The organism is Paractinoplanes ferrugineus (genome assembly GCF_016862195.1).
Lineage (GTDB): Bacteria > Actinomycetota > Actinomycetes > Mycobacteriales > Micromonosporaceae > Actinoplanes > Actinoplanes ferrugineus.
Window position 1 is genome coordinate 1 of sequence record NZ_BOMM01000076.1, and the last position, 57,037, is coordinate 57,037.

At 72.0% G+C, this 57,037-nt stretch carries 49 protein-coding genes (1 of these 49 cut by a window edge); 21 read left to right on the plus strand and 28 right to left on the minus strand.

What is annotated here, in order from left to right:
- Positions 1-425 (plus strand): cellulose binding domain-containing protein (locus Afe05nite_RS38965; protein ID WP_203822355.1); only part of this gene is annotated, 425 nt, incomplete at its 5' end.
- A gap of 52 nt (positions 426-477) precedes the next feature.
- Here Afe05nite_RS38965 and Afe05nite_RS38970 read toward each other — a convergent pair.
- Positions 478-2,877, minus strand: coding sequence for a ricin-type beta-trefoil lectin domain protein (locus Afe05nite_RS38970; protein ID WP_203822356.1), 2,400 nt, complete (start codon positions 2,875-2,877; stop codon positions 478-480).
- Positions 2,878-2,912: 35 nt separating this feature from the next.
- Entirely contained in the window at positions 2,913-5,264 is a 2,352-nt protein-coding gene (locus tag Afe05nite_RS38975) for an RICIN domain-containing protein (protein ID WP_239118541.1), read from the minus strand.
- Positions 5,265-5,682: 418 nt separating this feature from the next.
- On the opposite strand from Afe05nite_RS38975, the gene Afe05nite_RS38980 reads away from it, so the two are divergent.
- Positions 5,683-8,514: a glycosyl hydrolase family 95 catalytic domain-containing protein gene (locus Afe05nite_RS38980; RefSeq protein ID WP_203822357.1), complete on the plus strand. Its 2,832-nt coding sequence runs from the start codon at positions 5,683-5,685 to the stop codon at positions 8,512-8,514.
- 27 nt (positions 8,515-8,541) lie between these two features.
- The gene (locus Afe05nite_RS38985) at positions 8,542-9,867 is read left to right on the plus strand and encodes a CE1 family esterase (protein WP_203822358.1); all 1,326 of its coding nucleotides are present in this window, start codon (positions 8,542-8,544) and stop codon (positions 9,865-9,867) included.
- Here the strand turns inward: Afe05nite_RS38985 and Afe05nite_RS38990 are convergent.
- Both Afe05nite_RS38990 and Afe05nite_RS38995 read right to left on the minus strand, forming a co-directional pair.
- The gene (locus Afe05nite_RS38990; RefSeq protein WP_203822359.1) at positions 9,860-10,885 is read right to left on the minus strand and encodes a YihY/virulence factor BrkB family protein; all 1,026 of its coding nucleotides are present in this window, start codon (positions 10,883-10,885) and stop codon (positions 9,860-9,862) included. The two genes, Afe05nite_RS38985 and Afe05nite_RS38990, sit on opposite strands and share 8 nt — an antisense overlap.
- Before the next feature lie 64 nt (positions 10,886-10,949).
- Complete coding sequence (locus Afe05nite_RS38995; RefSeq protein WP_203822360.1) at positions 10,950-12,104, minus strand: hypothetical protein; 1,155 nt, start codon at positions 12,102-12,104, stop codon at positions 10,950-10,952.
- 398 nt (positions 12,105-12,502) lie between these two features.
- Between Afe05nite_RS38995 and Afe05nite_RS39000 the strand changes: the two genes are divergently transcribed.
- Entirely contained in the window at positions 12,503-12,808 is a 306-nt protein-coding gene (locus Afe05nite_RS39000; protein ID WP_203822361.1) for a hypothetical protein, read from the plus strand.
- A 122-nt stretch (positions 12,809-12,930) separates the two neighbouring features.
- On the opposite strand, the gene Afe05nite_RS39005 is transcribed toward Afe05nite_RS39000, so the two are convergent.
- Positions 12,931-13,596, minus strand: a complete 666-nt coding sequence (locus Afe05nite_RS39005; protein WP_203822362.1) for a response regulator — start codon at positions 13,594-13,596, stop codon at positions 12,931-12,933.
- Complete coding sequence (locus tag Afe05nite_RS39010) at positions 13,593-14,825, minus strand: sensor histidine kinase (RefSeq protein ID WP_203822363.1); 1,233 nt, start codon at positions 14,823-14,825, stop codon at positions 13,593-13,595. Before Afe05nite_RS39010 ends, Afe05nite_RS39005 begins: the two co-directional genes overlap by 4 nt.
- A gap of 119 nt (positions 14,826-14,944) precedes the next feature.
- Between Afe05nite_RS39010 and Afe05nite_RS39015 the strand changes: the two genes are divergently transcribed.
- A complete protein-coding gene (locus Afe05nite_RS39015; RefSeq protein ID WP_239118542.1) occupies positions 14,945-16,537 on the plus strand; it encodes an alpha/beta fold hydrolase in 1,593 nt (530 codons plus the stop codon).
- An 82-nt stretch (positions 16,538-16,619) separates the two neighbouring features.
- On the plus strand, positions 16,620-17,015 hold the full coding sequence (locus Afe05nite_RS39020) for a DUF2750 domain-containing protein (RefSeq protein ID WP_203822365.1): 396 nt from the start codon (positions 16,620-16,622) through the stop codon (positions 17,013-17,015).
- 2 nt (positions 17,016-17,017) lie between these two features.
- Here Afe05nite_RS39020 and Afe05nite_RS39025 read toward each other — a convergent pair whose 3' ends face one another.
- The 3 genes from Afe05nite_RS39025 to Afe05nite_RS39035 all read right to left on the minus strand — a co-directional run bounded on the left by Afe05nite_RS39025 (position 17,018) and on the right by Afe05nite_RS39035 (position 19,543).
- Positions 17,018-17,875 carry a family 43 glycosylhydrolase gene (locus Afe05nite_RS39025; protein ID WP_239118543.1) on the minus strand — a complete coding sequence of 286 codons (858 nt, stop codon included), beginning with the start codon at positions 17,873-17,875 and terminating at the stop codon, positions 17,018-17,020.
- Positions 17,872-18,852 (minus strand): cellulase family glycosylhydrolase, encoded by a 981-nt coding sequence (locus tag Afe05nite_RS39030; protein WP_239118544.1) that lies wholly within the window; start codon positions 18,850-18,852, stop codon positions 17,872-17,874. Before Afe05nite_RS39030 ends, Afe05nite_RS39025 begins: the two co-directional genes overlap by 4 nt.
- Positions 18,853-18,931: 79 nt before the next feature.
- Positions 18,932-19,543 carry a class I SAM-dependent methyltransferase gene (locus Afe05nite_RS39035; protein WP_203822367.1) on the minus strand — a complete coding sequence of 204 codons (612 nt, stop codon included), beginning with the start codon at positions 19,541-19,543 and terminating at the stop codon, positions 18,932-18,934.
- 87 nt (positions 19,544-19,630) lie between these two features.
- On the opposite strand from Afe05nite_RS39035, the gene Afe05nite_RS39040 reads away from it, so the two are divergent.
- Both Afe05nite_RS39040 and Afe05nite_RS39045 read left to right on the plus strand, forming a co-directional pair.
- Entirely contained in the window at positions 19,631-20,533 is a 903-nt protein-coding gene (locus Afe05nite_RS39040; protein ID WP_239118545.1) for an AraC family transcriptional regulator, read from the plus strand.
- A gap of 75 nt (positions 20,534-20,608) precedes the next feature.
- Entirely contained in the window at positions 20,609-21,808 is a 1,200-nt protein-coding gene (locus Afe05nite_RS39045; RefSeq protein WP_203822369.1) for a cysteine desulfurase-like protein, read from the plus strand.
- Here the strand turns inward: Afe05nite_RS39045 and Afe05nite_RS39050 are convergent.
- Together Afe05nite_RS39050 and Afe05nite_RS39055 are read right to left on the minus strand one after the other, a co-directional pair.
- On the minus strand, positions 21,786-22,802 hold the full coding sequence (locus Afe05nite_RS39050) for a glycoside hydrolase family 5 protein (RefSeq protein WP_203822370.1): 1,017 nt from the start codon (positions 22,800-22,802) through the stop codon (positions 21,786-21,788). The two genes, Afe05nite_RS39045 and Afe05nite_RS39050, sit on opposite strands and share 23 nt — an antisense overlap.
- A gap of 79 nt (positions 22,803-22,881) precedes the next feature.
- Positions 22,882-24,249, minus strand: coding sequence for a glycoside hydrolase family 16 protein (locus Afe05nite_RS39055; RefSeq protein WP_239118546.1), 1,368 nt, complete (start codon positions 24,247-24,249; stop codon positions 22,882-22,884).
- 109 nt (positions 24,250-24,358) lie between these two features.
- On the opposite strand from Afe05nite_RS39055, the gene Afe05nite_RS44780 reads away from it, so the two are divergent.
- Positions 24,359-25,114 (plus strand): GntR family transcriptional regulator, encoded by a 756-nt coding sequence (locus Afe05nite_RS44780; RefSeq protein ID WP_203822371.1) that lies wholly within the window; start codon positions 24,359-24,361, stop codon positions 25,112-25,114.
- Here Afe05nite_RS44780 and Afe05nite_RS39065 read toward each other — a convergent pair whose 3' ends face one another.
- Positions 25,115-27,316 (minus strand): glycoside hydrolase family 65 protein, encoded by a 2,202-nt coding sequence (locus Afe05nite_RS39065; protein ID WP_203822372.1) that lies wholly within the window; start codon positions 27,314-27,316, stop codon positions 25,115-25,117. It lies immediately after the preceding gene.
- A 116-nt stretch (positions 27,317-27,432) separates the two neighbouring features.
- Here Afe05nite_RS39065 and Afe05nite_RS39070 point away from each other — a divergent pair, with 116 nt between their 5' ends.
- The 3 genes from Afe05nite_RS39070 (at position 27,433) to Afe05nite_RS39080 (ending at position 29,880) form a co-directional block, all read left to right on the plus strand.
- On the plus strand, positions 27,433-27,939 hold the full coding sequence (locus Afe05nite_RS39070) for a MarR family winged helix-turn-helix transcriptional regulator (protein ID WP_203822373.1): 507 nt from the start codon (positions 27,433-27,435) through the stop codon (positions 27,937-27,939).
- Positions 27,940-27,953: 14 nt separating this feature from the next.
- Positions 27,954-28,775, plus strand: a complete 822-nt coding sequence (locus tag Afe05nite_RS39075; RefSeq protein ID WP_203822374.1) for a helix-turn-helix transcriptional regulator — start codon at positions 27,954-27,956, stop codon at positions 28,773-28,775.
- A gap of 187 nt (positions 28,776-28,962) precedes the next feature.
- On the plus strand, positions 28,963-29,880 hold the full coding sequence (locus Afe05nite_RS39080) for an NADP-dependent oxidoreductase (protein ID WP_203822375.1): 918 nt from the start codon (positions 28,963-28,965) through the stop codon (positions 29,878-29,880).
- A 21-nt stretch (positions 29,881-29,901) separates the two neighbouring features.
- Here the strand turns inward: Afe05nite_RS39080 and Afe05nite_RS39085 are convergent, their stop codons facing one another.
- From Afe05nite_RS39085 to Afe05nite_RS39095, 3 genes are read right to left on the minus strand one after another with little or no spacing between them, the layout of a single operon-like run.
- Positions 29,902-31,197 (minus strand): glycosyltransferase family 2 protein, encoded by a 1,296-nt coding sequence (locus Afe05nite_RS39085; protein WP_239118547.1) that lies wholly within the window; start codon positions 31,195-31,197, stop codon positions 29,902-29,904.
- Complete coding sequence (locus Afe05nite_RS39090; RefSeq protein ID WP_203822376.1) at positions 31,191-32,162, minus strand: glycosyltransferase family protein; 972 nt, start codon at positions 32,160-32,162, stop codon at positions 31,191-31,193. The genes Afe05nite_RS39085 and Afe05nite_RS39090 overlap by 7 nt, the downstream gene beginning before the upstream one ends.
- Positions 32,159-33,067: a WcbI family polysaccharide biosynthesis putative acetyltransferase gene (locus Afe05nite_RS39095; RefSeq protein WP_203822377.1), complete on the minus strand. Its 909-nt coding sequence runs from the start codon at positions 33,065-33,067 to the stop codon at positions 32,159-32,161. The genes Afe05nite_RS39090 and Afe05nite_RS39095 overlap by 4 nt, the downstream gene beginning before the upstream one ends.
- A gap of 157 nt (positions 33,068-33,224) precedes the next feature.
- On the opposite strand from Afe05nite_RS39095, the gene Afe05nite_RS39100 reads away from it, so the two are divergent.
- The 4 genes from Afe05nite_RS39100 to Afe05nite_RS39115 are packed head-to-tail and all read left to right on the plus strand — an operon-like array spanning position 33,225 to position 37,175.
- Positions 33,225-34,304 carry a glycosyltransferase family protein gene (locus tag Afe05nite_RS39100; RefSeq protein ID WP_203822378.1) on the plus strand — a complete coding sequence of 360 codons (1,080 nt, stop codon included), beginning with the start codon at positions 33,225-33,227 and terminating at the stop codon, positions 34,302-34,304.
- Entirely contained in the window at positions 34,301-35,407 is a 1,107-nt protein-coding gene (locus Afe05nite_RS39105) for a glycosyltransferase (RefSeq protein WP_203822379.1), read from the plus strand. Before Afe05nite_RS39100 ends, Afe05nite_RS39105 begins: the two co-directional genes overlap by 4 nt.
- Entirely contained in the window at positions 35,398-36,363 is a 966-nt protein-coding gene (locus Afe05nite_RS39110) for a glycosyltransferase (RefSeq protein WP_203822380.1), read from the plus strand. Before Afe05nite_RS39105 ends, Afe05nite_RS39110 begins: the two co-directional genes overlap by 10 nt.
- Positions 36,360-37,175 carry a glycosyltransferase family 2 protein gene (locus tag Afe05nite_RS39115; protein WP_203822381.1) on the plus strand — a complete coding sequence of 272 codons (816 nt, stop codon included), beginning with the start codon at positions 36,360-36,362 and terminating at the stop codon, positions 37,173-37,175. The genes Afe05nite_RS39110 and Afe05nite_RS39115 overlap by 4 nt, the downstream gene beginning before the upstream one ends.
- A gap of 27 nt (positions 37,176-37,202) precedes the next feature.
- On the opposite strand, the gene Afe05nite_RS39120 is transcribed toward Afe05nite_RS39115, so the two are convergent.
- From Afe05nite_RS39120 to Afe05nite_RS39150, 7 genes are all read right to left on the minus strand, one after another.
- Positions 37,203-38,225, minus strand: a complete 1,023-nt coding sequence (locus tag Afe05nite_RS39120; protein ID WP_203822382.1) for a LacI family DNA-binding transcriptional regulator — start codon at positions 38,223-38,225, stop codon at positions 37,203-37,205.
- Between the two features lie 11 nt (positions 38,226-38,236).
- A complete protein-coding gene (locus tag Afe05nite_RS39125) occupies positions 38,237-39,166 on the minus strand; it encodes a ribokinase (protein WP_203822383.1) in 930 nt (309 codons plus the stop codon).
- Positions 39,163-40,020, minus strand: coding sequence for a carbohydrate ABC transporter permease (locus Afe05nite_RS39130; RefSeq protein WP_203822384.1), 858 nt, complete (start codon positions 40,018-40,020; stop codon positions 39,163-39,165). The genes Afe05nite_RS39125 and Afe05nite_RS39130 overlap by 4 nt, the downstream gene beginning before the upstream one ends.
- Positions 40,017-40,940, minus strand: coding sequence for a carbohydrate ABC transporter permease (locus Afe05nite_RS39135; protein WP_203822385.1), 924 nt, complete (start codon positions 40,938-40,940; stop codon positions 40,017-40,019). Before Afe05nite_RS39135 ends, Afe05nite_RS39130 begins: the two co-directional genes overlap by 4 nt.
- Entirely contained in the window at positions 40,940-42,259 is a 1,320-nt protein-coding gene (locus tag Afe05nite_RS39140) for an ABC transporter substrate-binding protein (RefSeq protein WP_203822386.1), read from the minus strand. The genes Afe05nite_RS39135 and Afe05nite_RS39140 overlap by 1 nt, the downstream gene beginning before the upstream one ends.
- A gap of 21 nt (positions 42,260-42,280) precedes the next feature.
- A complete protein-coding gene (locus Afe05nite_RS39145) occupies positions 42,281-43,234 on the minus strand; it encodes a nucleoside hydrolase (RefSeq protein ID WP_203822387.1) in 954 nt (317 codons plus the stop codon).
- Between the two features lie 395 nt (positions 43,235-43,629).
- The gene (locus Afe05nite_RS39150; RefSeq protein WP_203822388.1) at positions 43,630-44,196 is read right to left on the minus strand and encodes a TetR/AcrR family transcriptional regulator; all 567 of its coding nucleotides are present in this window, start codon (positions 44,194-44,196) and stop codon (positions 43,630-43,632) included.
- 75 nt (positions 44,197-44,271) lie between these two features.
- Here Afe05nite_RS39150 and Afe05nite_RS39155 point away from each other — a divergent pair, with 75 nt between their 5' ends.
- A complete protein-coding gene (locus Afe05nite_RS39155) occupies positions 44,272-45,213 on the plus strand; it encodes an NADP-dependent oxidoreductase (protein WP_203822389.1) in 942 nt (313 codons plus the stop codon).
- A 351-nt stretch (positions 45,214-45,564) separates the two neighbouring features.
- On the opposite strand, the gene Afe05nite_RS39160 is transcribed toward Afe05nite_RS39155, so the two are convergent.
- The 4 genes from Afe05nite_RS39160 to Afe05nite_RS39175 form a co-directional block, all read right to left on the minus strand.
- Positions 45,565-46,029 (minus strand): DIP1984 family protein, encoded by a 465-nt coding sequence (locus Afe05nite_RS39160; RefSeq protein ID WP_203822390.1) that lies wholly within the window; start codon positions 46,027-46,029, stop codon positions 45,565-45,567.
- 68 nt (positions 46,030-46,097) lie between these two features.
- On the minus strand, positions 46,098-47,363 hold the full coding sequence (locus Afe05nite_RS39165) for an RNA polymerase sigma factor (protein WP_203822391.1): 1,266 nt from the start codon (positions 47,361-47,363) through the stop codon (positions 46,098-46,100).
- Positions 47,363-47,782: a YciI family protein gene (locus Afe05nite_RS39170; RefSeq protein WP_203822392.1), complete on the minus strand. Its 420-nt coding sequence runs from the start codon at positions 47,780-47,782 to the stop codon at positions 47,363-47,365. Before Afe05nite_RS39170 ends, Afe05nite_RS39165 begins: the two co-directional genes overlap by 1 nt.
- A gap of 89 nt (positions 47,783-47,871) precedes the next feature.
- Entirely contained in the window at positions 47,872-48,558 is a 687-nt protein-coding gene (locus Afe05nite_RS39175; protein WP_203822393.1) for a hypothetical protein, read from the minus strand.
- 289 nt (positions 48,559-48,847) lie between these two features.
- Here Afe05nite_RS39175 and Afe05nite_RS39180 point away from each other — a divergent pair, with 289 nt between their 5' ends.
- Positions 48,848-49,834 carry an aldo/keto reductase gene (locus Afe05nite_RS39180; RefSeq protein WP_203822394.1) on the plus strand — a complete coding sequence of 329 codons (987 nt, stop codon included), beginning with the start codon at positions 48,848-48,850 and terminating at the stop codon, positions 49,832-49,834.
- Positions 49,835-49,856: 22 nt separating this feature from the next.
- On the opposite strand, the gene Afe05nite_RS39185 is transcribed toward Afe05nite_RS39180, so the two are convergent.
- A complete protein-coding gene (locus Afe05nite_RS39185) occupies positions 49,857-50,996 on the minus strand; it encodes an ROK family transcriptional regulator (protein ID WP_203822395.1) in 1,140 nt (379 codons plus the stop codon).
- Between the two features lie 105 nt (positions 50,997-51,101).
- Between Afe05nite_RS39185 and Afe05nite_RS39190 the strand changes: the two genes are divergently transcribed.
- Positions 51,102-53,186 carry an alpha-galactosidase gene (locus Afe05nite_RS39190; RefSeq protein ID WP_203822396.1) on the plus strand — a complete coding sequence of 695 codons (2,085 nt, stop codon included), beginning with the start codon at positions 51,102-51,104 and terminating at the stop codon, positions 53,184-53,186.
- Between the two features lie 66 nt (positions 53,187-53,252).
- Here Afe05nite_RS39190 and lon read toward each other — a convergent pair whose 3' ends face one another.
- Positions 53,253-55,505 (minus strand): endopeptidase La, encoded by a 2,253-nt coding sequence (gene lon, locus Afe05nite_RS39195; RefSeq protein ID WP_239118549.1) that lies wholly within the window; start codon positions 55,503-55,505, stop codon positions 53,253-53,255.
- A 186-nt stretch (positions 55,506-55,691) separates the two neighbouring features.
- On the opposite strand from lon, the gene Afe05nite_RS39200 reads away from it, so the two are divergent.
- Both Afe05nite_RS39200 and Afe05nite_RS39205 read left to right on the plus strand, forming a co-directional pair.
- Positions 55,692-56,738, plus strand: coding sequence for a hypothetical protein (locus Afe05nite_RS39200; RefSeq protein ID WP_203822397.1), 1,047 nt, complete (start codon positions 55,692-55,694; stop codon positions 56,736-56,738).
- Positions 56,739-56,847: 109 nt separating this feature from the next.
- Positions 56,848-57,037, plus strand: partial view of an outer membrane protein assembly factor BamB family protein gene (locus tag Afe05nite_RS39205; RefSeq protein ID WP_203822398.1) — the 5' end (the start) only. The gene runs 971 nt beyond the window's last position; 190 of the gene's 1,161 nt are visible here — the first part of the coding sequence; its start codon is at positions 56,848-56,850; the stop codon falls past the right edge of the window.

Genomic DNA, 57,037 nt, shown 5'->3' on the forward strand with positions numbered 1-57,037 from the left:
CCATGGCCACCAACAACGCCTACCGGATCACCATCACGCCCGGGAGCGGTTCCCCCACCACGCCGCCCACCACGACGCCCACGACCCCGCCCACCACGACGCCGACCACCCCGCCCACGACGCCGCCGACCGGCGCCGGGTGCAGTGCCTCGGTCACGCTCAACCAGTGGAACGGCGGCTTCGTGGCGACCGTGCGGGTGACCGCCGGCTCGACCCCGCTCAACGGCTGGACGACCGGGCTGACCCTGCCCTCCGGCACCGCCGTCACCAGCACATGGAACGCGACCGCGCAGGGCACCACCGGGCCGGTCAGCTTCACCAACGTCGCCTACAACGGCGCCGTCCCGGCCGGTGGTTACATCGAATTCGGCTTCCAGGGCACCGGCACCGGCCCGACCGCCACGCCCACCTGCACCGCCGGCTAGACAACGGTGCGGGGCCGCCGTCGGCGGCCCCGCACGTTTCGTCAGCCGCGGCTCACGATCTGATCCACTGCTGGTTGCTGCCGCCGTTGCAGGTCCACAGCACGACCGCCGCGCCGTTGGCGGTGGCCGCGCCGTTGACGTCCAGGCACAGTCCGGACTGGATCCCGGTGATGGTGCCGTCGGCGTTGACCCGCCACTGCTGGTTCGCCGCCCCGGTGCAGGACCAGATCCGGACCCGGGCACCGGCGGACGAGCTCGGCGCGTCGAGGCACTTGTTGCCGTACACCGTCAGCTGGTTGCTCGAGGTCGCCGTCCAGGTCTGGTTGGCGCCGTTGTTGCAGTCCCAGATCTGCACGGTCGCGCCGTCCGCCTGGCTCTGCCCGTTCACGTCGAGGCACCGGTTCGAGCCGGACCCGCGCACCTGGCCGGTGGGGCTCGAACCGCCGCCGAGCGGCGTGATGGAGAGGTTGTCGAACTGGGCCGGCACGCCCTGCCCGGTGGCGTAGCCGACCTGCCCGGCGACCCAGGTGGAGTCGGTGACGCTGCCCAGGGTGGTTCCGTCGAGGGCGGCGGTCAGAGTGCTGCCGTTGACCGTGAGGGTCAGCTGATGCCAGCGACCGGTGCCCAGCGCGGCGGTGCTGCCACTGGCCAGGGTGCGCTGGTTGCCGCTGGTGTTGTTGCTGCGGATCGACCAGGACCCGTTGTCGGCGACCCGCAGATAGTAGGCGTTGAGGTTCTGCGGACCCTCGTGGTTGTAGTTGGTGGCCCGCCCGATGAGCTGGGCGTAACCGCTCTTCTCCAGCATGACGTCGGTGGACACCACGTAGTTGCGCCAGTTGAGGTCGCCGAGCAGCGTGAACGGTTCGGCGTGGCCCGAGGTCCAGAAGATCGGCGTCTGCTCGGACATCTGGCGTACGCATTGGCCGGCGCGCCCGCCACCACAACCGACCACCTCGAACGAACCCTGGTGGTCCATCAGGTACTTGGCCTCGCGCCCGGTGGCGTAGCTGTCGATGTTGTCGGCGTACGGCAGCGCCAGAGCGCCCTGCGCCGGGCTGACCGCGGTGCCTTTGCCCTGGCCCGTGGTGGTGGTGATGCTGTAGACGTAACCGGGCTGCACGGTCAGTGAGAAGGACCCGTTCGTGGGGGTGAGGTCGGCCCGCTTGACGAAGTGGTCGGCGGAGTTGCTCGACCGTACGTTCGTCGACCACACGTGCACGGTCCCGGTGGACAGGCCGCCGGTGACGCCGAACGTCAGGTCCTGCGCCGAGGTCGCGTCCATGGTCTCGATGACGGTGCTGTAGTTGCTGTTGTCGGGCGCTTTGAGCGAGACGTAACTGCCGTTGGCGCGGTTACCGCCGAGATAGCCGGTGGAGCTGTCCAGGTACCGCCATCCCGGCGCGGTGAACTGGGTCGTCTGCGCCATCACCCAGGCGTTCTTGCCTATCGAGTAGTAACCGGACCAGGGCTGCGGCGCGACCGCCACCCCGGTCGTGCTCCAGGGGACGTTGGGGGTGATCGCGGCGATGACCGGCCAGTTGAGATAGGCGGTCATCTTCCCGTCGATGTAGTCGCGGTTGATCCCCCGGGCCAGCGCCGGGGCACCGCCGTTGTAGTCGTCGGAGCCGTTCTCGCTGGCCCACAGCGCCTTGCCGGAGTTCACCGCGGTGGCCGAGCTGGGGCAGTCGGTCTGCGCGCTGCGGTAACCGCAGACGTAGTGGCTGCCCACCACGGAGACGGCGGCCGCGAACGCGGGGTCGCGCTGCGCGTCGTCGGCGGTGCCCCAGCCGAACTCGTCCGAGGCGACGATCTTGACGTTCGGGTAGCCGCGCGAGTTCAGCGCCGAGCGCAGGTTCTTGTACCAGGTCAGGTCCCGGCCGCGCTCGTTCCAGCCGCCGAGGTAGTCGATGGTCAGCCCGTGCGAGGTGGCGCACCCGAGCCAGGCGACCAGATAGTCGATCGAGTCGGTGGACCAGAAGTTGCCGTTGCCGATCCAGCCGGGTGCGCCCCAGGACAGCCCGACGAGCTTGATGTTGGGGTTACGGGCCTTGGCCTGGCCCATCAGCCACCACTCGTAGCCGCGGTCGCAGTTGACGGTGCCGCGGGTGTGCTCGTGGCTGGGTTCCGCGCCCGAGGTGGAGTTGGTGTCGCCGCCGATCTCCACCTTCATGATCTGCATCGCCGCGCCGTAGCCCGGTTTGAACAGGTAGTCCAGGATGTCGCTGCGCTGCGGTTCGGGGTAGTCGACCAGCAGCCGGCTGTTGCCACCGCCGCCGCTGATCGCCCCGACCCCGTCGAACACCCGGCCACCGGAGGAGCCGTTGATGGTGATCGCGGTGGCCGCCCGGGCCGGGGCGGGAAGCACGACCAGCACTCCGGCGAACGCTGTCAGCAGCGCCACCAGTACGGCCCAGGCCCGGTGCCCCGGCCGCCGATCCACTCGTGTCGTCATGAGCTCGATTCCCTTCTGACCGGGCCGCGGCGCGGTCACGATGCCCTCAGCCCGGTACGCGGATTCCACTGCTGGTTGGCGCCGCCGTGGCAGGCCCAGAGGTTGAGCTTGGTGCCGGCGGCGGTCGCGTTGCCGACGGCGTCGAGGCACAGGCCCGACTGGACGCCGGTGATGGTGCCGTTGGAGTTGAGGTTCCATTGCTGGTTGGCCTGCGTGCCGCAGTCCCAGACGATGACCGCGGTGCCGTTGGCGGTGCCCTGCCCGGAGGCGTCGAGGCACTTGTTGCCGTACACCCTGAGCTGTCTGCCGGTGGTGTAGGTCCACCGCTGGCCGGTCCCGCTTGCGCAGTCGCCGAGCTGGGCCTGGGTCCCGTTGGCCGAGCCGGGCACGCCCACGCAGCGCCCGGACTGGGCGCCGACGAGCTGCAGGGTCTGCTCGGTGCCGGTGGACCGTGGTCCGGCGGCCGACATCACCGTCTGGGCGCCGGCGGGCCAGTTGCCGTTCGTCACCGTCACGTTGCCCGACACGACGTTGCCCCGGTCGCCGTTGGTGACGTTGGTGCTGCCGTTGGTCGACCAGTTGCCGGTGACGGTGAAGTTGCCCATGTTCTCGGCGAACCAGTAGTTGGCGGTGGCCCAGGTGGCGGTGGCCGAGAAGACGTTGTTGCGGGCGGTGTAGTAGCGGGAGCCCTCGTCGAAGTAGAGCCCGAAGCCGTTGGTCCGCAGGCAGTAGTTGTCGCTGATCAGGGCGCCCGGGTTGGCCGACAGGGTGTAGACGCACCCGCCGTCGGTCATCTGCTGCATGACGTCGTGCACGTAGTTGCCCACGAGCTGGTTGCCGGACGCGGTGGTGGCGGTCGAATAGCGCGGCTGGTAGTTGTACAGCCCCCGGTCGGCGTAGTGGTTGCTGCCACCGGCGTCGTTGGAGCCCCAGCCGTACCCGATCGACATGCCGGTGTACGGCAGGTTGTAGACCTCATTGTGCGACACGGTGGCGTTGGTGACGTAGGTGGTCAGCACCGACACGATGCCGCGGTGCTCCAGCCCGAGGTCGTGCAGGCGGTTGTCGCTGACGGTGATGTTGCGGTTGACCATCCGGGAGTCGCTCGGGTGGTGCGCGTCGGCCCGTACGCCGCCGACCACGATGCCGCCGGCCACGTCCCGGGCGATCTCCGAGCGGGTGACCGTGATGTTGCTCGCGCCCAGCCCGACCCCGCTGCCGTGGGCGTTGGCGTCGTTACCGATGCCGATCGCGGTCTGGCCGAGGCCGACGAACCTCGAATCGGTGAGGGTGACGTTGTCGGCCGCCGAGACCTGCACCGCCGCCGGTGACTGCGACCAGTTCGGCCGGGTGGCCTCGAACTGGCTGCACCCCTCGTGACAGGTGCCGAAACCGGGCCAGTTCCAGTTCCCGGTGAGGTAGGCGCCGGTCTGCTGGTCCGCATAGCCCTGGTTGCCGCTCGGCCCGAGCCAGCTCGTGCCGGTGAAGGTGATCCCGCTGAAGGTCAGGTGGTGGGCCGGGGCGTCGTAGGTGCCGCCGATCTGGACCAGGGACTGCAGGGTCGGCAGCTCCACGCTGACCGTGCTCATGTTCTGCCCGGCGAGCGGGATGTAGGACAGCGCACCGGTGCCGGGGTTGAGGTACCACTCCCCCGGTGCGTCCAGGAACTCGTAGGCGTTCGTCAGGTAGAGCGGGCCGGCTCGGTGCGGCTGGGCGAACGTGTCGTACCCGAAGTTGTTGTTGCTCCATCCGGGCTGTTGCATGGTGATCTGGTTGCCACTGATGCGTTGCACCGAGGCGTACCGGTCGGTGAAGGAATTGACGCTCTCCATCTGGATCCGGCTCTGGTCGGCCAGGTTGTTCAGATAGCTCAGCGCGCCGTTGGTGAACCGCAGGCCGGTGCTGTCGGCGGTGAAGTCGCCGCGGTTGACCTGGGTGCGGGCCCGGGTCGCGACGGCGCCGTCGACGTAGAGCTGCCGGCTGTCGAGGCCGGCTCCCACATCGGCCCGCCAGATGTTGCGGCCGGCGTCGACCTGCGACCAGCCGGTCACCGCGCGGGCGCCGCTGATCACCGGGCGGGCCGCCGGGGCCGCCTGCCACACGACGCGGTAGCCGTTGGCACCGGAGTCCGCGGCGGTCAGCCGCAGCGGCGCCGACTGCCGGTAGACGCCGTCGGCCAGCTCGACGACCACGTCGCCGGACATCGCGCCGGTGAGCGCGCGCACCGCGGCCTGAGCCGCGGTCAGCGAGCAGGGCTGGGCGGCGGTACAGCTGGTGCCGGTGCCGGCCGGGGCGGCATGCAGGACGGTGCCGGCGGCGAAGGCGGGACCGGCGACGGCCACGACGCCGGCGACGGCCACGGTGGCCAGCGCCAGCGCAGCGGTCACGGCCGGTCCAGGTCTCGGTGCGGGTGGAGAGGACAGTACGGACACCCGGGTCTCCTGTCTTTTCCGGTTCGGGGTCGGATGCGCCGGCCGGGTCGACGGCCGGCGCGAACTCCACCGGGACCGGGCGGTCGCGTGGGGGCGCGACGGCGGGTTCAGCCGGTGGATGTTCGTGAAGTTAGCGTTAACGAATGGGGCGGTCAACGACGCCCATCGTTTTCTTCGGGCCTCTACCAGCGGTTATGTAAACGCTGCCCCGCCCGCCGCACCCATGTTCCGTAACAGTTTTTCAGCCCGGTCGAGCGCGGACTCTTCGCTCATGGCGGGAAGTATGACGTATCTTGTTTCCGTTTCTTGACCGAAGGGTTGTGAAGGTTAACATCGATGAAATCCTCTATCTGCTCGACCGCGGGAGATCAGCATGAGCAAGGTGACACGACGGCGCCTGCTGGCCGCCGGAGCGGCCGGTGCCGGAGTCGCACTGGCACCGGCGGGCTGGACCGCCGCGCACGGTGCCGGCTCGGCCGCGGAGTTGGCGGCGGCCGGTGAACTGGTCCTTCGCTACGACAAACCGGCGGGTACCGACTGGCTCAAGGCGCTGCCGATCGGCAACGGCCGCCTCGGCGCGATGGTGTTCGGCAACGTCGACAGCGAGCTGCTGCAGCTCAATGAGGACACGGTGTGGGCCGGTGGGCCGTACGACTCCAGCAACACCCGGGGCGCCGGGTCCCTGGCCGAGATCCGGCGGCTGGTCTTCGCCGACCAGTGGACCCAGGCGCAGAACCTGATCAACCAGACGATGATGGGCAAACCCGGCGGCCAGCTGGCCTATCAGACCGTCGGTAACCTGCGGCTCGCCTTTCCGTCCGGCACGGCGTCGCAGTACAGCCGTACGCTCGACCTCGCCACGGCGACCGCCTCCCTGACGTACGTCCTCGGCGGCGTGCGCTTCCAGCGGGAGGTCTTCGCCAGCGCGCCCGACCAGGCGATCGTGGTCCGGTTGACGGCGGATCGCGCCAACGCCATCAGCTTCACCGCCACGTTCGACAGTCCTCAGCGCACCACGGTGTCCAGCCCGGACGGGACCACCATCGCCCTCGACGGCACGTCCGGCAGCATGGAAGGCGTCACCGGCTCAGTCCGGTTCCTGGCCCTCGCCCAGGCCGTCGTCACCGGCGGAACCGCCACCAGCTCGGGCGGCACCCTGCGGGTCTCCGGCGCCACCAGCGTCACGCTCCTGGTGACCATCGGTTCGAGCTACGTCAACTACCGGACCGTGAACGGTGATTACCAGGGCATCGCCCGGAGCCGGCTCAGCGCCGCCCGCACCGTCGGCTACGACCAGCTCCGCAGCCGCCAACTGGCGGACTACCAGGCCCTGTTCGCCCGGGTCACGATCGACCTGGGACGCACGTCGGCGGCCGACCAGACCACCGACGTACGGATCGCGCAGCACGCCAACCAGAACGATCCACAGTTCGCCGCGCTGCTCTTCCAGTACGGCCGGTACCTGCTGATCTCGTCGTCCCGGCCGGGCACCCAGCCGGCCAACCTGCAGGGCATCTGGAACGACTCGACCGCACCCCAGTGGGATTCCAAGTACACCCTCAACGCCAACCTGCCGATGAACTACTGGCCGGTCGACACGACCAACCTCGCCGAGTGCTACCTGCCGGTCTTCGACATGATCCGGGAGCTGGCGGTGACCGGCGCCCGGACCGCCCAGGTCCAGTACGGCGCGAACGGCTGGGTCGCGCACCACAACACCGACGCGTGGCGTGGCACCTCCGTCGTCGACGGTGCGCTGTGGGGCATGTGGCAGACCGGCGGCGCCTGGCTCGCCACCATGATCTGGGACCACTACCAGTTCACCGGCGACCTCGAATTCCTGCGCACCAACTATCCGGCCCTGCGCGGCGCCACCCAGTTCTTCCTCGAGACCCTGGTCACCGACCCGGCCCGGGGCTATCTGGTGACCAACCCGTCGAACTCGCCGGAACTGCCGCACCACACCGACGCCAGCGTCTGCGCCGGGCCCACGATGGACAACCAGATCCTGCGGGACCTGTTCGACGCCTGCACCCGGGCCGGCGAGGTGCTGAACACCGACGCCACCCTGCGTACCCAGATCCGGACCGCCCGCGACCGGCTGCCCCCGATGCGTGTCGGGTCCCGCGGCAACATCCAGGAGTGGCTGGCCGACTGGGTCGAGACCGAGCGCACCCATCGGCACGTCTCCCACCTCTACGGCCTGCACCCCAGCAACCAGATCACCAAACGCGGAACCCCGACGCTGTACGACGCCGCGCGCCGGACCCTCGAGCTGCGCGGCGACGACGGGACCGGCTGGTCGCTCGCCTGGAAGATCAATTTCTGGGCCCGGCTGGAGGACGCGACCCGCGCCCACAAGCTGTTCCGTGACCTGGTGCGCACCGACCGGCTCGCGCCCAACATGTTCGACCTGCACCCGCCGTTCCAGATCGACGGCAACTTCGGGGCCACCTCCGGGATCACCGAGATGCTGCTGCAAAGCCACAACGGCGAGCTGCACCTGCTGCCCGCCCTGCCGACGGCGTGGCCCACCGGGCGGATCACCGGGCTGCGCGGCCGGGGCGGCTACACCGTCTCGATGGCGTGGTCCGCGAGCCAGGCCGACGAGTTCCTGATCCGGGCCGACCGGGACGGCACCGTGCGGCTGCGCTCCAAGATGTTCACCGCCGACTTCGTTCTGGCCGACCTCACCGACAGCAGCACGCCGGCCACCACCCGGCCCGAGTCCGATGTCGTCCAGCTCGCCGTCCGGGCCGGGCACACCTACCGGGCGGCCCGTCCCGGCGTGAACCCGACCCCGACGGCGTCCGCGTCGGCCTCTGCCTCGGCGTCGGCGTCGGCCTCCGCGTCGGCCTCGGCGACACCGACCGTCAGTCCCACCACGACACCTCCGCCCTCCTCGGGGCCGACCGCGACGTACACCGTCACCAGCTCCTGGCCGGGAGGTTTCCAGGCCGAAGTGACCATTACCGCCGGCGCCACCGCGCTCAGCGGCTGGACCGCGTCCTGGACCTTCCCCGGCAGCCAGGTCATCACCCAGGTCTGGAACGGCTCCTGGACGCAGAGCGGGGCGAACGTGACGGTGTCGAACGCGTCCTACAACGGCGCGCTGCCGGCCGGCGGTTCCACCAGTTTCGGCTTCACCGCCGGGGTGAGCGGAACGAACAACCCGCCGGCGGTCATCACCTGCACCGGCCGATGACGAGCACATCCGAGGACGGAGACTCCGGTGTTACGAGGTAAACCACTTCTGCGGCGGACCGGGCTGATCGCCGCGGCGCTCCTGCTCACCGGCCTCGGCGTGGCCGGCACCCAGCTGGCCTCCGCCGGGCCCGCGCCGGCGGCGACCGCGGGCTGCGGCAAGGAACCGACGCTCACCAGCGGCACCCGGTCGATCCAGAGCGGCGGCAAGAACCGTACGTTCATCCTGCGAATTCCCGACGGTTACGACAAGAACCGTCAGTACCGGTTGTTCTTCGGCTTCCACTGGAACGGTGGCACCGCGAACGATGTCGACTCCGGCGGGACCAGTGGCTACCCGTGGTCCTACTACGGACAGCGGTCGCTGGCCAACAACAGTGCGATCTTCGTCGCGCCGCAGGGTCTCAACAACGGGTGGGCCAACTCGGGCGGCGAGGACCTGACATTCGTCGACAACATGGTGAGCCTGATCGAGGGCGCCCTGTGCGTCGACACCTCGCAGCTGTTCTCGCTCGGATTCAGCTACGGCGGTGGCATGAGCTACGCCATCGCCTGCGCCCGGGCGACCGTGTTCCGGGCGGTCGCGGTCTACTCCGGCGGACAGCTCAGCGGCTGCAGCGGCGGCACCCAGCCGATCGCCTACATGGGGCTGCACGGCCTGCGGGACCCGGTTCTGAACATCTCCACCGGGCGGTCCCTGCGCGACCGGTTCGTGCGCAACAACGGTTGCACAGCGCAGAATCCGCCGGAACCCGCGCAGGGCAGCCTCACCCACGTCGTGACGACCTACTCGGGATGCCGGGCCGGCTATCCGGTGGTGTGGGCGGCGTTCGACGCCGGTCACACCCCCAACCCGTGGGACGGATCGGCCGGTGACTACAACCCGGGCGAAAAATCGTGGACCAAACCCCTGGTCTGGAGCTTCTTCTCGCAGTTCGGCTCGGCCTCGCCCGGACCGTCGAACTCGCCCGGACCGTCGAACTCGCCCGGCCCCTCGAGCCCGACACCCGGCCCGACCACCCCGCCGCCGGCCACCGGTGCCTGCCGGGTCGCCACCACCGTCAGCGCCTGGAACACCGGCCTGACCGAGAACATCACGGTCACCAACACCGGCACCGCCGCGATCGACGGCTGGGCGCTGGCCTTCACCCTGCCCGGCGGACAGCGGATCACCTCCGGCTGGAACGCCACCTACTCGCCGTCGTCCGGCTCGGTGACGGCCCGCAACGTCGCCTACAACGCCGCCCTCGGCCCGAACGCGTCGGTGACCTTCGGGTTCCAGGCCGAGCACACCGGCAACAGCGCCGCCCCCACCGCGTTCACGCTCAACGGCGCCACCTGCACCATCACGTGACCGGGCGTTGTTCCTGCTGGTGTCGGCTTGTGGACTGAGCCTCGGCCGGGGTAGCCCTCTCGGCCGGGGCTTCGCCGGCCGGGGCCGCCTCGACCGGGGCCGCCTCGGCCGGGGCCGGATCGACCGGGGCTACCTCGGCCGGGGCGGCCCGGTCGTCGGGGGACATATCGGCCGGCTTGCCGATGGTGCTCGTCGCGGTCAGGGCCGCGGCGAACAGCACGAGCTGGTTGATCGCGTTGAGGAAGACCAGCAGCCCGACCGAACCGGCGACGAGATGGTAGGTGGGGTTGGACTCGGTGCGCTGCACATAGATCCGGCCCACGGTCTTGAGCAGTTCGAGGCCGACCGCCACCAGCAGGGCCGGCCCCAGGACGCGGCGCAACGGCATCCGCACCCGGGGCAGCATGGTGAGCATCCCGCCGGCCAGCACCGTGTTCACCGTGAGACCCACCACCAGCCCCACCCCGGCGAGCAGCCAGCGCGACGGGGTGGTGGCCGCGTCCGCCGCGTCGACCAGCCGGTTGGCGATCTGGGTCGTCACCACGGCGGTGGCCAGCGAGACGGCGAGCAGCAGGCCCAGGCCGACGAGCACGAGCAGGTCGAGCAGGATCCGCAGGACGAACCGGCCCGGATACTCGGGCAGGTCCCAGATCTTGCGGATGGACGAACGCAGCACGTCGACCCAGAACCATCCCGAGACGGGCAGGCCGACGAACGCGATGAGGCCGACGGTGTTCCGGGCGTCGAGCAACGTCTGCACGTCGAAGTGGGGCAGGTTCTCCGCGGCGTACCGCTGGACCGATCGCAGGACCGCCGGGTCGTCCAGGACGAACCCGAAGGCGGTGAAGGCCAGCAGCCCGAGCGAGAACGTGGCGAAGAACGAGTAGTAGGTCACCGCCGCGGCGAGCCGGCCCCCGTCGGCCTCGTCGTACCGCAGCCCGGCCCGCACGAGGTGGTCGAACCAACCGACCCGCGCGCGGAGCCTGGCCACGGAACCCGAGAAGCGCCCACCCGTCATGACCCGGGCTGTACCCGGCGCGCGCCCGGCCTACGCCCGGTCCGCTCCGATCAGCGGCCGCACCTCACGAGGTGAACTGCGCGAACCGGGCCCGGTCGGAGCCGCCGAACGCGGTGAAGTCCCCGCCGACGGCGATGGCGCTGGTGGCCGGGTTGATGCTCAAGGTGAGCACACCCCACCGGCCGTTGCTGTGCGGGTTCCAGTCGAGCAGCGCGCCGGTGGCCGGGTTCCACGCCGCCAGCTTCGGCTGACTGCGCAGCCGGGCCGGGCACCACGCGGTCGCCGACCGGGACGGTCGTGGGCAGGCGACGTTGAAATGCCCGCCGGCGTAGACCGCACCGTTGAGGTACGTGATCGCCTGCACGTCACCGTCCGTGACACTGCTCCAGGCGAGCGACCCGTCCGGCCGGTAGGCGGCTACCCGTCCACCGGGGCCGGCCAAGGCCGCGTACACCCGCCCGGTGTTGACCGTGAGGGCCATGACCGGATAGGGCGTCGCCGGCCGGAAGCTCGCGTCCGGCCGTCCGTCGCCGAGCCGCAGCGCGGCGAGGCGGCCACGGAAGTCGCCGCCGGCGTAAAGCCGGTCCCCCGCCGTCGCCAGCACCCGCACCTTGCCGTCGGCGCCGCCGCGGAAACCACCGTCGAGCGCGCCGTCGGACAGCCGGAACGCGGCCAGGTTGCGCACCGCCCGCCCGTCCACCCCCCGGAAGCTGCCGCCCAGGTAGAGCCGCCCGTCCCCGACGGCCAGCGCCTGCCCGGTCCCGCGGACGGTGTGCCGCAGCGGCCCCACGGCGCCGCTGCGGAGATCGATGGCGGCCAGCCCCGCGCGCGGCTGACCGCTCACGGTGCCGAACTCGCCGGTGGCGAAGAGCGAAGACCCGGCAGCGGTCACGGCCATCACGGTGTCGTCGGCCAGCGGGGCCCAGGGCAGCAGTTTTCCGGTACGGGCATCGACCGCGGCGAGCCGTTTGCGGGCCACCGGCTTCCCGCCGACGATCGCATGCGTGAAGTTGCCGCCCAGGTAGACCGTGCCGCCGACGTGCGTGCTGGCGTACACGACCCCGTCGAACCCCACCGTCGGGGCCGGCTTGGGCGACACCAGCGGCACACTTCCCGCCATGGCGACCGGCGCCACCCCCAGAGTGAGTGCACCGGTGAGCAGCGTTCCCAGGCCCAGCCACCGCGCGGCCGGACCCCACGAATTACCAGCAAGAGGCATGAAACCGATATTAGGTCGATAACGCGCTTTCCGGGCGCTGTCGACGGACAAGTTCGTGACACCGGCAAACGCGCCCTGCCCGGCGCCCGCCGCGACCCCCGCGCCGCCCGCAGCGAGCCCCGCCGCCAGCGCACTTCGCGGCCGGCGCTCGCAGCCGGCGCATCCTCCTTGAAGAAGGGGTCTCGGAGGGACTTGGAAGGCCCTTCCTCAGGGAAAAGAGGCCTCCTCAGTGATCAAGTCCACTGGGTGGAAGGCGGGCGGGTCGGTCCGGAACTTCGGGCGCGTCGGGGTGAATGAACTGGAGAAACGGTTAATGGATCGCCGGGGTGGGGCATGTGCCGCCGGGACAGCCGCGGCTCCCTCCCCGGGTCGCGGCCGGCTCGAGAGCGAGGAGCGCCATGAGCATCGAGAACACCACCGACCCGATGGAGCAGTTGCTTTCCGACGAGATCGGCACCCCGGAGACGAAACGGCCCCGGTTCCGGCACGCGATCACCACGGGTGCCTCGCGGGTGCGTGCGGCGGCACCGCCCCGGGTGCGGCAGGCGAGCGGCGCGGTACGGCGTAACCCGGCGCCGGCAGCCGGGGTGCTCGCGCTGGTGGGTGGGACCATCGCGGCGCTGATCGTGGGCCGGCGGATGGCCCGGGCGCGCGCGGCGGCCCGCGCCCGCGGGCGGTGGGTGCCGGCCCGTTTCCGGCGCTGAAGCACGCTGAGTGAGATGGAAGAGCGGCGCTGACGCACGCTGAGTGAGGTTGGAAGGGGCGACGGTCTCCCCCGTGGGTGTTGCCGCATCCACGGGGGCGGGGCGGGGGCGGGTCGGGGCGGCTATCGGGCGCCGGCGCGCACCAGGCCGCACTCGTAGGCGAAGACCACGGCCTGCACCCGGTCGCGCAGGCCCAGTTTGGTGAGGACCCGGCTGACGTGGGTCTTGACCGTGCCTTCGGAGAGGTAGAGGCGGCCGGCGATCTCGAGGTTGGACAGACCGCGGGCGATCAGGCCGAGCACTTCGCGTTCGCGGTCGGTCAGGGCGTCCAGGGTCGTCGACGAGACGGTCGGGCCGGTGCCGGCGGAGACGTAGCGGTCGAGCAGCCGACGGGTCACGCTCGGCGCCACCACCGCCTCGCCGCGTGCCACCACCCGGATGGCGGAGAGCAGGTCCGGGGCGAGCGTGTCCTTGAGCAGGAATCCGCTGGCGCCGGCCTGGAGTGCGGCGTACACGTATTCGTCGAGGTCGAAAGTGGTCAGGATGAGCACCCGGAGGTGGCCGGTGTCGTCGGCGGCGCAGATGCGGCGGGTCGCGTCGACGCCGTCGACCTCGGGCATCCGGACGTCCATCAGTACGACGTCGGGAGCGGTCTCGAGGGTGATCCGCGCGGCCTGGGCGCCGTCGCCGGCCTCGCCGACCACCTGCATGTCGGCCGCGTTGTCGAGGATCATCCGGAATCCGGTGCGGACCAGGGCCTGATCGTCGGCCAGCACGATCCTGATCATGAGTGGCGTTCCTGGATCGGCAGTGCCGCCCGGACGACGAAACCGCCCCGCGGGCCGGGCCCGGCGTCGAGTCGTCCACCGAGCAGCCTCGCGCGTTCGCGCATCCCCCGGAGTCCGTTGCCGGCGCCGTCGTCGTTTCCGGGGTCGCGCCCGTCGTCGCTGACGACGAGGTGGACCGTCGTCGCCGCGTACGTGATGACGACCTCCGCGGCCGTACCGCCGCCGGCGTGGTTCATGGTGTTGGTCAACGCCTCCTGAACGATCCGGTAGGCCGACAGGTCGACGGCGGACGGCAGCGCGGCGGGCGCCCCCTCGATCCGCAGCCGCACCGGCGTGCCGGCCTCGCGCACCTGGTCGAGCAGCGCGGGCAGCCGGGCAAGCCCGGGTTGCGGATGCCAGGCGTCGTCGACCTCGCCGACGGCGCCGAGCACCCGGCGCATGTCGGCGAGGGAGTCGCGGCCGGTCTTGACGATGGCTTCCAGGGCGGCCCGGGTGTCGGCCGGGCGGTTCTCCAGCGCGGCCGACCCACCCTGCGCCTGGATCACCATGACGGACAATCCGTGGGCGACGACGTCGTGCAGTTCACGGCTGATCCGACCGCGTTCGGCGGCCACCGCCAGCACCGCTCGCCGGCCCTGTTCGCGTTCGCGATCGACCGCGCGGGCCCGCAGTTCGGCGAGGTGGGCGCGCCGGCTCCGGGTGCCGGAGCCGATCGCCCACGCGGCCACCAGCATCAAGGCGAGGCCGGGCAGATCGTTCCAGCTGATCGCCCAGGCCTGACCGGGGCCGGCGTCCTCGGGGAGCGGACCGGGACCGTCGCCGCGGATCGGCGGCGGCCGCATCGGGGCGGGTGCGCTCACCTCGGCCTTCCGGGCGGCGAACGAGCTGGATCCCACGGCCAGCAACAGCATCACGGAAAGTACGACCAGGGAGGCGGCCCAGCCGTGCCGGACGGCCACCGTGTAGAGCAGGATCGCGACGCTCAGGTCGATGATCGTGAGCGGCATGGACGTCGCCAGGTGGATCACGGCGGCGACGCAGCACAGGACGAGCATCGGGAACGGCCATCGCCGGCGCAGCGCGACCCCGGCGGCGGCGAGCCCGGTCGCGGCCCACCACCATCCGCCGCGGTCCTGGTCGTCCACCAGCGAACCGAGCAGCAGCAGGACGGTCGCCAGGGCGGCGTCCTGCACGGCCGGCCGACGGGCCCAGGTGCGCGCACTGTCCACCCGGTGAGCGTACGAGTCGCCGGACCGTGGTCGCATCCGTCGCAAGGCATACATCGCGGGTGGTGGATACCTCTCCGGACAGACGCGGGTATCGCGGCGTGGCCAACAGGATGACCGGCATGACTGGATTCAGATCTGTCTCCGCGGGGGCCGCTCTCACCTTGACCGTCGGCCTGCTGGGACCGCCCGCGGCGGCCGCCGCCGCACCATCGGCCATCTCCTGGGCGCCCTGCCCGACCTATTCCGCCGAGGCCCTGCATGCGATGGTCCCGCCGGACAAGCTCACCCGGTTCGCGGAACTGCTGGCCCGGCTGGAATGCGGCACCGTCGCGGTCCCGCTGGACTACCGCGCCCCGCACGGCCGGCTGATCACCGTCGCACTCACCCGGCTCAAGGCCCAGGACCAGGCGCACCGGCTGGGCAGCCTGGCCCTGAACCCCGGCGGCCCGGGCGGCAGCGGCTACCTCATGCCGGTGCAACTGCTGACGATGGGCGAGGCCACCGGCATCGACAAGCGGTACGACCTGATCGGCTTCGATCCGCGCGGGGTCGGTTACAGCACCGCGGTGGACTGCCCGCCACCGGCCCGGGACCCGGGGCCGGAGCCGGCCGGCCCGCTGACCAAGGAGGCGGCCCGGCGGACGTACGACGCGCAGGTCCAGGACAACGCCGCCTGCGGCCGGTCCGACCCCGCCTTCCTGAGCCGGTTGACCACCGCCGACGTGGCTCGCGATCTCGACCGGATCCGGTCCGGGCTGCGGGAGCGGAAACTGAACTTCCTCGGCATCTCGTGGGGCACCTGGCTCGGCGCGGTCTACCGCAGCGAGTTCCCGGACCGGGTCGGCCGGATGTTCCTGGACAGCGTCGCGATCCCCCGTTTCACCCTGCCGGCGTTCGAGAACGGCCGGGCCGCGGCGGCCGAGCGCAACGCGCTGCGGATGGCGGCGTGGATCGCCGAGCGCGACGACGTCTACGGCTTCGGCCGGACCGCCGGTCGGGTCCGCGCCGCGATCATCGCCCTGCGCACCGACTACGACGCGCACCCGCGCCGGTTCACCGACGTGCCCGAGCCCCTCGACGGGGACCTCGTCGCCGTGTCGGCAAGCCAGGACGCGCCCGTCTGGCCGCTGGCCGCCAAGGTCATGGCCGAGCTGCGCGACGCCACCGGCCCGGCCGCACCGCCCACGGTCAAGGAGGTCGTCGGCGACCCCGGGGCGCCGGCCGAGCCGCCGGCCGACCTGCCGGAGCAGAGCAACCGGACCATGAACCGGGCCGCCTTCTGCAACGAGGACCCGGCCCGGCTCGACTTCGAGGCCGACTGGGCCGGTTACCGGCAGCGCCTCGCGGACAACCCGATGACCGGCCTGAACCACAGCTTCTCGGCCGGCTGCGCGGGTTGGCCGCTGCCGGTGCAACCGGTGCGGTTGCGCCCCGGCACCAGCTCGCTGGTGCTCTCCGGACACAAGTTCGAGACCCCTTCACCGTACGAGTGGACGGGGCAGACGCAGGCGATCGTCGGCGGCCGGGTCTACACCGTGCGGGACGACGTGCACGGCTCGGTGCTTCAGGTGCCCGGCTGTGCCGCCGACCTGGTGACGTACTTCGACACCGGCCGGATCGACGGTGGTTGCGCCGGGGTTCCGGTGCCGACCGGCACGGACGAGCCGGCGGTCAGGTCGCTGAGCCGCACCGGCACCGGCTCCTGGAGCTGACCCGGAGGTGGCGGGGCCGGCCGGCCCCGCCACGCCCAGTACCATCGCCGCGGTACGCAGGAACAGCGAAGTCGGAGGTCAAGTGGCACGGGACGACATCTCGCGCGGTGCGGCGGAGAGCCTCCGCCGGCTCACCGGGGCGGCCAGGGTGGCCAGGACGTTCGAGATCCTCGCCGACCAGGGCGCGCTGTGGGTGTGGGGCGACGAGGACGAGACCCTGTTCACCGAGGACGGCGACCGCCGTACCCTGCTGCCGGTCTGGCCGCACGCGACCCTGGCCCGGCTGGAGAGCGAGGGCGAGGTCACCGGGGAGTACGCGATCCGGGTCCCGGTCGACGAGTTCCTGAAGGAGTGGCTTCCGCAGCTGGCCGAGGACGACGCCGCCATCGCGATCTTCCCGGTCGAGGATCAGTACGCGGCCGTCCTCCCGCTCGCCGAGTTCCGGTCGCGGATGACGGCCGCGTTGCGGCTGAACTAGCCCTACTTCGCGATGGCGGTGCCGTGCCGGCAGCCGGCGCAGGAGACCGCCGTCAGCCCGGTCCAGGAGTTCAGGTCGGAGCTGGTGGCGGTCCAGACCCCGCCGTTGGTGTACTTGTCGACGTAGATCCGCCAGCTGCCGTTGTCGAGCCGGACCAGCGACGGGCCCTCGTAACCGGAGCTGAACAGCCGGCCCCGGTTGACCCAGCCTTCGGTGAGGTTGGCGGTGGTCGTCCAGTGCTCGATGTACTTACCGGTCTCGTCCTTGGTGAACGCGTGCCAGGTGCTGCCGGACTTCACCACGTACGCGTCGATGTGGTTGGTGCCGAGCCCCCACATCTGCGCCGGGCCGCTCCACGACGTCAGCCCGGTGTTCTGCGCGGTGTAGACATAGGGCCGGAAGCAGGCCGAGCAGGTGGAGGCGCCGACGCTGGCGATGATCCGCACGGTGCCGCCGTCGACGTAGAACTCCGGCGCCCAGGTGTATTTGGTGTCGGCGATCCCGGACGGGACGCTCGCGATGTTCGTCCAGCCGGTCAGGTTGGTGCTGGTGGCGATGTTGAAGTAGGTCGAGTTCGTGGTCCACGACTGGACGGTGTAGGCGATGTAGTACCTGCCGTTGTACTTCATGATGCTCGGATCACGCAGCACGCCGGTGGGTCCGCGGAAGTTGGTGTCGGTCAGCACGCTGTAAGTCTTGCCGCCGTCGGTGGACTGATAGATCCACAGCTCCTCGTCCGCGGCCGCGTCGCCCTTGAACGTCGCGTACAGCAGGGTGGTCGCGGCCGACGCCGGCGTCGGCACCGCCACCACCGCCAGCATCATCAGCAGCGCGGCGGCGATCCGCCGGAGGGCCGTCACAGCCCCCACCCCCACCGCAGCTGGGCCACGCCGGAGGCGTTGTTGACCGCGAGACCGGAACCGCTCTGCCGGGTGATCGAGTAGGTGTCGCCGGAGCGCAGGCCGGGCCAGTAGACGACGCCCATCTGCCGGGCCCGGGTGAGGTCGGTGGTGGCGGCGAAGTACGAGGTGAAGACGTTGCCGTCCTGCGTCGCCCCGTTGGTGTAGGTCAGTCCGGTGGTCATCGGGGCGCCGGCCTCGTCGATGATGGTTCGCGCGGAGTACGACCCGAGCCGGTCGGTCAGGTTCGCCGTCCACGCGGCGCGGGTGGTGTCGGACGCCCAGAAGCCGTAGAAGTGCAGCGACAGCAGGGTGCCGGTGAGGGCGGTGGCGGCGCCGACGCCGGTGACGTTGTCGTTGTAGCCGGTGCCGCTGATCACGACCCGGCCGCGCGGGATGTTCGAGTGCCGGGCCAGCCAGCCCGAGCAGAGCGACACCCAGCTGCTGAGGCTGTAGCCGAACGGCTCGTTCATCGGCTCGAAGTAGACGTTCGGGTTGCCGGCGAAGTCCGAGGTCACCCGGTCCCACATGGTGTTCCAGCCGGCGGTGTCGTCGACGAGGCCGTTCTTGGAGGTGTCCGCCTCCCAGTACGACACGATGACCTTCATGCCGTGGGCGAGGGCCGAGTCGAAGGCCCCTTTGTAGGCGGTCCACCAGGCGGAGTTGACGCTCTGCGGGTTGATCGGCAGCCGGAGCGTGTTGGCGCCGAGCAGGTTCTGGAAGCCCGTGACGACGCCGTCGGCCTTGGTGCGGACCGTGCTGTAGCTGTCCGACGCGGTCAGCCCGGTCGGGATGACCCAGCCGTCGACGTAGTTGTCGCGGGCGTCGGCCCAGTTGACGCCGCGAAAGCCGCTGGTCGCCGCGGACGCCTCCGCGGGCAGGGTGAGCAGCGGCACGGCTGCCAGGACGGCACAGAGAAGAACGCGTAGACGTCTCACCAGGACTCCCATGTTTACGCAAACATTCAGGATGCTGAATGATTACGTCGACGTTGCGGGTCTGTCAAGGATCACTGCGTCAGGGCCGCCGGACAGCGCGGTAGAGGACGTAGTGGCCGACCGGGCCGCGGCGGTGGCCGCGGCCGCTCTCGGTGGCGTCCAGGCCGGCGTCGCGGATCAGCGCGACGACTCGGTCGGGGGTGTTGCCGGCCAACCGGGGGTGCGCGTGTCCGCCGGCCGCGTCGATCAGGTGCAGTTCGCCGCCCGGCCGCAGGACCCGGTGGACCTCGGCCATCACCCGCGGCTTATCGGCGTCGTCCAGGTGATGCAGCATGTACGAGGACAGCACCCGGTCCACGCTCGCGTCCGGAACCGGCAGCTCGTCGGCGAAGGCGCGCTCGAAGCGCACCGGCAGACCCCGGCGAACGGCTTTGCGGTGGCCCCGGCGGAGCGCCCGCGGGTCGGGGTCGGTGCCGAGCACGTCGGCCCCGGGCGTACGCCGGGCGAGCCGCAGCACCACGTTCCCGGTGCCGCAGCCGATCTCCAGCACCCGGTGACCGGGTCGCACATCGGCCTGGTCGAGCAGTTCGTCGTGCAGTCGGCCGACGCCGGCCAGCCGGGTGCACGGGTCGTAGAGGAACAGCAGCGCATGCTGGCCCATCGCCGGCAGATAGTCCCGTTCGGTCACCATGTTCGCCTCCGGATGCGACTAAGTTGCGGTTGTACGCTCAGCCTCATGGCCCGTGCGAAAGCAAACAACGGCCGATCTGTGGCTGCCATGCGACGATCTTCGGATCCGCCGCTGGTCGGCTTCCCGTGGGCGCCGGGGGCGGTGCCGGTGGTCGTCGCGCACGTGCCCGAGCACTCCCCCGCGGGGCGACTCCCCCGGTCCGCGGACCACGCGCACAGCCACGACTTCCTGGTGCTCCTCTACGCGCATCGTGCCGACGGCTCGGTGCTGCTGGACGGCCGCGAGTGGCCGGTGCGGGACGGCGACCTGTTCGTCATCGCCCCGGGCCAGGTCGTGTCGTTCACCGGGCCGGCGCACGAGGTCGTCCGGGACGCCTGGACGGTGTACTTCCCGGCCGACGTCATCCGGCCCGGGACCCCCGGGGCGTACTCGTCCTGGCGGGCCCATCCGCTGCTGTTCCCGTTCGCCCGCGGCACCGACCGGGCCCAGCGCCTGCGCATCCCGGCGGCTGCGCGGGACGAGTGGGTCGCGCGCTTCCGGGCCCTCGAGGACGAGCTGACCGGCCGCCGGGACGGCCACGCCGAGGCCGCCCTCGCCCATCTCACCCTGCTGCTGGTGGCGGTGGCCCGGCTGCCCACCGACGTCGCCGACGAGTTGCGGGCCGCCCGGGAGCCCCTGCTCGCCGCGGTCTTCGACGTGATCGAACGCCGTTACGCCGAGCCGATCTCGCTGGTCGACGTCGCCGCCGAGCTCGCGTTGACCACCGGTCATCTGACCACGGTGGTGCGCCGGCGCAGCGGCCGGACCGTGCAGCAGTGGCTTACCGAGCGCCGCATGCAGGCCGCCCGCCAGCTGCTGACCAGCACCGATCTGACCGTGGCCGCGATCAGCCACCGGGTCGGCTACCCCGACGTCAGCTATTTCATCAAGCGCTTCCGGGCCGCCCACGGCCGCACCCCGGCCCGGTGGCGCGCCCCGTCCCGATCCTGATCGACGCCACCGTGCCGCCGGGCGAAGCCCGCGACGTCATCCTCGAGCGGGAAGGGCACCGCATAGGCTCAACCGATGATCCTTGATGTCGCCCGCGCCCGGTCCGGTTATCCCGCCCTCGCCGACGGCTTCGTGCACTTCGACGGGGCCGGCGGCACCCAGCCGGCCGAGCCGGTGATCGCCGCGATCGCCGGGGCGATGCGCACGGCGGTGTCCAACCGGGGCACGGCCAACGAGCCCGCCCGCCGGTCCGGGCAGATCGTCGAGGCGGCTCGCTCGGCGGTCGCCGATCTCGTCGGTGGCGACCCGGCCGGCGTGGTGTTCGGCCCGAGCGCCACCGCGCTGACCTACCTGGTGGCCCGCACCCTGGCGGCGGGCTGGGGTCCGGGCGACGAGGTGGTGGTGTCGCGGCTGGATCATGACGCCAACGTCCGGCCGTGGGTGCAGACCGGCGCGACCGTGCGCTGGGCGGAGGTCGATCTCGCGACCGGTGAGCTGCCGGTGGCGCAGTACCGCGAGCTGATCGGGCCGCGCACGCGGCTGGTCGCGGTGACCGCGGCCAGCAACGTCACCGGGACCATGCCGGCGGTCCGGGAGATCGCCGACCTCGCGCATGCGGTCGGGGCTCTGGTGTACGTCGACGGCGTGCACGCCACCGCCCATCGCCCCACCGACGTCGCCGCGATGGGCGCCGACTTCTACGTGACCAGCGCCTACAAGTGGTCGGGTCCGCACTACGCCGCCGTGGTGGCCGATCCGGCGAGGTGGGAGCCGCTGCTCCCGGCGAAGCTGCTCCCGTCGTCCGACCGGGTGCCGGACCGGTTCGAGTTCGGCACGTTGAGCTTCGAGCTGCTGGCCGGCCTCACCGCCGCGGTCGAGCACCTGGCCGATCTGGTCCCGGCGGACGCCGGCGTCGGCCGGCGCGACCGGCTGCTGGCGAGCATGGCGGCCGTCACCGAACACGAGAACCGGCTGATCGATCGGCTGCTCAGCGGACTGGCCGGGATCGACGGCCTGACGATCCGGCCGGCGGGCGCCGATCGCTGCCCGACGGTCTCCTTCCGGATCGCCGGCCAGACCCCGGCCGAGACCGCCCGGCAGCTCGGCGAGCAGGGCATCTGCGTGTCGCACGGCGACTATTACGCGGTCGAGTATTTCGAGGCGGCCGGCCTGCGGGCGAGCGGCGGGGCCGTGCGGGCCGGCCTCTACCACTACAACACCGAGGACGAGGTCGACCGCCTCGTGCGTACTCTCAAAGACCCCAGCCGTACCTGATGCGGTTCGCACCGCTGGTGTTCCGCACCGTCAGGGTCTGGTTGGTGCCGCTGCCCGACCGGGAGTACATCGAGTAGGGGTCCCAGGTCTTGCCGGAGGCGATCTTGCCGCCGAGGGCCGGCCAGTAGACGCCGCCGATGCCGAGGGCGCGCTGGCGTTCGGTGACGGCGCGCAGGTAGCGGACGAAGTTGTCGGTGGCGTTCGGATCGTTGTAGTTCAGGTTGTTGTCCATCTGGGCGCCGTACTCGGTGAGCACCGCCCGCGACCCGCAACTGCCGAGGCGGGTCGGGAAGTCGCTGTACCACTGGTCATATGTCTTGGTGCCGTAGAAGAACGCGTAGTAGTGGTAGGACAGCAGGGTGCCGGTGAAGCGGCTGTCGGTGCAAAGGTCACGCAGATCCTGGCTGTAACCGGTGCCGCCGATCAGCATCCGGCCCTTCGGCACCGACGGGTGCGCGCTGATCCACGCGGCGGCGAAGTTGCGCCAGTCCGCCGAACTGTATCCGTGCGGCTCGTTCATCGGCTCGAAGTAGACCTGGCTGTTGGTGCCGTAGGCGGCGATCACGGTGTTCCACATCGTACTGAAGGCGCTGGTGTTGGTGATCTTGCCGCCGGACGCGGCGCCGTCCTCCCAGTAGGCGAGGACAACCTTGAAGCCGCGACCGGTGGCGGCGTCGATCGTGCCGCGGTAGGCGCTCCACCAGCTGGTGCCGGCATCCTGGGTGTTGATCGGCAGGCGCACCGTGTTGACGCCCAGTGCGGCCATCCCGTTGTAGATCGCGTTCGACTTGGCCACGACGGTGCTGTAGCTGTCGGAGCTGCTCAATCCTTCGAGTACGTGGGTGCCGGTGGTGAAGTTGTCGCCCACCCGGGCCCAGTTCACGCCTTTGAACTGGTTGGTGGCCGCACTGGCGGGGGACGCGCCACTGACCGCGGCGACCGGGACGAGCGTCACCGCGGCCAGGGCGCTGAGGAGAACACGTTGGAGGGTCATGCCTCCTTGGTAGGACAAGGGGCGGGACCGCGCGATCTTTCGATCCGGCCCGGACAGAAACAGACACAGCCGAACACGATCAGAGCTTGCCCCAGATCTGGTTGGCGGTGGCGGCGCAGTCCCACAGCTGCAGGGCGGCGCTGTTGCCGCCGTTCCAGTCCTTGATGTCCACGCAGCGGCCGGCGGAGACGTTCACCAGCGTGCGCGCGGCGGTGAGGGTGAACCGCTGCACGGCGTTGCCGTTGCAGTCGGCCAGCTGGATGGGGGTGCCGTTGGCCAGGGCGCCCCCGGCCGGGTCCATGCACTTGCCCATGGCGCGCAGGGTGCCGTCGGACTGGAACGACCACTTCTGCGCGTCGCTGCCGTTGCAGTCCCACATCTGCAGGAGCGCCCCCGCGGTCGCCTGGGCGTTCGGGATGTCGATGCAGCGGCCGCTGAAGGTGGACTGCAGCATCGTCGCACCGGTCGCCGGCGGCGCGGTGGGAGCGGTGGTCGGTGTGGTCGGCGGCGCGCCGCCGTCGCAGTCGTTGGTCGCGACGACGTTGTCGGTCCACCCGGTGCCCGCCGCCCGGTACGCGTTTATCGCGGCACTCGCCTGCGCCGGGCTGAGCACCTGCTTCTTGGCGTGGTAGAGGTAGTCGACGGACTCGAGGTAGGTGCTGGTGCCGCCGGCGTGCCCGGCCAGGTCGATGAACCACTGGTTGAAGTCGATCGACATGTTCTGCCGGGGGTAGACCTTGCCCGAGTGGTCGCCGACCAGGGTGCCGTCGATGTAGTACTTCACGTGGCCGCCGCCGACGGTCGCCATCACGTCGTGCCAGCCGTTGATGCTGCGCGCCTGCTGGCTGTGCACGTTGTCGGCGTACCAGGGGTCGGCCACGTAGGTGTACCAGGTGGTCTGGTAGTTGATCGGTCCGGCCTCGCCCCAGCCGCCGTTCGGCAGATATTCCGAGAAGTCCATCTCGGAGTAGACCGGGTCCATCGGGGCGGCCAGCGGGGAGATCGTGTAGAACGTCTGGTTCACGTGGTCGCCGTCCGAACCGCTCACCGGGGCGTCGGAGAACTTGATCCGGGCCAGGTAGGTGCCCTCGAAGAAGCGGCGGTTGCGCTGCGAGAACTCGGCCTGCGACGTGCCCGCGGCGGTGCCGTCGGTGACCGCCTTGAGCTGGGCGACCTTCTGCCCGTCGACGGTCGGGAAGGACACGTTGTCGGCGAGCCAGCGCGCGCCGCCCACGCCCGGCCCACCGGAGTTGGTGCGGATGCTCCAGCCCCGCTGGCTCAGCGCCGCGTCGGTGCGCGAGGAGTAGTTGAAGTCGTCGAAGAGCACGCCGCAGCCGGTGGCGGCGCTGCTGCTGGGCGCGGTGACGAGACCGATGCCGGTGAGGGCCGCGGCGGCCGCGGCGACGGTCGCGCCGATGGCGATCTTGCGGGTTGGCGGCAGACCCATGGGGGTGGGCTCCTTTGCACTCGGACGATGATTGACCAGTGGTATGGGGATTGGTCGTTCGAGTACCGTGATTCATACCAGTGGTCTACGTCAATAGACTTCCGCACAGGTGCCCCTGCTGACCACCGTGGGTGCCCGGCCGGACGGATGGGGGAACACGATGCGGCGCGCCGAGGTGCGGGACCGACTGCGTGAGCTGATCGACGCCCGGGCGCCCGGCGACCCGATGCCCTCGGAACGCTCCCTCTCCGAGGACCTCGGCGCCTCCCGCCCGACGGTCCGCGCCGCCCTCGACGACCTGACCCGCAACGGCCTGCTCGTCCGCCAGCACGGCCGGGGCACCTTCACCAGCCCGCACAAGATCTCCCAGGAGGTCCCGGCGGCCTCCGGCGAGCCCATTCCGCCGGCCGAGGGCAACTGGCTCAGCGACATTCTGGAGTTCCGCACCGAGTCGGCGGGCGCCCGGTTCGGCCGTCGCCTGCGCGTCTCCCCCGCCGACGAGGTCCTGTTTGTGCTGCGCCGGCGCATCGTCGACGGCGAGCCGATGGCCCTCGAGGAGATCCGGCTGCCGTGCGCCCTCGTCCCCGGCATCACCGCCGACGAGTTCGTGGCCGGCTCGCTCTACCGCCGGCTGCGCGAGCACTACGGCGTCGACCCGACCGACGCGGTGCAGACCACCGAGCCGACGGTCACCGACGCGAGCGAGTCACGGCTGCTGGGCGTGCCGCTCTACGCACCGGCGCTGCTCTTCGAACGCACCACCCGCGACGGCACCGGCCGGGTCATCGAATACACCCGGTCCATCTACCGCGGCGACCGCTACCGGATCACCAGCCACCTCCGGCTGGGCCCGGACTCGGGCTGATCAGCGACCGGCCGGTGGGCGAGGCGTCGGCGGGGCCGGCCGATCCGCCACCGGCTCCGGGTCGAACACGACCGTCTCGCCGGCGGCGGCGGTCACCTCCTGGCCGTTGTGCCGGAACGTCACCTCGGCGTCGTGCGCCTGGTAGGTCACCCGGTTCTCGGTGATGGTCACCCGCAGACAACCGCCCCGCCGGCGCAGGCTGAACCGGAGCCGGGTCGACCGGGGTGGCAGGCGCGGGGTGAACGCCAGTTCGCCGTCGTGGTCGCGCAGCCCGCCGAAGCCCATCACCAGGGCGATCCAGGCGCCGGCGCAGGCCGCGATGTGCAGCCCGTCGCCGCTCGCCTCGCCGCCGGCGCGCAGGTCGAGCAGGGCCGCCTCGGCGAGATAGTCGTAGGCCCGGGACAGGTGCCCGGTCTCGGCCGCGAGGACCGCCTGGATCGGCGCCGACAACGACGAGTCCCGGACCGTACGGGCCTCGTAGTAGGCGAAGTTGCGCTCCTTCTCGGCCGCGGTGAACTGGTCGGCGGCGGTCAGCATCGCGAGCACCAGGTCGGCCTGCTTCACCACCTGCTTGCGGTAGAGATTCAGGTACGGCTGGTGCAGCATCAGCGGGAAGTCGTGGTCCTCGGCGAAGTCCCACTCCTGCAGGCGGGTGAACCCGTACGCCTGCTCGTGCACGCCGCCCTTCTCGCTGTACGGCTTCACCAGCCGGTCGGCGAGGTCGGACCGGCCGGCCAGCCGCAGGTTCCGGGCCGCCATCAGGTTGGTGTAGAGGTTGTCGTCCATCAGTGCGCTGTACTCGTCCGGCCCGGTGACCCCGGCGATGTGCGCGTCCCCCTCGTCGTCGAGGTAGACGACCTTCTCCCACAGCCGCGCCGTCTCGGCGATGATCTCGTCACCGGCCTCGCGCATGAACTCGTCGTCACCGGTGGCCGCGTGGTAACGCCGGACCGCCTCGGCGATGTCGGCGTTGACGTGCAGCGCCGCCGTCCCGGCCGGCCAGTAGCCGGAGCACTCCGGCCCACTGATCGTGCGCCACGGGAAGGCCGCCCCGGCCAGGTCGAGCTCGGCGGCCCGGGCCCGCGCCGCGTCCAGGGTCGAGTGCCGCCAGCGCAGCGCCGGGCCGACACAGCCGGGATGGGTATAGGTCAGCACCGGCAGCACGTAGATCTCGGTGTCCCAGAGGGTGTGCCCGTCGTAGCCGTTGCCGGTGAGCCCTTTCGCCGCGATCGGGTGCGGCCCCGCCTGGGCGCCCGCCTGCAGGACGTGGAAAAGGCCGAAGCGGACGGCCTGCTGCAGCTCCGGATCGCCGTCGACCTCGACGTCCGCGGTCGCCCAGAAGTCCGCCAGGTAGGCGCACTGCTCGTCGGCCAGCACCGCGAAGCCGGCCGCGGCCGCCGCGTCCCGGTCGGCCACCGCCTGATCGCGGAGGTCGTCCTCGTTCCACCGGTACGCGACGATCTTCTCGAACGTCACCTCGTCCCGGCCGGTGGTCGTCCACCGGAGCCGATCCGGCTCGGCCCGCACCGACCCCGGCCGGCCGAGGTGGGTGACGGCGGCGGCGACCCGGCGGTCGCTGTGCCGGGTGCGGTGCACCAGCGCGTCGGGGTCGTACGACACCGACACCAGCGGCTGCTCGACGACCGCGCTGGCCCGGGGGTCGTCGCGGGGCGCCGGCAGTTCCTCGTTGACCACCAGGTCGGAGTCGAACCGCAGCTCGGCCGCGGCGCGCACGGTGTAGCGGATCGCGGCGATCGACGGCCGGGTCAGCGACACCAGCCGCACACTGCGCAGCCACACCCGCACACCGCCGGGCGAGGTCCACTCCACCTCCCGGGTCAGCGTGCCGCGACGCAGGTCGAGGACCCGCTCGTGGCGCCGCAGCGTGCCGGTGCGCAGGTCCAGCCGTGCACCGTCGACGGTGGTCACGATCGGCTTGGCGTTCGGCGCGTTGACGATCGTCTCGGTGCGCTCCGGGAACGCGTACCCGGCCTCGGGGTAGCTCAGCTCGCGCACCTCGAACAGCGAGTTGAGGTAGGTGCCCGGCATCCCGCCGGGGTGCGGCTCGTCGAGGTTGCCCCGCAGCCCGACATGTCCGTTGGCAAGGGCGAAAACCGACTCGGCCTGGCGCAGCGCGGCGGCCCCCGCGGGCAGGCCCGACTCCCGTACGGCCCAGGGCTCGGCCGGTGCGATCTCAGACATGTGCCTTCACGATCAACTTGATACCCGTGAATCACTGCGCCCCACCCGCCGGCCGCTGTGCCTTTCCTGACAGACCGGCGCTGCCCACTTCGAATTCAAAGCACTAGGATCGCGGGGTGAGCGAACCGGCCCCCGGCCTCAACTCGGCCCAGCTCGGCGCCTACTTCGCGCTGATGGAGGTCAGCAGCCTCCTGCAGTACGCGGTGGACGAGCACCTGCGCGCCGACGGTGACCTCAGCTACGTGCAGTTCCAGATCCTGGCCCGGCTGGTCGACGCGCCCGCGGGCCGGCTGCGGATGACCGACCTGGCCGACGGGGTGGTGTACAGCCGCAGCGGGCTCACCTATCAGGCCGGGCTCCTGGACAAGCGCGGCCTGATCACCCGGGCGCCCTCGCCCGACGACGAGCGCAGTGTCATGGTGACGGTCACCGACGCCGGCCGGGCCCTGGTCGCGCACGTGCTTCCGGGGCACGTCGACCGCGTACGCCAGCTGCTTTTCGACCCGATGACCGGCCCCGATCTCGACGCCCTGAGCGCCGTCCTCGGCCGGGTCCGCAACCACATGCGCGCCACCCCGCCCCGCTCCGCCAAACCCCGCGCCGGTCGCGGCCGGCGCGACTGAGCCGGACCCAGACGATGGATCGGGAGCTGCTCGCCGATTTCCTCCGGGCCCGCCGGGAGGCGTTGCAGCCGGAGGAGGTCGGGCTGCCGCGGGGCCCGCGTCGGCGTACGGGTGGGCTGCGGCGCGAGGAAGTCGCCGTGCTGGCCGGCATGTCGGCCGACTACTACAGCCGGCTCGAACAGCGGCGCGGCCCGATGCCGTCCGAGCAGATGCTCACCGCCCTGGCCCGCGGGCTGCGGCTCAGCCCGACCGAGCGGGAGCATCTGTTCGCCCTGGGCGGGCTTTCGGCGCCGCGCCGGGTCCAGCGCGACGAGCGGGTGAGTCCGGCGATGACACGCATCGTGGAGAGCCTGACCGAGGCACCGGCGATCGTGTTCTCCCGGTTCGGTGAGGCGTTGCTGCAGAACCGGGCGGCGAAGGCCCTGTTCGGCGACTACGCCCGGTTCACCGGCATGTCGCGCTACCTGGTCTACCGCTGGTTCACCGACCCGGCGCAGCGCGACCTCTACCCGCCCGAGGACCACGCTCTGCGCGGCCGGGTCTTCACCGTCGAGATCCGGACGGCCTACACGGCCGATCCGGCCGGCACCGCCGGCGAGATCGTCGACGCCCTGCTGGCGGTCAGCCCCGAGTTCGCCGAGGTCTGGCGTCGGCACGAGGTCGATCTGGTGCACCATCACGATCTCAAGCGGTACCGGCATCCGGCGGTCGGCGAGCTGGAGCTGCACAGCCGCCGGCTCATCGACCCGGACGAGGGCCAGGACCTGCTGGTCTTCGAGGCCGAGCCGGGCTCGCCCAGCGCCGAGAAGCTGCGGCGCCTGATCAGCATGGCCTGAACCGACCCGGTCAGCCATGGTCTGCCACTCCGTGGATAACGGCACCATTCCGCCCGGTGCCGGGCCGGTCCACGCTTGCCCCAGGCCGTAGTCGGCCAGATCACACCGAACCTAGTTGCTTCGAATTCGAAGCGTGCTATGGTCGACATGTGCTTCGAAGTCGAAGCAAAAAGCAGGGAGGCAAACCATGAAGGCGATCCGATTCCACGAGTACGGCGACCCGGGCGTCCTGCGTCACGAAGAGGTCGAACGGCCCGTCCCCGGCCCCGGCCAGGTGCTGATCCAGGTCGCCGCGACGTCGTTCAACGGCGTCGACGGCAACATCCGGGCGGGCTTCATGCAGGGCCCGATCCCGGTCACGCTGCCGCACACCCCCGGCATCGACGTGTCCGGCATCGTCGCCGAGATCGGCCCGGACGTGACCGGCGTCGAGGTCAGCGACCAGGTCGTCGGCTTCCTGCCGATGGTGGCCGACGGCGCCGCGGCGGAGTTCGTGGTGGCCCCGGCCGACATCCTCGCCCCGGCACCCACCAGCATCCCGCTGGTCGACGCCGCCGCGCTGCCGATCGTGGGCCTGACCGCGTGGCAGGCGCTGTTCGAGCACGCGAAGCTCACCGCCGGGCAGCGGGTGCTGATCAACGGCGCCGGCGGGGCGGTCGGCGGCTATGCGGTGCAGCTGGCCAAGAACGCCGGCGCGTACGTCCTCGGCGTGGCCGGCCCGCACAGCGGCGAGCAGGTCAAGGCGGCCGGGGCGGACGAGGTCGTGGACTTCGACGCGGTCACCACGCCGGTCGACGTGGCGCTCAACCTCGCGCCGGTCGAGCCGGCCCGGCTGGCCGCCCTGCTCGACCTGATCGGCGACGGCGGCGTGCTGGTCAACACCACCGTGTGGATGCCCGCCCCCGGCGACGAGAAGCGCGGCGTGCGCGGCATCGACCTGTTCGTGCGCAGCGACGCCGCCCAGCTGGCCCACCTGGTCGCCCTGGTCGACTCGGGACAGCTGCGCGTCGACGTCGCCCAGCGGTTCCCGCTCGCCGAGCTGCCCACCGTGCACACCCAGGCGGCCGCCGGCGCGCTGCACGGCAAGACCGTCATCACCGTCTGAGCGCTGATCCGCCCGACGCGATCAGGCCCAGCCCCCGAGATAGCCGGCCAGGTCCGGATCAGCGCCGAGTGCTTCGGGACCCGCGTCCGCGTGGACGCGGGTCTCGAACAGCTCCGCGCCCCAGACCGCCCGGCGGGCCCGGGCGCGGGCCGAGTCGACGCGGATCGCGGGCACCCGCGACTGTCCGAACAGGACGGTGCCGAGGGTGCCCACGCCGACCGTCGACACCGCCTCGCGCAGTCGGTCGGCCACCCGGTCGGCCCGGACCGCCACCGGCACGTCCACGACCACGCGGGCGGGCGGCCAGGGCTCCGGTGCCTTGCTCGTCACCCGCTGGTCGGCGGCGAACAGGTCGGCGAACTCCGCCGGCACGCACACCGTCGCCGCCGGGAGAACGGCCAGCAGCGAGTCGACGCAGACGTACGCCGCCGCCGGGGACGGCGCCGCCCCCAGCCGGACCAGCACGTCGACGCCGTCGCCACGCAGCCCGCGCCCGCGCGAACCGGCGACCGGGATGCGCTCGGTGAGCAGCAGCGTCTCGGCGTCCTTGCGGGCCCGGCGGGCCGGGTCGTCGAGGTCGCGGCCGGCCCAGTCGGGTCCGTCGTGCCAGGCCACCGCGTCGGCGACGTGCGCGAGGATCGCCCCGCCGAGCCAGGCCCGGTAGGTCCACTCCCAGTCCTCGCCGCCGTAGGTGCGGAAGTTCTCGTCGAACCCGCCGACCCGCTCGAAGAACCAGCGGGAGCAGGCGAACGCGGCGCCGATGACATGGCGGTAGGACCGGTCGTCGGCGTCGAGCAGGTCGCCGGAGAGCCGGTAGGCGTCGCGCAGCCATTGCGGTTCGGGCAGCTCGGCGGCGGGGCCGGCGCGCTCGACCGGGGCGTCGACCGGCTGCCCGGTGAAGTCGGCGTGCCGCCGCCGGCCGACGACCACCGCCTCCGGCGCGAGTGCCGGCAGCCGGGCCATCCGGGTGAGGTAACCGGGTTCCGGCACGGTGTCGGCGTCGAGGAAGCAGAGCACGTCCCCGGTCGCGGCGGACGCACCGAGGTTGCGGGCCGCGGCCGCGCGGAACCCCTCGTCGGCCTGGCCCAGCAGGCGGACCCCGGCCGGGACCCGCGGCGGCTCCGGCGATCCGTCGTCGACGACGATCACCTCGGTGCGCTCGGCCGGATGCGTCTGCCGGCGCAGGGCCGCGAGCGTGCGGTCGAGCTCGGCCTGCTGGCGGTAGTGCACGACGACGACGGACACGGCGGGCGGCTCGGGTTCCAGCCCGTCGAGCAGGTCCCACCGGTTGCCGGGCACGGAACGGCCGTTCACCATGCGATGTCTCCTGTCCACCAGCGGAGGTAGGCCTCGGCGGTGTCGGCGAGGTGCGGGCGGGTGACCGCGTCGGGCGCCAGCCACGTCGACGCGGGGTCGGCGAGCGCGTCGGCGAGGGCGTCCGCGAGCCGGTCCGGAGCGACCAGGCGGACGGTGCCGGGTCGCAACTCGGCCATCTCCCGGGTGTAGCGCCCGTCGATGGCGAGGGGCCGGCGGCCGGCGGCGATCCAGGTGGCGAGGGAACCGGAGGCGGAGAAGTGCCGGTGCGCGACGACCGGCACGGCCACCGCCCGGCAGCGCGCGACGAGGTCCCGCTCGGGCACGAACCCGGTCACTTCCACCCGGGCCTCGGCCCGCGCCACGAAAGCCCGCAGATCCGCCTCGTGGCCGGCGGAGGGGCCGCCGAGCACGGTCAGCCGGGCGCCGGCCGGAAGCGCGTCGAGGACCTCGGCGTGACCCTTGCCGGGGTAGAAGAACCCGAGCACGGCGACGCCGGGGTCGGGCGACGCCGGGCTGACCGGCACCGGCGCGGGCGTGACGGGCAGCGGGACGACGCCGAGCACCCGCGGCACGATGCCGGCCTCGGCGAGGTGCGCCGCCTCGTGCCGGCTGTTGACGACCACGCCGCGGGCGGCCCCGGCGACGCGGACGTAACAGGCGGTCCGGCGCGGAAGGTTGCGCGGGCCGTCGGACTCCTGCGGTACGTCGTGCAGAGTGACGGTGAGCGCGGTCCGGGCGGCGACGCGCTCCACCAGCTCGGCCGCCTCCTCGGGGGACGCCGCCCAGAGCCGGTCGGTGAAGTGCAGGTGGGCCCGCTCCGGCGGGTGGTCGCCGAGCAGCGTGCCGGCGGCGGTGGCGAGACGCAGACCGGTGGCCGACTCCGCGGCGCGGGCGAGATCCCGGGCGGCGACGGTCACCCCGTGCCGGTCGTCGGCGGTGACCACCAGGGCGGGCAGCCCGGTCACGTGAGACCCAGGGTGCGCAGGGCGCTCTCGTGCCGGACCAGGCCGGCCCGCACCGCGTCCGGGTGGCGGGCGTACCAGGCCAGGTGGGCCTCGCGGACGGCGCCGGTCTCGACGACCCGGCCGTCGACGACCCACGGGCGTTCCGGTTCGTCGAGGCCCCACGCCTCGATGACCGCCGCCTCGCGGGGAGCGTGCACCGAATCGAGCAGCGGGCGACCCGGGTCGACCACGTGCTCGGGCAGGCCGAGGGCCGCGCGCACGCGGGCGGCGAGCTCGGTCCAGACCGGGTTGCCGGGGTGGTTGAGGGTGCGCATCTGGGCGAACGACGGGGTCGCGAACAGGTCCGAGACGACCACGGTGCGGTGCGCGGCCTCGCGGATGCGCAACTGGTCGAGAGACTGTTCGGCGATCGCCCGGACGGCCGCGACGTCGAGCCGCGCGGACCGGCCCAGAGCCGCGGCCTCGGCCAGGACGCGCAGGTCGTGATAGGCGACGACGGGCGGGACGAGGCTCGGGTCGCTGGGCGGGCGGACGATGGCGTGCGCCGGGTAGAGACCGGCGAACCGGATCACCGGCACCCGTACGGTCCGGGCGCCGGGCCCGAGCTGATCGCTCAGCTGGGCCGAGCCGAGCGGCAGGCCGTGGTAGTGGTCGTGGATCGGCTGCGTGATCAGCAACTCCGTCCGGGCCAGCCAGCGGGCGAGGTGCGGCAGGTCGGCAGCGGTGAGTTCGTGCACGGGCGGCAGCCGTACGGTGCGCAGATCGGGCCCGTCGAGCATGATGCGCAGCGACTCCGCCTGGCAGTTGCCGACGACGAGGACGACCGGTCCGTCGCCGGCCGGTTCCACCAGGCCGTAGAAGGCCCCGAAATGTCGGGTCCGGGGGTCAACCTGGGGGGCGGCCATGACCTCACCTGATGCCCGGCGAAGCCGCTGGCTATCCCCGTTCCGGGGTGTCGGCTACATCTCAAATGATCTCGGGGCCGGAGCGAGTCCCGGCGGCCGGGCGGGGAACTGGGGATTCCCACCCCCGCGCCTGCGGCTGAACCTCGAGGACGCCACGATGACGATCGCCGCACCCGTCGCAACCGCCGTCCGGGTGGCCTCGATCCCGGCCGGCCACCCGTACGTGCGTAACGTGCTGGCCGGCACCGGCGTCCGCCTGCTGCCCGATCCCCCGCCGCCGGGCGCCCCGGACGGACGGTGGTGGCCGCCGGTCATGTGCGACGCCGCCTGGGTCGACGCCAACGCGGACCGCTTCGACGTCATGCACCTGCACTTCGGAACCGAGTCCTACCCGACCGCACACCTGCGCTCGCTCGTCCGCGCGCTGCGCGCCGGCGGCCGGCCGCTGATCTACACGCTGCACGATCTCGAGAACCCGCAACTGGCCGACCAGGCGCCGCACCGGGAGCACCTCGACGTGCTGGTCCGGGCGGCCGACGAGCTGGTCACCCTGACCCCGGGCGCGGCGGCCGCGATCGAGCGGCGCTGGAGCCGGACGGCCGAGGTCATCCCGCACCCGCACGTGCTGCCGCTCGACGCGGACGTCCCGGCCGGGACCCCGAGCGACCCGTACGTCCTCGGCGTGCACCTGCGCGACATCCGGCCCGGCACCGACGCCGTCCGCACCGTCGCCACCCTGCTCGACGCCCTCGACCACCTGCGCGCGCAGGGCCTCGGCGCGACCGCCCGGGTGCAGGTCAACGAGCGGGTCCGCGACGAGGCCGCGCGCGCTCAGGTGGCCGCGCTGATCGCCACGCACCCGGCGGCCGAGCTGCGCCGCACCGCCCGGCTCGGCGACGACGCCCTCGCCCGGTCCATCGCCGACCTCGACGTCGCCGTCCTGCCGTACCGCACCGGCACCCACTCCGGCTGGGCCGAGCTGTGCTGGGACCTCGGCGTGCCGGTGGCCGGGCCGCCCGTGGGCTTCGCGCACGAGCAGCATCCGGCGGACTTCGCCGTCTTCGACGCCGGCGACGGGGCCGGGCTCGCCGGTGCCGTGCGGCGGCTGGTCGCCGGTGCGCCCCGCCCGGGTTCGGCCGCCCGCGCGCTGCGCACGGCCGCGCGGCGCCGGCAGCGCATCGCCCAGTCGGCCGCGATCACCGCCGCCCACGCCGCCCTGTACGAGCGCGTCGCATGAGCGTCCGTCCCCGCACCATCGCCGTCATCGCACCGCTTCGCCACCCGATCCGGGAACCGCACGCCGGCGGTCTCGAGGCCATGGTCTGGGACCGCGTCCGGATGCTGCGCGCCCGCGGGCATCGGGTGCTGCTCTGCGCCGTGGCGGGCTCGCAGTTCCAGGAGGACGGCCCGGCCGAGTTCCGGCTGCCGGCCGTCGTCTGGCCGGACGAGCGGGACGCCACCGACTCCACCTTTCCGCCGGGCCACCTGGAGCGCGCCGTCCCGGCCCTGGAGGCGGCACTCGACTTCATCCGGCGCCACGCCGACACGATCGACCTGGTCGACAACCACAGCCTGCACCCGCAGCCGCTGACCTGGGCCGACCGGCTCGGGGTGCCGATGGTCACCACCCTGCACACCCCGCCCCTGCCGCGGCTCGTGCCGGCCGCCCGCGCCGCCGAGCACCACGGGCGCCTGCTCGCGGTGAGCGCCTACACCGCCGCCGAATGGCGCGAGCACGGGGTCGAGGCGGCCGTGCTGCCGAACGCGGTCGACGCCGGCCGCTGGCATCTCGGGGCGGGCGGGCGGGACCTCGTCTGGTTCGGGCGCATCGTGCCGGAGAAGGGCGTGCATCTCGCCGTGCGGGCGGCCCGGCTGACCGGCCGTACGCTGCGCATCGCGGGCCGGGTCGGCGACGTGCCGTACTTCCGGGAACAGATCCGCCCGTACCTCGGTGACGGCGTCGACTACCTCGGGCCGCTCGGGCAACCGGCGCTCGCCGACCTCGTCGGCGGCAGCGCCTGCGCTCTGGTCACCCCGCTCTGGCAGGAGCCGTTCGGGCTGGTCGTCGCGGAGGCGCTGGCCACCGGCACGCCGGTCGCCGCGTTCGACATCGGCGGCATCGGCGAGGTCGCGGGCTCGGCCCCGGCGGTCCGCCTCGTGCGGACCGGTGACGCCATCGCGCTGGCCGAGGCCGCGGAGCAGCTCGCCACCGAGCGCGGCCACGATCCCGCGCTGCGGTTGGGCACCCGCACCGCCGCCCTCGCCCGATTCTCCCTCGAGCACCGGGCCGCCGAGCTGGAGACCGTTTTCGACATGGCCGGAGCCGGCGCATGGGTCTGACCGGTTGGTACGTCCACCACCACGGTGCGGGGCACCTGACCCGGTTCCGGGCGGTGCGCCGGTTCCTGCCGGGTGCGGTGGTGGTCTTCAGCTCGCTGCCGGAACCGGCGGCACTCCCGCCCGCGACGACCTGGATCCACCTGGACCGCGACGACGACGGCCGGCCGGCCGACGCCGACCCCACCGCGGGCGGCCTGCTGCACTGGGCGCCGCTCGGGCACGCCGGGCACGCGCGCCGGTTCGCGGCCATCGCCGGGGCGCTCGGCGCCCGGCGCTTCGATCGGTTCGTCGTGGACGTGTCGGTCGAGGTGGCCCTCCTGGTACGCCTTCTCGGCGTGCCGACCGTCGTCATCACCCAGCCCGGTGACCGCGGCGACGCCCCGCACCGGCTCGCCTATTCGACGGCGGCCCGGGTGCTGGCCCCGTGGCCGGCCGGCACGCACCCCGCCCCCGCCACCCGCGCCCTCGTCGAGGTCGGCGGCATCTCCCGCTTCGACGGTCGGGAACGGGTTGTCCGACCGGACCCCGGCACGGTGCTCGTGCTGGGCGCCGGCGTGGCCGAACCGGACTTCGCCGCCGCCGCGTCCGCCACCCCCGGGACCCGCTGGCAGCTCGCCGGCGGTTCGGCGGCGACCTGGCTCGACGACCCCTGGGCGGCACTGCAGCGCGCCGAGGTGGTGGTGACCGCCGCCGGACAGAACAGCATCGCGGACATCGCCGCCGCCGGGGCGCGGGCGGTCGTGGTGCCGCAGCCACGGCCGTTCGACGAGCAGGTGGCCACCGGCCGGGTCCTCGCCGACCGCCGGCTGGCCGTCGTCGAACCGGCCTGGCCCGCCCCGCACGAGTGGCCCGCGGTCCTCGACCGGGCCCGCGCCCAGCACCCGGACTGGACACAGTGGGGTGTCGCCGGGGCGGCGCGCCGGGCGGCCGAGGCGATCACCGAGGTGGGCGCGTGACCGCGGTCGTCACCCTGGGCTCGGCCGCCCGCCTCGACCACGTACGCCGGCAGCAACGGATGCTCGGGGCCGAGCCCGTCCGCCGGGTGCTCGTCTGGCTCGACGCCGACCCGCCGCCGGCGTCCGTGCCGGAGTTCGCCGGTGCCGAGCTGGTGCACGTGCCGCCCGGCGAGCACGGCCTGCGGCTGGCCGCCGGGCGTAACCAGGGCGCCCGCACCGCCGACGCCGGCCTGCTCGTCTTCCTCGACGCCGACTGTCTGCCCGGCCCCGGCCTGCTCGCCCGCTACCGCGCCGCGGCGGACGCGCACCCGGGCGCCCTGCTCTGCGGCCCGGTCACCTACCTGCCGAAGGGCGTACGCCCGGTGGACGCGACCGCGTTACCGGCGTTGACCGCCCCGCACGCGGCCCGGCCCGCCCCACCCGACGGCGAGCACGTCGTCGCCGGACCGGACGACTACCGGCTCTTCTGGTCGCTGTCCTTCGCGGTCACCGCCCCGACGTGGGACACCCTGGGCGGCTTCGACGAGGCCTACCAGGGTTACGGCGGCGAGGACACCGACCTGGCCCGCACCGCGGCCGCGGCGGGCGTCCCGCTCGTCTGGGTCGGCGGCGCGCACGCCTACCACCAGTACCACCCGACCTCGTCGCCGCCGTGGCAGCACCTCGACGACATCCTGCGCAACGGCCGCCTCTTCGCCGAGCGCTGGGGCTCCTGGCCGATGCAGGGCTGGCTGGACGCCTTCGCCGAGGCGGGCGCCATCGAGCCGACCCCGGCCGGCTGGCAGCGCCGCCCCCGACCACCGGCCGCCTAGCCCTCAACCGCCTGGTCGGGCGGCGGGTCACGGGGTGCAGCCGCAGGTCCGGCCCACCACCAGGTTGCCGGTCAGGCGTACGTGGGTGGGCGGGGTGCCGGGTTCCCGGATGTCCTGCAGCAGTCGGGCGCAGGCGATGCGGGCCAGATATTCGACATCCTGCCGCATCGTGGTCAGGGGCGGGATGGTGAAGCGGGCCGCCCGGGTGCCGCCGACCGACACCACGGCGACGTCGTCGGGCACCCGCAGACCGAGCTCCCAGCAGGCGTGCAGCGCCCCGAACGCCTGCACGTCGGAGGCCACGAACAGGGCGGTCGGGCGGCGGCCGTACACCGCCCAGGGCCGGCCGTGCTCGCTGAGCAGCAGGCCGGCCGCCTGGTAGCCGCCCTCCTCGCCGGCGTCGGCGAACGCGACCAGGCCGTCGCCGGCCGGCCGGCCGGTGCGGTGCTGCTGGTCGCGCCAACCGGCCAGGCGCAATCCGTCGGTACTGACGTACGGCGGGCCGACGATGCACCCGATCAGGTCGTGGCCGTGCACCTGGAGGTGGTCGACCGCGCCGGCGGCGTCCCGTTCGTCGTCCATGCTCACCGTGGACAGCGTGTTGCCGACGCGTTCCTCGAGGACGAGCACCGGTTGCTCGACGTCGGCGAGCGGGGCGCCGGACAGCGACACCCCGGAGGTGATGATCAGCCCGTCGGCCTTGCGGTCGACGAACGTCCGGAGCAGCCGCTCCTCGCTCGACCGGTTGCCGTACGTGCTGGCGGTCAGCGTGAGGTAGCCCTGCTCGGTCAGGCTCCGCTCGATCGCCTCGGCCAGCGCCCCGTAGAACGGGTTGCTGCGGTTGGGGGTCAGCAGGCCGATCGTCTGGGTGCTGCCTCCGCGCAGCGCACTGGCGATCGCGTTCGGCCGGTAGCCGAGCTGTTCGATCGCGGCCAGGACCCGTTCCCGGGTGCCGATCGCGACCGGCCGTGGTCCGTTGTTCAGGACGTAGCTGACCACGGCGGGGGAGACGCCGGCGGCACGCGCCACATCCGATCGGGTTACCGCCAAGCTCTGCTCCCCTAGCTGAAGGCGGCCTCGAGCCCGAGGTCCGCGAGCGAAGGATACGACGACTGGGCGCCCGGGCTCTGCACCGCGAAGGTTCCGGCGCGCACTCCGACGGTCACCGCGTCCGCCAGGCCGGACCCGGCGGCCAGCCGGACGGCGAGCGCGCCCACGAAGGCGTCCCCGGCACCGGTGGTGTCGACGACGGCCGTGGGCCGGGGTGCCGGGACGTGCCCGGTGCCGTCCGCGTCGGCCCAGCAGGCTCCCTCGGCACCGACCGTGACGACGACCGAGCGGGCGCGTGAGCGCAGTTCGGCGACCGCCCGCTGGGCCGCCTCGGCGCCGCGCACCTCCCAGCCGAGCAGGCCGCCGGCCTCGGCCTCGTTGAGCACCAGCGGATCGCAGTGGGCGAGCAGGTCGCCGGCCACCGGCTGGTAGGGCGCGAGGTTGAGGATCACCCGGGCACCCGCCGTGGCGGCCGCCGTGATGGCCGCGGTGATGATCTCGGGCAACACCTCGGCCTGCATGACGATGGTGGCGGCGCCGGTCTCGGCGGTGATCCGATTGACCGTACGGGCGACCCGCTCACTGGTCAGCGCGAAGTTGGTGCCCGGCACGACGGTGATCGAGTTCTCCCCGGAGTCGTAGACGAGCACCAGGGCGAGGCCCGTACGCCCGCGGCTGATGATCTCGACGTTCGTCGTGTCGACGCCCTCGGATCTCAGCTCGCGGATCAGCTGCGCCCCGTCGGCGTCGTCGCCGACGGAGGCGACGAAGCTGACGTCGCCCCGCAGCCGGGCCATCGCCACGGCCTGGTTGGCCCCCTTGCCGCCGGGCTGCTTGAGAAGGTCGGTGGCGAGGACGGTCTCGCCCGGCCCGGGCGGTTCCGCGACGCGGACGATGTAGTCCTGATTGGCCGAACCCACCACGATGATGCCTTTACTCACTTCTCTCCACTTCCGATCGAGAGGCGTCCGAAGAAGCGCTGGAGCACGAACATGCTGATCGCCGGCACGAGCGTGAGCACGATGGTGCCGGCGAAGTTCTGCCCGTAGTCGGCCGCGTGCTCGCCGAAGGTACCGGCCAGGGCGACCGGGGCGAGTTGCAGCCGGTTGTCGCTGACGATCAGCAGCGGCCACAGGAAAGCGGTCCACTGGCCGAGGAAGATGAGCAGGGCCGAGTTGGTGAGGGCGGGACCACTGAGCCGGGCGTACAGCGAGAAGAGAATTCTCGGTTCGGAGGCGCCGTCGAGCATCGCGGCCTCCCGGTACGACTGCGGGATGCCCATGAAGTACTGCCGCAGGTTGAAGATGGCGAGACCGTTGCCGATGCCGGGCAGGATCAACCCGATCATGGTGTTGCCCAGCCCCCAGTCGGTGAACTGCTGGGCCAGCGGGATCGCGATCGCCTCGAACGGCACCATGAAGCTGATCACGATCACCGCGAAGATCAGGTTGCGGCCGGGGAACTCGTAGACCGCGAGGGCGTACGCGGCCATCGCCGACAGCGCCAGGCCGATCCCGACCGAGGCGATGCAGACGACGAACGAGTTGAGCAGCGCCCGCGCGAATCCCGAGTCGACCAGCAGGTGCACGTAGTTCTCGAAGGTGACCTCGGACGGGATGACCAGATGCCAGCTCAGCGGCGACATCGTGGTGAGGATCTCGGCGTTCGGGCGGAACGATCCGATCAGGATCCAGACGGCCGGCAGGACGAACGCCAGCCCGACGACGACGGCCACCGCGGTCAGCACGATCGTGCCGGTCCTCGACCGGCGCCGGGGCAGTTCGGTGGTGGTCATCGCGGCGTCCTCTCCTCGCGCAGCAGCCGGAACTGCAGGAGCACGAAGAAGATCATGATGACGGTGAGGATGACGACCTCGGCCGCGCCCAGGTTCCGGCTGCCGTACCCGTAGGTGGTGCGGTAGGCGTCGAACATCAGCAACGTCGTGCTGTTCTGCGGACCGCCCTGGGTCAGCAGCTGAACGGGCACGAACAGCACGAAGTTGGCGACCGTGTCGGCGACCAGGACGAACAGCAGCGGCCGCTTGAGCATCGGGACGGTGATGCTGAAGAACGTGCGGATCGCGCCCGCCCGGTCGATCTTCGCGGCGTCGTAGAGCTCCTCCGGGATCGCCTGCAGGCCGGAGATGAGGAACAGCATCCAGTAGCCGATGCCGATCCAGCTGGCCAGCAGGATGATGCCCGCGAGGGCCTGGTTCGGTGAGGTCAGGAACGGTTGCGGGTTGCCGCCGATCGCGCTGATCAGCGCGTTTATCGGGCCGTTTGGGTTGAGCGCCGCACCCCAGGCGATGCACGAGCCGACGATCGGCACGGTCACCGGCACGAACACCAGCGTGCGCCACACCCCGACGGCCGGGATCTTCTGCACGAACAACACCGCCAGCAGCAACGCGAGCGTGATCTGCAGCGGGTTGATGATGACGTTGAAGATCAGCGTACGGACGATGGTGCCGACGAAGTTGGGGTCGGCGAACAGCGACTCGTAGTTGCCCAGCCCGTGGAAGGTGGCCGGGATGATGCCGCCCGGGAACGCCTTGTAGAGGCTCTGCGAGAGAGCCCCGACGGTCGGCACGACGCGCAGCACGATGAGCGCGGCGATCGCGGGCGACAGGAAGATCGCGGCCCACCCGAGTTCCTGCCGGCGGCCGGCCCGCCGCCGCTTACCGGCGGCGGGCGCGGATACGGTGGAGGAGGCCATTACTGATACTTCTTCCAAGCGGTGGCCAGCTGGGCCGAGGCACTGTCCAGCGAGGTCTTCGCGTCAACACCGTTACGGATGTCGGCGAAGGCCTGGTTGAGGATCGTCTCGAACTCGATGTAGCCGATCGTCGGGACCCGGTTGACGGCGGTTTTCGAGGTCTCGAAGTCGATGATCTTCGCGGCGTTCTGGCCGGCCGGCGAGGAGAACACCGACTTCTGGAAGTAGATCTTCTTGCCGTCCGGGGTGGCCGCCAGCTCCGGGTCGGAGCGGTACTTGATGTAGCCGCCGCCCTCGTCGACAGCCATCCACTTCATGAAGATCGCCGCGGCTTCCTTCTGCTTGCTGAACGGGTTCATGGCGAGCGACCAGGAGCCGGTCGGGGTGGCCGGCTTGCCGCCGTCGAAGACCGGCTGCGGGGCGACTCCCCAGTCGACCTTGGACTCGCCGAGCTGCGGGATCAACCAGGGGCCTTCGACCATGTACGCGGCCCGGCCGGCCACGAACGCTGGATCGGTCTCCTCGGACTTCATCCCCTTCGGCGCGACACCCTGCTTGAACAGATCGCCGTACCAGGTGAACGCCTTGACCCACGACTCCGAGGTGAAGTCCGGCGTCAGGTTCTTGTCGCCGGACGCCCCCACCGACCCGCCGAGCTGCACCGGCAGCGGCTCCAGCTGGTAGTAGCGGTCGAACTGGCCGAACAGGAAGCCGTACTGGGCGCCCGCCGACTTGGCCTTGGCCGCGTCGGTGGTGAGCTTCTCCCAGGTCATCCGCTGGGCCGGGTCGGCGGACGGTTCGGGCAGGCCGGCCTTCTTCAGCAGCGCCTTGTTGTAGTAGAGCAGCTGGGTGGAGTTGGCGATCGGCAACGCCCAGAGCTTGTCCTGGTACATCCCCGAGTCGTAGGCCGTCGGGTCGAACGTGCTCTTGAAGCTCGCGAAAGCCTTCGTCAGGTCCTCCGCCTCGCCGCGGGCGGCGAGCGCGGAGATGCGCGGCTGGTCCGCCCAGTAGACGTCGGGGTCGCCGCCCTTGTTGGCGATCCGCGCGTCGAGCGTGCTGTTCAGGCTGTCGAACGGCACCGACTGGTAGTCCACCTTGATGGTCGGGTGCGCCTTCTGGAAGGCGTCGATGACCTCCTGCATGTGGGCAGTCTTGAGGTCGAGGATGCTGAGCACCTTGACGGTCGCGGTCGGGTCGCTGCTCGGCAGCGACCAGCCACCGCCGCTGCCGCCGCTGCTGTCACCGTCCGCGCCGGAGCAGCCGGAGAGGACCAGGGCCGAGGCGGCCAAGGCCGCGATTACTGGCTTTATGAATTTCATCGGGGGCGTCCCTTCTCTTGCTCAAAGACCGGTGATGAGGCCGAGGAAACGTTCGGTGAAGGCATCGGCGTCGACGCTCACCGCGACCCGCGCGTTGGCGGCCGGCGGTTCGGCGCCCTCCCGGCGGTCGGTGATCATGACGCCGCGCGCCTCCCCCTCACCGGTCACCACGGACACCGCCACCTCGCGGAACTCGCAGATCTCGGGCCGGGTGAGGACGGCGACCGCGAGGGGGTCGTGCATCGCGCACGAGTCGGCTTCGAGGGCGTTGCCCGGGAAACGCTCGGCGATGTGGTCGATCCAGGCGAGGGTGAACTCGCCGGCGAACGGGGCGAACGCGGTGCTCGCCTCGAGCATCCGGCGGGCGTGCTCGCGGGTCAGGCGTACCTGGAGGGTGACGTCCAGGCCCACCCAGCGCTGCGGCGCCCCCGAGCGCAGCACGGCCTGGGCGGCCTCGGGGTCGACCCAGACGTTGAACTCGCCGGGCATGTCCCGGCTGGACATGGTCCCGAAGAACATCCCGCCCATGATCACGATCTCCTTGACCGCGCCGGCGATGCGCGGCTCGAGCAGCAACGCGGCCGCCACGTTGGTCAGCGGGCCGATCGCCACCAGGGTGATCTCCCCCGGGTTGGCCATGATGTGCTCGGCGATCGCCACGGCGGCGTAACCGGGAGCGGGCGCCTGGGCCGAGTCGCGCAACGCCAGGACGTTGTCGGCCGGGGTGCGTTTGCGGTCGGGACGGGTGTACGCGGCGGAGGCCCCCCGGACGATGGGCACGCCCCGCAGACCAAGACGGTTCGCGAGCTCGCCGGTCAGGATCGTGGCGCTCTCGACGTCGGTGTTGCCGTTGACGGTGGTGATCAGATCGAGCTCGATGTCGGGATCGGCATGGGCGAGAGCCAGGGCGAACCCGTCGTCGATGTCAGAGCCGGGCGCGCCCATGGCGAGGTCCGTGTCGAGGATGATGCGCATCGAAGCAACCCCAATTCAACTCGTGTTGCACGCAGTAAACACGAGTTGAATGTGACCGACAAGACACTGACGACATCTTTTCGAAACTTCCGTAACCCACCGTTAACAGCCCGGGTGCCGGCCGATGCCCGATTTGCCGGACCCCTCGATCACCCCTTCGGAGGCCGCGTCGGACCGTCGGTTCCCGGCCGGCGACGAGGGCTGTGACGAGAGGGTCGTCAGCGAAGAGCCCGACCAGAAGGAGTGCGAACGGCACCACGCCGGGTCACCCGAGGAAGACGTTCGCGCGGGGCCGACCCGGTGGGACCGGAGCGGGGCGACGTGCCCGCCCTGCTTCGTCGGGTCGCCGAACCGCCTATCCGGGACGAGCCGTCCCGGGTCGACGCCCGGCGGGGTCAGCCGAGGCGGTTCTCGGTCAGGGCGCGCAACTCCACCTCGGCCCGGGCGATGAGCGCCTCGAGGCCCGCGGCCGATTCACCGTCCCACGCCTGGCTCGCGCGTTCGAAGACGGCGGCGCCCGCCCGTGCGGCGAGGCGCGCCGTGGGTTCGGCGATCCCGCGTTCGCGCAGCGCCGCGACCAGCGCCTCGGTCAGCGAGGCCGACTTGGCGTGGGCTCTTTCCGCCAACGCGGGCGACGTGGCGATGATCGCGGCCCGCCGCACGGCGACGGGACGGCCCGCGACGAACAGCGGAACCGCCGCCGCATAGGCACGCAGGACCGTTGCCAGCGGCCCCTCGTCCCGCGCCGACGCGATGGCCTCGCGCATGACGTCGCGCAGCTCCGCCTCGCCGTCGAAGAGCACCTCGCGCTTGTCGGCGAAGTGGCGGAAGTAAGTTCGCTCGGTCACGCCCGCCCGGGCCGCGATCTCGGCCGTGGTCGTGGCCTCGTAGCCCTGTTCGCCGTAGAGATCGAGCGCCGCCTCGCGCAACCTCGCTCGCGCCTCGGCGCCACTTCTCGGCATGCCCCGATCCTAGTTGACGTCAGTCACTGACACTTCCGTGGTAGCGTCAGTGACTGTCACTACCTGGGAGGAATCATGACCCGTGTCATCCGCTTCCACGACTTCGGCGAGCCGCTGGAGGTCCTGCGCGAGGAACGCATCGAGATCCCCGACCCACCGAGCGACCGGATTCGCGTGCGTGTCCTCGCGACCGGGCTCAACCCGGCCGACTGGGAGCTGTGCCGCGGCTTCCGGCCGGGAACGCTGCCCCGCGGCATCGGCTACGACGTGGCCGGGGTCGTCGAAGCGGCCGGTCCCGGCCGCGACAACGTGCGGATCGGCGACGTCGTCTTCGGCACCGCCGACTTCGCCGGGCAGCCCAGCGCCGGCGCGGCCGACGCGGCCATCCTGAACAACTGGGTCCCCGTACCCGAACAGCTCGACGCGGCACAAGCCGCCACCCTGCCGATGGTCGTGCAGACGGCCGCCTGGACACTCGAACTCATCGCCCTCCGGCCGGGCGCCACACTGCTCGTACACGGCGCCGGCGGCATGGTCGGTTACGCGGCCGCGCAGATGGCGCTGCGCCGCGGAGCCCGCGTCATAGCGACTGCCGGTCCCACCTTCACCCCCGACCTCGAACAGTTCGGGGCGCGCGTCACCACCTATGGCGAGGGTCTTTCCGAACGGGTACGCGCGTTGACCGGCGGTGCCGACGTCGACTTCGTGCTCGACACGCCGCGGCCGAGCCCGGGAACGCTGCCTGACCTCATCGCGCTGGCCGGCGGCGACCCGCGGCGCGTGGTGACGGTCAGCAACCACGACGAGGCCCGCAAGCTGGGCGCCCGCGTCAACCTCGACGAACTGCGGCCCGGCCTGACCCCGCTCGCCACTCTCCTGCCGGAATACGCCACGCTCGCGGCCCGTGGCGAGTTCCGCCTGCCGATCGCGAAGACCTTCCCCCTCGGACAGTGGCGCGACGCCGTCCGGCTCAGCCTTTCCGGCCACCCGCACGGCAAGGTCGTGCTGACGCCGTGAACCGCACGGGCTGAGCGGCTCGGGCACGAAGATGTCCTCCGGCGTCCACAACCGCCGCTCATCCTGGCTTGGCGGGCCGCCGAGGCCGGCCCGCTGATCCGTTCGTTCAGCGGCGTCGCCGCCGCGAGGTGATGCCGCGGAGTTCCCCGTTCCCGCCCTCGCCGACATGGATCTGCACCCGGTGGTGTGCTGTACCCGGTGTGCCGTCACTTGTGCACCGTGCTGGGCGTGCGCTGTATGTCAGGGAGTCGAACCCCTGCGCCTGCCCTCGGCGCGCCAAGAAAGGAGCCGAATTACCCGCCGGCTCTCGGGTGTGTGCACGCCTCCACGTCGGTTACCTGCTCCGCGTTCTCAGTCCAGCAGGTCGGCCTCCCAGTTGGTCCGCTGGATCAGCGTGTCCACTTCCCGCAGCTGCCGGGCCAGGTCGTCGGCTTGACGCCGCAGGTCGGCCACCGGCAGCGCCGGGATCATCTTCAGTTCCGAGCGCAGCTGCCGGAAACCGCGCTGACCGTCGCCGGCCGCGGCATCGGCGGCCGAGGTGACGACGCCGTGCCGCAGGCGCAGGACATCGCGGCGGGCCAGCGCGTCGGTGAGGGTGCCGTCGCCGACATCGGTGGCGGCGTTGGTCCGGTTGATCCGGCGGATCAGCGACTCGAGCTGGTCGAGCACCTCACCGGCCTCGGCCAGCAGCGCGGCGGCGTCCTCGGCGGGCGTCTCACCCTCCTGGTAGCGGGCGCTGCCGGCGACGCGGGAACGGAGTTGTTCGGCCCGGCGCGACGCGTCCGCGCGAAGCGCGAGGGCCTCGGCAAGTTTCACGCGCGCCATTATGCCGCGCCGGGACAGGGCTTGCCGGGACAGGGCTCGCCGGGACGGGGCCCGCCGGGTCAGCCCAGGGCGGCCGCCTTGCGCAGCAGCACGGAGCGCTCCCGGGTGTTGCCGCACAGCTTGGCGGCCAGTTCCAGTTCGGCGCGGGCCTCGGCGGTGCGGCCGAGCCGGGTCAGCAGTTCGCCGCGCACGGTGGGCAGCAGGTGCGAGCCACTCAGCCGGCCGGTCACGACCAGCTCGTCGACGATGACCAGCGCGTCGAGCGGGCCGGTGGCCATCGCGACCGCCACGGCCCGGTTCAGCTCGACGACCGGCGACGGCGCCACCCGGCCGAGCGCCTCGTACAGCAGCACCACCCGTTCCCAGTCGGTCTGCTCGACCGACGCGGCGGCGGCGTGCGTGGCCGCGATGGCCGCCTGCAGGCCGTAGGGGCCGAGGCCACGACCGGCCGACGCGGCCTGCCCGAGCGCGGCCAGGCCGCGCCGGATCGCCGACCGGTCCCACCGCCGCCGGTCCTGGTCGGCGAGCAGGATCGGATCACCAGCCGGATCGGTACGCGCCGGGAACCGCGCCGCCGTCAGCTCGACCAGAGCCAGCAGGCCGTGTGCTTCCGGTTCCGCGGGCAGCAGGGCCACCAGCATCCGGGCGAGCCGGATCGCCTCGTACGCGAGATCGGTGCGCAACAGCCGCTCCCCCGCCGACGCCGTCGCGCCCTCGGTGAAGACGACGTAGAGGACGCTGAGCACCCCGCTGAGCCGGTGCCCGCGCTCCTCGGCCGGCGGAAGCTCGAAAGTCACGCCCGCCGCCGCGATGGTCTTCTTGGCCCGGGTGATCCGGGCCTGGATCGTGGGCACCGGCACGAGGAACGCGCGGGCGATCTCCTCGCTGGTCAGGCCGCCCACGGCGCGCAGGGTCAGCGCGACCCGGGCCTCGGGCGAGAGCACCGGATGGCAGGAGATGAACATCAGGGCGAGGATGTCGTCGTCGATCCGGTCCGGATCCCCGTCGATCTCCTGGGTCTCGGCCTGCGCGGCGGCCAGCGTGGCGTAGCGGTCGTCGAGCGCGGAGCGGCGGCGGAAGGAGTCGATGGCGCGCCGGCGGGCGGTGGACAGCAACCACCCCACCGGGTCGGCCGGCTCGCCGTCGCGTCGCCAGGCCACGAGGGCCTCGGCCAGCGCCTCCTGGGCCACGTCCTCGGCGAGCTCGAAGTCCCGGGTGTAGCGGGCGAGGGCGCTGACGATCCGGGCCGATTCCATCCGCCAGACGGCCTCGACGGCCCGGCGCGCCGAGTCGGCGCGCCGGGAACCGCCGGACGCCCGGTCCATCAGAGCTGACCGGTACGCTCGCGCCACGCCCGCTCGCGGATGACCCACTCGTTGTCCTGGGGGAACTCGTCGATGCCGGGCACTCGCCGGACCTCGGTCCGCGCCCCGGGGAAGACCGGGATCCGCTTCGCCCACTCGACCGCCTCCTCTTTGGTGGCGACGTCGATGAGGTAGAAACCGCCGAAAAGTTCCTTGGTCTCGCCGTACGGCCCGTCGGTGACCACCGGGGTCTCCCCGCTGTAGTCGACGACCACGCCCTGCGCCGGGTCCTCGAGCCCCTCGGCGGCGATCAGCACGCCGGCCCGGATCAGCTCCTCGTTGAAGCTGCCCACGGTCGCCAGCATCTCCTCGAACGGGGTCGCCATCATCTTGGCGTTGGTCTCGTCGGTGCCTCGCATGATGAGCATGTACTTGGCCATCGTGGATCTCCCTGTCCGGCGGGTCCCTGCGACCCTCGCACCCCAAGGTCGAACGGCCCGGGACCGGATCGACACCGGCCCCGGTGCCGTCACCGACCGACAAGTGTTCCAGGGGCGGGCGAGTCGGCCCAGGTGGCGCGCAGCAGGCCGACCAGACCCGTGCTCGCCGAACGCCGGGCCAGGGCGAGCTGCGACTCGGCCGCTCGCGCCTCCTCGGCCAGGGTCGCGGCGGCGGCGGCCTTCAGCCGCGCCTCCTGCTCGGCCCGGGCCGCGTCGGCCGCCGCCCGCTCGTAGCGGCGCTCGGCCTCCCGCACCCGCAGCTCCCAGCCGAGCGGCACCGCCGCCGGGCCCGGTGCGGCCTCGACCGGCACCTGCACGTGCTGCCAGATCCGGTTGAGCTCGGACACCGAGAGCTCATTGCGGCTGTACGCGTCCAACGCCGCCCGCTGCACGAGCTGATGGGTCTCGCCGGCCGCCTCGGCGTTCTTCCGCACCAGCCGATGGCGCCGCTCGGCGATGTCCCGGGCGGCGGCCGCCTGCACCGCCTGGCCCTGCGCCTGGTCTGCCTCCTCCTGGGCCCGCTCCGCCGCCGCGGCCGCGGTCTCGGCGTAGGCCGCCACGACGTCCACCTCATCGGTGATGGGCACGGCCCACCCGTGCTCCGTCGCCACGTCAGCCAGTTCACGCTGGCGACGAGCGACGATTCCCAGCAGCACCAGGGCCAGAAGCAGGCTGGCCTGGATCCCGCCGCCGATCAGCAAGACAAGTAACGACACCGCGGTCCCCCTCCACGCCACCCGGCGAATACTGCGCTCCCGACGACCGTATTGCCGATCTTCGGACGGCGCACGGCGAGACGGCCCCTCGATCGAGTGGGGAAGACCACCCATCCACTTTCGGGTCGGGACGATCCGGGACACCGGCCACGGCCAGTGCTTGCTCGACCACCCAACGGCCGGGCCGGCCACCGGTGACGTCGATCGTGTCGGCCTCACCGGAACGGGTAGCCACCGCCGGCCCCGCCGCACCTCTACCGTTGGTTTGCCGACCGGGAGGAGAAACATCATGCGCAAGCGCGTACTCGGCACCGACCTCGAGGTGTCAGCCATCGGCTTCGGCGCGATGGGAATGAGCCAGAGCTACGGGCCGGGGCCCGACCGCGACGCCAACATCGCCCTGATCCGGGCCGCTGTCGAGCGCGGCATCACCTTCTTCGACACGGCCGAGGTCTATGGCCCGTTCGTCAACGAGGAGCTTGTCGGGGAGGCCCTCGAGCCGGTCCGCGACCAGGTCGTGATCGCGACCAAGTTCGGCTTCGCGTTCGACTCCGACGGCAAGCAGACCGGCTTGTCGAGCCGTCCGGAGCACGTCAAGCAGGTCGCCGACGCCTCGCTCAAGCGGCTCCGCACCGACCACATCGACCTGTTCTATCAGCATCGAGTCAACCCCGACGTGCCGATCGAGGAGGTGGCCGGCGCGGTCAAGGAGCTGATCGAGGCCGGCAAAGTGACGCACTTCGGCATGTCCGAGGCGGCCGCCGCCACTGTGCGCCGCGCGCACGCCGTGCAGCCGGTCACCGCGCTGCAGAACGAATACTCGCTGTGGTGGAAGCGTCCCGAGGCGGAGATCGTCCCGCTCTGCGCGGAGCTCGGCATCGGGCTGGTCCCGTACAGCCCGCTCGGTAAGGGTTTCCTGACCGGCACGATCACCAGCGATACGGCGTTCACCCCGGGCGACATCCGCACCACCATCCCCCGTTTCGGTGCCGACGCCCGCCAGGCCAACCAGGCGCTGGTCGACCTGCTCGGGGAGATCGCCGCCCGCAAGGGCGCGACCCTCGCCCAGATCGCGCTGGCCTGGCTGCTCGCCCAGCAGCCGTGGATCGTCCCGATCCCCGGCACCCGCCGCCTGGAGCGTCTGCGAGAAAACGCCGGGGCCGCCGACGTGACGCTGAGCGGCGACGACCTTGCCGAGATCGACGCCGCCACGGCCCAGGTGGAGATCCAGGGCGGCCGCTATTCGGAGCAGGCGGAAAGCATGACCAACCGCTGAAGCGAGCCGACGGCGGCGGTGCTCAGGAAGCGACGAGGGCCTTGATGCTGACCGTGGCGGCGCCCCGGGCCCACTCCTCGAACGGCAGCGGCCGGATCGACAGCGGGCAATCGGCCGCCGCGCCGAAGGCCTGCCGCTGGAAACCGGCCCGGATGTGCGGCTCGAACAGGTCGTAGGCGGACAGGCCCTCGCCGGAGACGACGATCCGGGCCGGGCCGACCAGGTTGGCGACCGCGGCGATGCCGGCGCCGATCGCGGTGCCGGCGCGGGCGAAGACGGCGCCGAGCGGGGCGTCGCCGGCCCGGGCCAGCGCCACCGCGTCGTCGAGGGTGAGCCCGGGGCGGCCGCTGACCTCGCGGGCCCGGCCGACGATGGCGTCGGTGCCGGCGACGGCCTCGACGCAGCCGCGGCTGCCGCAGTGGCAGGCGGGTCCGTCGACGTCGAAGCCGACGTGGCCGATCTCGCCGGCCACCCCGTGCGCACCGGAGACCAGCCGGCCGTTGACGACGAGGCCGCAGCCGATGCCGGCGCCGACGGTCACCAGGGCGAACGAGTCGGCGCCGACGCCCTCGCCGAACCACTGCTCGGCGGTGGTCAGCGCCTTGACGTCGTTCTCGACGGTGACGGTCAGTCCGGTGCTCCGGGCGGCGAGCTCGCCCAGCGGCACGTCGCGCCAGTGCAGGAACGGCGAGTAACGCACCAGGCCGGTGGCCTGGTCGACGTCGCCGGAGACGGCCAGGCCGAGCCGGTGGGCGCGGTCACGGTAGGACCCGAGCAGGTCGTCGACCAACTCGGCGAGCTCGGCCAGGACGTGCTCGACGTCGGCGGCGACCAGCCGGCGGTGCGCCGAGGCCCGGACTTCGGCCCGCAGGTCGCAGAGCACCCCGATGAGCTCGTCCCCGGTGATCTTGACGCCGACGAAGAACTCCCGGCCGGCCCGGACGGTCAGCGGGCTGGCCGGGCGGCCGGCACCGGGCCCGGTGCGCTCGGTCGCGGCCAGTTCCTCGAGGTAACCCAGCTCGATGAGCGGACGCGCCGCCTTGGTGACGGCGGCCGACGACAGGCCCAGGCGGCGGGCGAGGGCGACGCGGCTGAGCGGCCCCTCGGTGAGCACAGCCGTGAACACGGACGTCACCGCGGGCGCCGTGGCGTCGGGAAACATATCCGAAAGTTAGGCACAATAATTTCCTTCGTCAAGTATTGATTCGGCGGCGAAGGCCGACCTACGCTCGCCGAACCCACCGACGCCCGTCTGCCGAGGACCCCCATGCCCGACCTGCATTTCGAGCCGGACCAGCGGCTCTGGCTGCTGCACACGCCGTCGACGTCCTATGCCGTCCGGCTCGACGACGACGACAACGTGCGGCATCTGCACTGGGGTGCACCGCTGACCCCGGCGCAGGCGCGGGAGCTGGCCGCGCGCACCCCACCGGCGGGCAGCAGCTTCGACACCGTCGGTGGCCCGGAGGAGTTGGCCGTGGAAGGTGGCGCCCGCTTCGGGCCGGCCGGCCTGCGGGTGCGTTTCGCCGACGGCAGCCGCGGCGTCGAGTGGCGCTACGCCGGCCACGACACCGACGCCGGTCACCTGCGCATCCACCTCGACGACCGGCACTACCCGCTGCGCGTCACCCTGCATTACCGGGTGCACGACGACAGCGACGTGATCGAGCGGTGGACGACCGTCGAGAACCGGGGCGAGAAGATCACCGTGCAGCGGGCCGACAGCGCGGCCTGGACCCTGCCGCACCGCGCCGACTACCGGATGAGTCACCTGGTCGGCGCCTGGAACAGCGAGTTCCGGCTGCGCCGCACCGAGGTGCCGATCGCCGAGACGGTCCTGACCAGCCGCCGCGGGATGACCAGTCACCAGGCCAACCCCTGGCTCGCTCTGGACGACGGCACCGCCGACGAGGAACACGGCGAGGTGTGGAGCACCGCGCTGGCCTGGAGCGGCAGCTGGCGGATCACCCTGCACCGCGATCCGGCCGGCCGCGCCACATGGACCGGCGGCCACGGCCACGACGGACTCGCGTGGTCGCTGGAACCGGGCGAGACCCTGCGGACACCGGTGTTCGCCGGGCTCTACACCGGCGGCGGGTTCGGGGCGGCGAGCCGGGCCTGGCACGCGTACGTCAGCCGGCACGTCCTGCCCCGTCCCGAGGAGACCCGGCCGGTGCTCTACAACTCCTGGGAGGCCACCGGTTTCGACGTCGACGAGGCCGGCCAGACGGCCCTGGCCGCGCGGGCCGCCCGGCTCGGCGCCGAGCTGTTCGTGGTCGACGACGGCTGGTTCGGCGCCAGGGTCAGCGACCGCGCCGGCCTCGGCGACTGGACGCCCAACCCGGACCGCTTCCCGCACGGTCTGCGCCCGCTGGCCGCCGAGGTGCACCGGCTGGGCATGCTCTTCGGCCTGTGGGTCGAGCCGGAGATGGTCAACCCCGACAGCGATCTCTACCGGGAACACCCGGACTGGGTGCTGCACATGGCCCACCGCGGCCGTACCGAGATGCGCAACCAGCTCGTGCTGAACCTCGCCCGGCCGGACACCCGCGAGTGGGCCTACGCCTGGCTCGACCGGCTGGTCGCCGAGAACGACATCGACTTCCTCAAGTGGGACGCCAACCGCCCGTTCACCGAGGCCGGCTGGCCCGGCCACGAGGACCCCGACCGGCTGTGGCTCGACCACACCCGGGCCGTCTACCAGATCATGGACCGACTCCGCGCCGCCCACCCGGGGCTGCGGATCGAGGCCTGCTCCGGCGGCGGCGGGCGGGCCGACCTCGGCATCATCGCCCGCACCGACCAGGTGTGGACCTCCGACAACACCGATCCGGTCGACCGGATCGGCATCCAGCACGGTTTCGGTCAGCTCTTCCCGGCCCGGGTGATGGGTGCCTGGGTGACCGACAGCCCGAACGTGGCCACCGCCCGGCGGACCCCGCTGCGCTTCCGCTTCCACGTCGCGATGGCCGGCGCGCTGGGCCTCGGCGGCGACCTCACCACGTGGTCCGAGGACGAGCTGACGGAGGCCGCCGAGCTGGTCGCGGCGTACAAGGAGATCCGGCCGGTGGTCCAGCTCGGCACCGCCCACCGGCTGACCGGCGACGGCCGGCTGACCGGGGTCGGCTACGCCCACGAGGACCAGTTCGTGGTGCTCGCCTGGTGCCCGGAACGGCCGTTCGGCCACGACCCCGCCCCGCTGCGACTGACCGGGATCGAGGCCGGCGCCGACTACCTCGATCAGGACACCGGGGTGGTGCACTCCGGTGCCGTACTCCTGGGGTCCGGTCTTCCGCTTGCCCTGCCCGAGGGTGAGCACGCCAGTGCGCTGATCCGGCTCCGGAAGGTCTGACACCCGTCGTCCCCGGCGGACCTGTCACGTTCCGCCGGGGACGACGGTGCCATCCGGATCGTCGGCTCAGGCCGCCGCCACCATGCCGGTGGACACCGAGTCCAGCGCGGTGCCGAGGATCTCGCGGACGTCCGAGACGATGTGGACGGTGAGTGCGTCCAGCACGTCGGCGGGGACGTCGTCGAGGTCGGGTTCGTTGCGCTTGGGCAGGTAGACCTCGGTGAGGCCGGCCCGCTGGGCGGCGAGCAGCTTCTGCTTCACCCCGCCGATCGGCAGCACCCGGCCGGTGAGCGAGATCTCGCCGGTCATCCCGACCTCGGCCCGCACGTCCCGGCCGAGCAGCAGCGAGACCAGCGCGGTCGTCATCGTGACGCCGGCCGACGGCCCGTCCTTGGGCACCGCCCCCGCGGGCACGTGCAGGTGGATCGGGTGGTCGAGCTGCTCGGGCGAGATGCCGAGCTCCGAAGCGTGCGCCCGCACGTAGGAGAGCGCGATCTGCGCCGACTCCTTCATCACGTCGCCGAGCTGGCCGGTGACCGACAGGCCGCCCTTGTCGCCGGGCAGCAGCGACGCCTCGATGTAGAGCACGTCGCCACCCATCCCGGTGACGGCGAGACCGGTGGCCACGCCCGGGACGGCGGTGCGCTCGGCCGACTCCGGCGTGAACCGGGGCCGCCCGATCAGCTCCTTGAGGTCCGACGCGGCCACGGTGGCCGGCAAGCTGCGCAGGGCGACCTTGCGGAACGCCTTGGCAAGCAACCGCTCCATGGACCGTACGCCCGCCTCGCGGGTGTAGTTCGCGGCGATCTCGCGCAGCGCGCTCTCGGTGACCGTCACCTCACCGGCGGACAGGGCGGCCCGCTCGAGTTGGCGGGGCACGAGGAAGTCGCGGGCGATCGCGACCTTGTCGTTCTCGGTGTAGCCGTCGATCGTGATGAGCTCCATCCGGTCGAACAGCGCCTGCGGGATCGTCTCCAGCACGTTCGCGGTCGCGATGAACAGCACGTCGGACAGATCCAGGTCGAGGTCGAGGTAGTGGTCGCGGAACGTGTGGTTCTGCGCCGGGTCCAGCACCTCGAGCAGCGCCGCCGCGGGGTCGCCGCGGTAGTCGCTGCCGACCTTGTCGACCTCGTCGAGCAGCACCACCGGGTTCACCGAACCGGCCTCGCGGATGGCCCGGACGATGCGGCCGGGCAGAGCGCCGACATAGGTACGCCGATGGCCCCGGATCTCCGCCTCGTCCCGCACGCCACCCAGCGCGACCCGGACGAACTTGCGGCCGAGAGTGCGCGCCACCGACTCGCCGAGCGAGGTCTTGCCGACCCCGGGCGGACCGGCCAGCAGGATGACCGCGCCGGACCCGCGGCCGCCGACAGTGGACAGCCCCCGCGACTCGCGGCGGGCGCGCACGCCGAGGTACTCGACGATGCGCTCCTTGACCTCGTCCAGGCCGTGGTGGTCGGCGTCGAGCACGGCACGCGCCGCACCCAGGTCGGTGTTGTCCGTGGTACGCACGTTCCACGGCAGGTCCAGCACGGTGTCGAGCCAGGTGCGGATCCAGCCCGCCTCCGGGTTCTGGTCGCCGGCCCGTTCGAGCTTGTCGACCTCGCCCAGCGCGGCCGTCCGGACCGCCTCCGGCAGGTCGGCCGCCTCCACCCGGCTGCGGTAGTCGTCGGTCCCGTCGGCCTCGCCCTCGCCGAGCTCCTTGCGGATCGCCTTGAGCTGCTCCCGCAGCAGGTATTCGCGGTTGCGCTTCTCCACCGACTCCCGGACGTCGTGGTCGATCTTGTCGCTGACCTCGGACTCCGCCAGGAAGTCGCGGGTCCACTCGATGAGCAGCCGCAGCCGGGCCTCGACGTCGGGCGTCTCCAGCAGCTCCCGTTTACGGTCGTTCGACAGGTACGCCGCCCAGCCCGCCGTGTCGGCCAGGTCACCGGGGTCGGCGATGGCGTTCACCGTGTCGATGACCTGCCAGGCCTCGCGTCGCTGCAACACCGAGACGACGAGCTGCTTGTATTCGTCGGCGAGCGCCCCGACATGCTGGCCCGGAGCACCGGTCTCGACCGGATCGGCCTCGACCCACAGCGCCGCGCCGGGCCCGGTCACGCCGATGCCGATGCGGGCCCGCGCGCCGGTGCGCAGGACCGCCGCGGCGGAACCGCCACGGAACTTACCGACCCGCTCGACGCTCGCCACCACACCGAAGGACGCGTACCGGTCCTCCAGCCGCGGGGCGATGAGCAGTTCGGAACCCGCCGAGGTGCGGGCGGCGTCGACGGCGGCCTGCGCCGCCTCGTCGAGCTCGACCGGCACGACCATGCCCGGCAGCAGGACGACGTCGTCGAGGAACAACACGGGAAGTTTCTTGCTGGCCACTCGGCACCTCCGAGAAGTTGAGTACGGTCCGCTCAACCGCGGCGGCCCGACCGATCTTCCAGCGTTCACTGCCAGCGAAAATCCGCGCGGGCCTTGCCTCCCCTCGAGGTCCGCCACCAGGCTGCTCGGATGACCGTGGACCTCCGGGATCGGCACGTGCGTGCGGTGACACCGGCTGAGCAGTCGCCGCACTCCTACTTCGTCTTCGCGGACGGCCGGCTGCTGCGGGTAGGCGCCGGAAGCACGAGGTGCGACCCGATCGCCGAGGTGCCGAGCATCCGCGAGATCGGCCCCGGGACAGGCGAGGGCCGGGAATCGGAGCTCAGGCTTTACGTCCATGGCCCCTGGGTGTGCGTGACCGAACGGTTCGGCGTCAACGCGGCCCTGGTCAACACCGCCACCGGGGCGGTACGCGAGCTCAGCCGGGCCGACTACCACGCGGACGTGTCCAGCTACTCCATCGGCTTCCTCGACCGGGGCGGGCGCACCCTGCTCGTCGCCCAGACCCGGTGGAACCGCCTGGACGTCTTCGACGCCGCGAGCGGCGCCTGCTTGACCGAACGTATCGGGGAGGTCGAGGACATCGACTATTTCCACTCGTTGCTGCACGTCTCGCCCGACTCACGCCACTTCCTGAGCAACGGCTGGGTGTGGGCCCCCGTCGACATGGTGCGGGTCTTCACCACCGAGGCGTTCCTGACCGGTTACGAGCCGACGAGCATCCCGGTCGGCACCGCTTTCGGCTACAACTGGGATCGGCCGTGCACGTTCGTCGACGCCCGGACGTTCGTGCTCGCCCTGGACGACGAAGCGGCTGAACACCCGTACCGTCAGCTGGCTTTCTTCGATGTTCCGGGCGAGCCGGACGAGCGGCTGGAGCCGCACACCCTGGTGAGTTGCGACGTGTTCCCCCGCAACGAGCACGGCGAGGTCAAGGGCGAACTGCACTACGACCCCGAGTCGCGGCACTTGGTCGCGCTGACCGACGGCGCCGGCGCCTTCCTCGTGTCGCCGGCGGGCGAGGTGTCGGCCCGCCTGCCTGATCTGATGGTCGGCGGCCACGGCGGCCAAGCCGGCTGGTCGTACGCACCGCGACACCGGGTGTTCTTTCGCTGGAACGGTGGTTCCGGCATCGAAGAACGCCGGATCCAGGACTGCGACAGGGCGGAACCATGACACGCGCCCCCGGGCGGGCGTCATCTGCGTGACTCCGGTTGCCGGCGGAGCGGCGACTGCGGCTTTTGTCGTAATTTGTACCTTGTCTGATCCGAGATGAGGAGCTGCCGTGAAACGTCATGCTTTGTCGATCGTCCTGGCCGCCGTGCTCAGTGTCGCCGCCGGGGCCGGCCCGGCGGCGGCCGGCGGGCCGGACGAGTGGGGGCAGGCCGCGGCGCACGCGACCGGCGACTTCTTCAACCCGGGCGAAAGCGTGCTGACCCCGTCGGTCGCCGGCCGGCTCCGGCCCCGCTGGACGG

Bases quoted from the DNA above. Each gene is read 5' to 3' on its own strand.
- Afe05nite_RS38970 (WP_203822356.1), bottom strand. From the start codon at position 2,877: ATGACGACACGAGTGGATCGGCGGCCGGGGCACCGGGCCTGGGCCGTA.
- Afe05nite_RS38980 (WP_203822357.1), top strand. From the start codon at position 5,683: ATGAGCAAGGTGACACGACGGCGCCTGCTGGCCGCCGGAGCGGCCGGT.
- Afe05nite_RS38990 (WP_203822359.1), bottom strand. From the start codon at position 10,885: ATGACGGGTGGGCGCTTCTCGGGTTCCGTGGCCAGGCTCCGCGCGCGG.
- Afe05nite_RS38995 (WP_203822360.1), bottom strand. From the start codon at position 12,104: ATGCCTCTTGCTGGTAATTCGTGGGGTCCGGCCGCGCGGTGGCTGGGC.
- Afe05nite_RS39000 (WP_203822361.1), top strand. From the start codon at position 12,503: ATGAGCATCGAGAACACCACCGACCCGATGGAGCAGTTGCTTTCCGAC.
- Afe05nite_RS39005 (WP_203822362.1), bottom strand. From the start codon at position 13,596: ATGATCAGGATCGTGCTGGCCGACGATCAGGCCCTGGTCCGCACCGGA.
- Afe05nite_RS39015 (WP_239118542.1), top strand. From the start codon at position 14,945: ATGACTGGATTCAGATCTGTCTCCGCGGGGGCCGCTCTCACCTTGACC.
- Afe05nite_RS39035 (WP_203822367.1), bottom strand. From the start codon at position 19,543: ATGGTGACCGAACGGGACTATCTGCCGGCGATGGGCCAGCATGCGCTG.
- Afe05nite_RS39040 (WP_239118545.1), top strand. From the start codon at position 19,631: ATGCGACGATCTTCGGATCCGCCGCTGGTCGGCTTCCCGTGGGCGCCG.
- Afe05nite_RS39045 (WP_203822369.1), top strand. From the start codon at position 20,609: ATGATCCTTGATGTCGCCCGCGCCCGGTCCGGTTATCCCGCCCTCGCC.
- Afe05nite_RS39050 (WP_203822370.1), bottom strand. From the start codon at position 22,802: ATGACCCTCCAACGTGTTCTCCTCAGCGCCCTGGCCGCGGTGACGCTC.
- Afe05nite_RS39055 (WP_239118546.1), bottom strand. From the start codon at position 24,249: ATGGGTCTGCCGCCAACCCGCAAGATCGCCATCGGCGCGACCGTCGCC.
- Afe05nite_RS39065 (WP_203822372.1), bottom strand. From the start codon at position 27,316: ATGTCTGAGATCGCACCGGCCGAGCCCTGGGCCGTACGGGAGTCGGGC.
- Afe05nite_RS39075 (WP_203822374.1), top strand. From the start codon at position 27,954: ATGGATCGGGAGCTGCTCGCCGATTTCCTCCGGGCCCGCCGGGAGGCG.
- Afe05nite_RS39080 (WP_203822375.1), top strand. From the start codon at position 28,963: ATGAAGGCGATCCGATTCCACGAGTACGGCGACCCGGGCGTCCTGCGT.
- Afe05nite_RS39085 (WP_239118547.1), bottom strand. From the start codon at position 31,197: ATGGTGAACGGCCGTTCCGTGCCCGGCAACCGGTGGGACCTGCTCGAC.
- Afe05nite_RS39095 (WP_203822377.1), bottom strand. From the start codon at position 33,067: ATGGCCGCCCCCCAGGTTGACCCCCGGACCCGACATTTCGGGGCCTTC.
- Afe05nite_RS39100 (WP_203822378.1), top strand. From the start codon at position 33,225: ATGACGATCGCCGCACCCGTCGCAACCGCCGTCCGGGTGGCCTCGATC.
- Afe05nite_RS39105 (WP_203822379.1), top strand. From the start codon at position 34,301: ATGAGCGTCCGTCCCCGCACCATCGCCGTCATCGCACCGCTTCGCCAC.
- Afe05nite_RS39110 (WP_203822380.1), top strand. From the start codon at position 35,398: ATGGGTCTGACCGGTTGGTACGTCCACCACCACGGTGCGGGGCACCTG.
- Afe05nite_RS39130 (WP_203822384.1), bottom strand. From the start codon at position 40,020: ATGACCACCACCGAACTGCCCCGGCGCCGGTCGAGGACCGGCACGATC.
- Afe05nite_RS39135 (WP_203822385.1), bottom strand. From the start codon at position 40,940: ATGGCCTCCTCCACCGTATCCGCGCCCGCCGCCGGTAAGCGGCGGCGG.
- Afe05nite_RS39140 (WP_203822386.1), bottom strand. From the start codon at position 42,259: ATGAAATTCATAAAGCCAGTAATCGCGGCCTTGGCCGCCTCGGCCCTG.
- Afe05nite_RS39145 (WP_203822387.1), bottom strand. From the start codon at position 43,234: ATGCGCATCATCCTCGACACGGACCTCGCCATGGGCGCGCCCGGCTCT.
- Afe05nite_RS39150 (WP_203822388.1), bottom strand. From the start codon at position 44,196: ATGCCGAGAAGTGGCGCCGAGGCGCGAGCGAGGTTGCGCGAGGCGGCG.
- Afe05nite_RS39155 (WP_203822389.1), top strand. From the start codon at position 44,272: ATGACCCGTGTCATCCGCTTCCACGACTTCGGCGAGCCGCTGGAGGTC.
- Afe05nite_RS39165 (WP_203822391.1), bottom strand. From the start codon at position 47,363: ATGGACCGGGCGTCCGGCGGTTCCCGGCGCGCCGACTCGGCGCGCCGG.
- Afe05nite_RS39170 (WP_203822392.1), bottom strand. From the start codon at position 47,782: ATGGCCAAGTACATGCTCATCATGCGAGGCACCGACGAGACCAACGCC.
- Afe05nite_RS39180 (WP_203822394.1), top strand. From the start codon at position 48,848: ATGCGCAAGCGCGTACTCGGCACCGACCTCGAGGTGTCAGCCATCGGC.
- Afe05nite_RS39185 (WP_203822395.1), bottom strand. From the start codon at position 50,996: ATGTTTCCCGACGCCACGGCGCCCGCGGTGACGTCCGTGTTCACGGCT.
- Afe05nite_RS39190 (WP_203822396.1), top strand. From the start codon at position 51,102: ATGCCCGACCTGCATTTCGAGCCGGACCAGCGGCTCTGGCTGCTGCAC.
- lon (WP_239118549.1), bottom strand. From the start codon at position 55,505: ATGGTCGTGCCGGTCGAGCTCGACGAGGCGGCGCAGGCCGCCGTCGAC.
- Afe05nite_RS39200 (WP_203822397.1), top strand. From the start codon at position 55,692: ATGACCGTGGACCTCCGGGATCGGCACGTGCGTGCGGTGACACCGGCT.